This window comes from Actinoplanes auranticolor, from assembly GCF_018332655.1.
Lineage (GTDB): Bacteria > Actinomycetota > Actinomycetes > Mycobacteriales > Micromonosporaceae > Actinoplanes > Actinoplanes auranticolor.
Window position 1 is genome coordinate 1 of record NZ_BOQL01000022.1, and the last position, 53,926, is coordinate 53,926.

At 72.3% G+C, this 53,926-nt stretch carries 56 protein-coding genes and 2 pseudogenes (1 of these 58 cut by a window edge); 24 read left to right on the top strand and 34 right to left on the bottom strand.

The genetic code is table 11. The features are described from left to right. Positions 1-317: 317 nt before the first annotated feature. Positions 318-1,127: an alpha/beta fold hydrolase gene (locus Aau02nite_RS13485; RefSeq protein WP_212988747.1), complete on the bottom strand. Its 810-nt coding sequence runs from the start codon at positions 1,125-1,127 to the stop codon at positions 318-320. Positions 1,128-1,169: 42 nt separating this feature from the next. Between Aau02nite_RS13485 and Aau02nite_RS13490 the strand changes: the two genes are divergently transcribed. From Aau02nite_RS13490 to Aau02nite_RS13505, 4 genes are read left to right on the top strand one after another with little or no spacing between them, the layout of a single operon-like run. Beyond that, complete coding sequence (locus tag Aau02nite_RS13490) at positions 1,170-2,081, top strand: GIY-YIG nuclease family protein (RefSeq protein ID WP_212988748.1); 912 nt, start codon at positions 1,170-1,172, stop codon at positions 2,079-2,081. Further along, entirely contained in the window at positions 2,078-2,473 is a 396-nt protein-coding gene (locus Aau02nite_RS13495; protein WP_212988749.1) for a GNAT family N-acetyltransferase, read from the top strand. The genes Aau02nite_RS13490 and Aau02nite_RS13495 overlap by 4 nt, the downstream gene beginning before the upstream one ends. A gap of 25 nt (positions 2,474-2,498) precedes the next feature. Continuing rightward, positions 2,499-2,939 (top strand): nitroreductase family deazaflavin-dependent oxidoreductase, encoded by a 441-nt coding sequence (locus Aau02nite_RS13500; RefSeq protein WP_212988750.1) that lies wholly within the window; start codon positions 2,499-2,501, stop codon positions 2,937-2,939. A gap of 10 nt (positions 2,940-2,949) precedes the next feature. Next, positions 2,950-3,384, top strand: coding sequence for a nitroreductase family deazaflavin-dependent oxidoreductase (locus Aau02nite_RS13505; protein WP_212988751.1), 435 nt, complete (start codon positions 2,950-2,952; stop codon positions 3,382-3,384). A gap of 11 nt (positions 3,385-3,395) precedes the next feature. Here the strand turns inward: Aau02nite_RS13505 and Aau02nite_RS13510 are convergent, their stop codons facing one another. The 4 genes from Aau02nite_RS13510 to Aau02nite_RS13525 form a co-directional block, all read right to left on the bottom strand. Continuing rightward, the gene (locus Aau02nite_RS13510) at positions 3,396-4,202 is read right to left on the bottom strand and encodes an ABC transporter ATP-binding protein (protein WP_212988752.1); all 807 of its coding nucleotides are present in this window, start codon (positions 4,200-4,202) and stop codon (positions 3,396-3,398) included. Further along, positions 4,202-5,233, bottom strand: a complete 1,032-nt coding sequence (locus tag Aau02nite_RS13515) for a FecCD family ABC transporter permease (RefSeq protein WP_212988753.1) — start codon at positions 5,231-5,233, stop codon at positions 4,202-4,204. Before Aau02nite_RS13515 ends, Aau02nite_RS13510 begins: the two co-directional genes overlap by 1 nt. Beyond that, positions 5,230-6,225 carry a FecCD family ABC transporter permease gene (locus tag Aau02nite_RS13520; RefSeq protein WP_438841129.1) on the bottom strand — a complete coding sequence of 332 codons (996 nt, stop codon included), beginning with the start codon at positions 6,223-6,225 and terminating at the stop codon, positions 5,230-5,232. The genes Aau02nite_RS13515 and Aau02nite_RS13520 overlap by 4 nt, the downstream gene beginning before the upstream one ends. 65 nt (positions 6,226-6,290) lie before the next feature. Continuing rightward, complete coding sequence (locus Aau02nite_RS13525; protein ID WP_212988754.1) at positions 6,291-7,304, bottom strand: ABC transporter substrate-binding protein; 1,014 nt, start codon at positions 7,302-7,304, stop codon at positions 6,291-6,293. Between the two features lie 154 nt (positions 7,305-7,458). Here Aau02nite_RS13525 and Aau02nite_RS13530 point away from each other — a divergent pair, with 154 nt between their 5' ends. Then, positions 7,459-8,604: a DUF5925 domain-containing protein gene (locus tag Aau02nite_RS13530; protein WP_212988755.1), complete on the top strand. Its 1,146-nt coding sequence runs from the start codon at positions 7,459-7,461 to the stop codon at positions 8,602-8,604. Between the two features lie 14 nt (positions 8,605-8,618). Here the strand turns inward: Aau02nite_RS13530 and Aau02nite_RS13535 are convergent, their stop codons facing one another. After that, positions 8,619-9,485 carry a LysR family transcriptional regulator gene (locus tag Aau02nite_RS13535; protein ID WP_212988756.1) on the bottom strand — a complete coding sequence of 289 codons (867 nt, stop codon included), beginning with the start codon at positions 9,483-9,485 and terminating at the stop codon, positions 8,619-8,621. 68 nt (positions 9,486-9,553) lie between these two features. Between Aau02nite_RS13535 and Aau02nite_RS13540 the strand changes: the two genes are divergently transcribed. Then, positions 9,554-10,054 carry a hypothetical protein gene (locus Aau02nite_RS13540; protein WP_212988757.1) on the top strand — a complete coding sequence of 167 codons (501 nt, stop codon included), beginning with the start codon at positions 9,554-9,556 and terminating at the stop codon, positions 10,052-10,054. Here Aau02nite_RS13540 and Aau02nite_RS13545 read toward each other — a convergent pair whose 3' ends face one another. Then, positions 10,055-10,648, bottom strand: a complete 594-nt coding sequence (locus tag Aau02nite_RS13545) for a TetR/AcrR family transcriptional regulator (RefSeq protein ID WP_212988758.1) — start codon at positions 10,646-10,648, stop codon at positions 10,055-10,057. A 68-nt stretch (positions 10,649-10,716) separates the two neighbouring features. On the opposite strand from Aau02nite_RS13545, the gene Aau02nite_RS13550 reads away from it, so the two are divergent. After that, positions 10,717-11,337, top strand: coding sequence for an NAD(P)-dependent oxidoreductase (locus tag Aau02nite_RS13550; RefSeq protein WP_212988759.1), 621 nt, complete (start codon positions 10,717-10,719; stop codon positions 11,335-11,337). On the opposite strand, the gene Aau02nite_RS13555 is transcribed toward Aau02nite_RS13550, so the two are convergent. The 5 genes from Aau02nite_RS13555 to Aau02nite_RS13575 form a co-directional block, all read right to left on the bottom strand. Continuing rightward, positions 11,331-12,545: an adenylosuccinate synthetase gene (locus tag Aau02nite_RS13555; protein ID WP_212988760.1), complete on the bottom strand. Its 1,215-nt coding sequence runs from the start codon at positions 12,543-12,545 to the stop codon at positions 11,331-11,333. The two genes, Aau02nite_RS13550 and Aau02nite_RS13555, sit on opposite strands and share 7 nt — an antisense overlap. Beyond that, complete coding sequence (locus Aau02nite_RS13560) at positions 12,542-13,510, bottom strand: hypothetical protein (RefSeq protein ID WP_212988761.1); 969 nt, start codon at positions 13,508-13,510, stop codon at positions 12,542-12,544. Before Aau02nite_RS13560 ends, Aau02nite_RS13555 begins: the two co-directional genes overlap by 4 nt. A 17-nt stretch (positions 13,511-13,527) precedes the next feature. Continuing rightward, a complete protein-coding gene (locus tag Aau02nite_RS13565) occupies positions 13,528-14,541 on the bottom strand; it encodes a serine/threonine-protein kinase (protein ID WP_212988762.1) in 1,014 nt (337 codons plus the stop codon). Next, positions 14,538-15,290 carry an NUDIX hydrolase gene (locus tag Aau02nite_RS13570; protein ID WP_212988763.1) on the bottom strand — a complete coding sequence of 251 codons (753 nt, stop codon included), beginning with the start codon at positions 15,288-15,290 and terminating at the stop codon, positions 14,538-14,540. The genes Aau02nite_RS13565 and Aau02nite_RS13570 overlap by 4 nt, the downstream gene beginning before the upstream one ends. A gap of 273 nt (positions 15,291-15,563) precedes the next feature. Next, complete coding sequence (locus tag Aau02nite_RS13575) at positions 15,564-15,854, bottom strand: DUF1540 domain-containing protein (RefSeq protein WP_212988764.1); 291 nt, start codon at positions 15,852-15,854, stop codon at positions 15,564-15,566. A gap of 216 nt (positions 15,855-16,070) precedes the next feature. Here Aau02nite_RS13575 and Aau02nite_RS13580 point away from each other — a divergent pair, with 216 nt between their 5' ends. Beyond that, positions 16,071-17,183 (top strand): glycoside hydrolase family 26 protein, encoded by a 1,113-nt coding sequence (locus tag Aau02nite_RS13580; RefSeq protein ID WP_212988765.1) that lies wholly within the window; start codon positions 16,071-16,073, stop codon positions 17,181-17,183. Here Aau02nite_RS13580 and pdxR read toward each other — a convergent pair. Beyond that, the gene (gene pdxR, locus Aau02nite_RS13585; RefSeq protein ID WP_212988766.1) at positions 17,171-18,514 is read right to left on the bottom strand and encodes a MocR-like pyridoxine biosynthesis transcription factor PdxR; all 1,344 of its coding nucleotides are present in this window, start codon (positions 18,512-18,514) and stop codon (positions 17,171-17,173) included. The two genes, Aau02nite_RS13580 and pdxR, sit on opposite strands and share 13 nt — an antisense overlap. Positions 18,515-18,571: 57 nt before the next feature. Here pdxR and Aau02nite_RS13590 point away from each other — a divergent pair, with 57 nt between their 5' ends. Further along, positions 18,572-19,405 carry a patatin-like phospholipase family protein gene (locus Aau02nite_RS13590; RefSeq protein ID WP_212988767.1) on the top strand — a complete coding sequence of 278 codons (834 nt, stop codon included), beginning with the start codon at positions 18,572-18,574 and terminating at the stop codon, positions 19,403-19,405. Here the strand turns inward: Aau02nite_RS13590 and Aau02nite_RS13595 are convergent. Further along, positions 19,402-20,037, bottom strand: coding sequence for a hypothetical protein (locus Aau02nite_RS13595; protein ID WP_212988768.1), 636 nt, complete (start codon positions 20,035-20,037; stop codon positions 19,402-19,404). The genes Aau02nite_RS13590 and Aau02nite_RS13595 overlap by 4 nt on opposite strands. 114 nt (positions 20,038-20,151) lie before the next feature. Here Aau02nite_RS13595 and Aau02nite_RS13600 point away from each other — a divergent pair, with 114 nt between their 5' ends. From Aau02nite_RS13600 to Aau02nite_RS13620, 5 genes are all read left to right on the top strand, one after another. Further along, on the top strand, positions 20,152-20,658 hold the full coding sequence (locus Aau02nite_RS13600) for a SigE family RNA polymerase sigma factor (RefSeq protein ID WP_212988769.1): 507 nt from the start codon (positions 20,152-20,154) through the stop codon (positions 20,656-20,658). Further along, the gene (locus tag Aau02nite_RS13605; RefSeq protein WP_212988770.1) at positions 20,655-21,428 is read left to right on the top strand and encodes a hypothetical protein; all 774 of its coding nucleotides are present in this window, start codon (positions 20,655-20,657) and stop codon (positions 21,426-21,428) included. The genes Aau02nite_RS13600 and Aau02nite_RS13605 overlap by 4 nt, the downstream gene beginning before the upstream one ends. A gap of 39 nt (positions 21,429-21,467) precedes the next feature. Beyond that, the gene (locus Aau02nite_RS13610) at positions 21,468-22,067 is read left to right on the top strand and encodes a sulfite oxidase-like oxidoreductase (protein WP_212988771.1); all 600 of its coding nucleotides are present in this window, start codon (positions 21,468-21,470) and stop codon (positions 22,065-22,067) included. A gap of 98 nt (positions 22,068-22,165) precedes the next feature. Continuing rightward, positions 22,166-22,903 carry a ferredoxin reductase gene (locus Aau02nite_RS13615; protein WP_212988772.1) on the top strand — a complete coding sequence of 246 codons (738 nt, stop codon included), beginning with the start codon at positions 22,166-22,168 and terminating at the stop codon, positions 22,901-22,903. Then, positions 22,900-23,187: a DUF6510 family protein gene (locus tag Aau02nite_RS13620; RefSeq protein WP_212988773.1), complete on the top strand. Its 288-nt coding sequence runs from the start codon at positions 22,900-22,902 to the stop codon at positions 23,185-23,187. The genes Aau02nite_RS13615 and Aau02nite_RS13620 overlap by 4 nt, the downstream gene beginning before the upstream one ends. Before the next feature lie 6 nt (positions 23,188-23,193). Here the strand turns inward: Aau02nite_RS13620 and Aau02nite_RS13625 are convergent, their stop codons facing one another. Beyond that, on the bottom strand, positions 23,194-23,592 hold the full coding sequence (locus Aau02nite_RS13625) for a hypothetical protein (RefSeq protein ID WP_212988774.1): 399 nt from the start codon (positions 23,590-23,592) through the stop codon (positions 23,194-23,196). Between the two features lie 248 nt (positions 23,593-23,840). Between Aau02nite_RS13625 and Aau02nite_RS13630 the strand changes: the two genes are divergently transcribed. Both Aau02nite_RS13630 and Aau02nite_RS13635 read left to right on the top strand, forming a co-directional pair. Further along, a complete protein-coding gene (locus Aau02nite_RS13630) occupies positions 23,841-24,644 on the top strand; it encodes an SGNH/GDSL hydrolase family protein (protein ID WP_212988775.1) in 804 nt (267 codons plus the stop codon). Between the two features lie 120 nt (positions 24,645-24,764). Continuing rightward, entirely contained in the window at positions 24,765-25,151 is a 387-nt protein-coding gene (locus tag Aau02nite_RS13635) for a PLD nuclease N-terminal domain-containing protein (protein WP_212988776.1), read from the top strand. Positions 25,152-25,188: 37 nt separating this feature from the next. Here Aau02nite_RS13635 and tuf read toward each other — a convergent pair whose 3' ends face one another. The 3 genes from tuf to Aau02nite_RS47330 form a co-directional block, all read right to left on the bottom strand. Further along, positions 25,189-26,376 (bottom strand): elongation factor Tu, encoded by a 1,188-nt coding sequence (tuf, locus tag Aau02nite_RS13640; RefSeq protein ID WP_212988777.1) that lies wholly within the window; start codon positions 26,374-26,376, stop codon positions 25,189-25,191. Between the two features lie 250 nt (positions 26,377-26,626). Beyond that, positions 26,627-27,409: a L,D-transpeptidase family protein gene (locus Aau02nite_RS13645; RefSeq protein WP_212988778.1), complete on the bottom strand. Its 783-nt coding sequence runs from the start codon at positions 27,407-27,409 to the stop codon at positions 26,627-26,629. A gap of 19 nt (positions 27,410-27,428) precedes the next feature. Then, positions 27,429-29,297, bottom strand: a complete 1,869-nt coding sequence (locus tag Aau02nite_RS47330; protein WP_281420977.1) for a serine/threonine protein kinase — start codon at positions 29,295-29,297, stop codon at positions 27,429-27,431. 342 nt (positions 29,298-29,639) lie between these two features. Between Aau02nite_RS47330 and Aau02nite_RS13655 the strand changes: the two genes are divergently transcribed. Further along, positions 29,640-31,739 carry a hybrid sensor histidine kinase/response regulator gene (locus Aau02nite_RS13655; RefSeq protein ID WP_212988780.1) on the top strand — a complete coding sequence of 700 codons (2,100 nt, stop codon included), beginning with the start codon at positions 29,640-29,642 and terminating at the stop codon, positions 31,737-31,739. On the opposite strand, the gene Aau02nite_RS13660 is transcribed toward Aau02nite_RS13655, so the two are convergent. The 3 genes from Aau02nite_RS13660 to Aau02nite_RS13670 form a co-directional block, all read right to left on the bottom strand. Further along, the gene (locus tag Aau02nite_RS13660; RefSeq protein ID WP_212988781.1) at positions 31,724-32,044 is read right to left on the bottom strand and encodes a hypothetical protein; all 321 of its coding nucleotides are present in this window, start codon (positions 32,042-32,044) and stop codon (positions 31,724-31,726) included. The genes Aau02nite_RS13655 and Aau02nite_RS13660 overlap by 16 nt on opposite strands. Further along, on the bottom strand, positions 32,044-32,976 hold the full coding sequence (locus Aau02nite_RS13665) for a glycoside hydrolase family 88 protein (RefSeq protein WP_212988782.1): 933 nt from the start codon (positions 32,974-32,976) through the stop codon (positions 32,044-32,046). Before Aau02nite_RS13665 ends, Aau02nite_RS13660 begins: the two co-directional genes overlap by 1 nt. Positions 32,977-33,049: 73 nt before the next feature. Next, positions 33,050-33,988 carry a ribose-phosphate diphosphokinase gene (locus Aau02nite_RS13670; protein ID WP_212988783.1) on the bottom strand — a complete coding sequence of 313 codons (939 nt, stop codon included), beginning with the start codon at positions 33,986-33,988 and terminating at the stop codon, positions 33,050-33,052. Between the two features lie 99 nt (positions 33,989-34,087). Here Aau02nite_RS13670 and Aau02nite_RS13675 point away from each other — a divergent pair, with 99 nt between their 5' ends. Beyond that, positions 34,088-34,915, top strand: a complete 828-nt coding sequence (locus Aau02nite_RS13675; RefSeq protein WP_212988784.1) for an ABC transporter ATP-binding protein — start codon at positions 34,088-34,090, stop codon at positions 34,913-34,915. Here the strand turns inward: Aau02nite_RS13675 and Aau02nite_RS13680 are convergent. The 5 genes and pseudogenes from Aau02nite_RS13680 to Aau02nite_RS13700 form a co-directional block, all read right to left on the bottom strand. Continuing rightward, complete coding sequence (locus Aau02nite_RS13680; RefSeq protein ID WP_212988785.1) at positions 34,912-35,373, bottom strand: OsmC family protein; 462 nt, start codon at positions 35,371-35,373, stop codon at positions 34,912-34,914. The genes Aau02nite_RS13675 and Aau02nite_RS13680 overlap by 4 nt on opposite strands. Before the next feature lie 10 nt (positions 35,374-35,383). Beyond that, a complete protein-coding gene (locus Aau02nite_RS13685; RefSeq protein ID WP_212988786.1) occupies positions 35,384-35,992 on the bottom strand; it encodes an HIT family protein in 609 nt (202 codons plus the stop codon). 166 nt (positions 35,993-36,158) lie between these two features. Further along, positions 36,159-36,375, bottom strand: a pseudogene (locus Aau02nite_RS48060) (IS1380 family transposase); the annotation flags it as partial. Between the two features lie 326 nt (positions 36,376-36,701). Further along, positions 36,702-37,850, bottom strand: a complete 1,149-nt coding sequence (locus Aau02nite_RS13695; protein WP_212988787.1) for an amidohydrolase family protein — start codon at positions 37,848-37,850, stop codon at positions 36,702-36,704. A 522-nt stretch (positions 37,851-38,372) separates the two neighbouring features. Next, positions 38,373-38,625: pseudogene (locus Aau02nite_RS13700) on the bottom strand (IS5/IS1182 family transposase); the annotation flags it as partial. Positions 38,626-38,705: 80 nt separating this feature from the next. Between Aau02nite_RS13700 and Aau02nite_RS13705 the strand changes: the two are divergent. After that, positions 38,706-39,227, top strand: a complete 522-nt coding sequence (locus tag Aau02nite_RS13705; RefSeq protein ID WP_212988788.1) for a DUF1963 domain-containing protein — start codon at positions 38,706-38,708, stop codon at positions 39,225-39,227. Positions 39,228-39,247: 20 nt separating this feature from the next. Here the strand turns inward: Aau02nite_RS13705 and Aau02nite_RS13710 are convergent, their stop codons facing one another. Together Aau02nite_RS13710 and Aau02nite_RS13715 are read right to left on the bottom strand one after the other, a co-directional pair. After that, positions 39,248-40,027: a hypothetical protein gene (locus Aau02nite_RS13710; protein ID WP_212988789.1), complete on the bottom strand. Its 780-nt coding sequence runs from the start codon at positions 40,025-40,027 to the stop codon at positions 39,248-39,250. 247 nt (positions 40,028-40,274) lie between these two features. Next, positions 40,275-40,652 (bottom strand): VOC family protein, encoded by a 378-nt coding sequence (locus Aau02nite_RS13715; protein ID WP_212988790.1) that lies wholly within the window; start codon positions 40,650-40,652, stop codon positions 40,275-40,277. A gap of 91 nt (positions 40,653-40,743) precedes the next feature. Here Aau02nite_RS13715 and nadE point away from each other — a divergent pair, with 91 nt between their 5' ends. Next, entirely contained in the window at positions 40,744-41,592 is an 849-nt protein-coding gene (gene nadE / locus Aau02nite_RS13720; protein ID WP_212988791.1) for an NAD(+) synthase, read from the top strand. A gap of 35 nt (positions 41,593-41,627) precedes the next feature. Here the strand turns inward: nadE and Aau02nite_RS13725 are convergent, their stop codons facing one another. After that, positions 41,628-42,812, bottom strand: coding sequence for an erythromycin esterase family protein (locus tag Aau02nite_RS13725; RefSeq protein ID WP_212988792.1), 1,185 nt, complete (start codon positions 42,810-42,812; stop codon positions 41,628-41,630). Positions 42,813-42,857: 45 nt separating this feature from the next. On the opposite strand from Aau02nite_RS13725, the gene Aau02nite_RS13730 reads away from it, so the two are divergent. Next, positions 42,858-43,550: a TioE family transcriptional regulator gene (locus Aau02nite_RS13730; RefSeq protein ID WP_212988793.1), complete on the top strand. Its 693-nt coding sequence runs from the start codon at positions 42,858-42,860 to the stop codon at positions 43,548-43,550. Positions 43,551-43,568: 18 nt separating this feature from the next. Here the strand turns inward: Aau02nite_RS13730 and Aau02nite_RS13735 are convergent, their stop codons facing one another. Genes Aau02nite_RS13735 through Aau02nite_RS13750 form a run of 4 tightly spaced genes read right to left on the bottom strand, consistent with a single transcriptional unit; the run spans position 43,569 to position 51,301 of the window. Beyond that, a complete protein-coding gene (locus Aau02nite_RS13735; RefSeq protein ID WP_212988794.1) occupies positions 43,569-44,219 on the bottom strand; it encodes an ABC transporter ATP-binding protein in 651 nt (216 codons plus the stop codon). Beyond that, positions 44,216-47,245, bottom strand: a complete 3,030-nt coding sequence (locus Aau02nite_RS13740) for an FtsX-like permease family protein (RefSeq protein ID WP_212988795.1) — start codon at positions 47,243-47,245, stop codon at positions 44,216-44,218. The genes Aau02nite_RS13735 and Aau02nite_RS13740 overlap by 4 nt, the downstream gene beginning before the upstream one ends. Next, complete coding sequence (locus Aau02nite_RS13745; protein WP_212988796.1) at positions 47,242-50,250, bottom strand: FtsX-like permease family protein; 3,009 nt, start codon at positions 50,248-50,250, stop codon at positions 47,242-47,244. Before Aau02nite_RS13745 ends, Aau02nite_RS13740 begins: the two co-directional genes overlap by 4 nt. 43 nt (positions 50,251-50,293) lie before the next feature. Further along, complete coding sequence (locus Aau02nite_RS13750) at positions 50,294-51,301, bottom strand: magnesium transporter CorA family protein (RefSeq protein WP_212988797.1); 1,008 nt, start codon at positions 51,299-51,301, stop codon at positions 50,294-50,296. Between the two features lie 140 nt (positions 51,302-51,441). Here Aau02nite_RS13750 and Aau02nite_RS13755 point away from each other — a divergent pair, with 140 nt between their 5' ends. Then, positions 51,442-51,720: a hypothetical protein gene (locus Aau02nite_RS13755; protein ID WP_246595118.1), complete on the top strand. Its 279-nt coding sequence runs from the start codon at positions 51,442-51,444 to the stop codon at positions 51,718-51,720. After that, positions 51,717-52,751, top strand: coding sequence for a TetR/AcrR family transcriptional regulator (locus Aau02nite_RS13760; protein WP_212988798.1), 1,035 nt, complete (start codon positions 51,717-51,719; stop codon positions 52,749-52,751). Before Aau02nite_RS13755 ends, Aau02nite_RS13760 begins: the two co-directional genes overlap by 4 nt. Before the next feature lie 131 nt (positions 52,752-52,882). On the opposite strand, the gene Aau02nite_RS13765 is transcribed toward Aau02nite_RS13760, so the two are convergent. Continuing rightward, positions 52,883-53,446, bottom strand: a complete 564-nt coding sequence (locus tag Aau02nite_RS13765) for a CGNR zinc finger domain-containing protein (RefSeq protein WP_212988799.1) — start codon at positions 53,444-53,446, stop codon at positions 52,883-52,885. Between the two features lie 82 nt (positions 53,447-53,528). Here Aau02nite_RS13765 and Aau02nite_RS13770 point away from each other — a divergent pair, with 82 nt between their 5' ends. Next, on the top strand, positions 53,529-53,926 hold the 5' end (the start) of the coding sequence (locus tag Aau02nite_RS13770) for an EamA family transporter (protein WP_212988800.1). Its footprint extends 601 nt past the window's final position; 398 of the gene's 999 nt are visible here — the first part of the coding sequence; it begins with the start codon at positions 53,529-53,531; its stop codon lies beyond the right edge, outside the window.

A 53,926-nucleotide genomic window follows, 5' to 3' on the forward strand; every position in this document is an offset into this window, starting at 1 on the left:
CGGCAGACCGGCAGGGCGGCCGGGCGGCAGACCGGCAGGGCGGCCGGGCGGCCGGACCAGCGCCCCGGCGCCGGTCAGCGAAGCTCGGCCCGGAGCCGGCCAAACCCCCGAGCCGGCCAAGCCGGTCAAGCCGCGGAGCCGCCCAACCCGTCGAAAAACGCCCGCACATCAGCGGCGTAGCAGCCACACCGCCGCCCACAATGCCAATCCGGCGATCCACACGAACCAGAACCAGATCCCGGTCACCGCCGGCGAGTACAGCGACCGGTGACCACCGCGACGATCACCGGCCCGCCGAAGACCGACACCTGCTGGGGTCAGGCAGCGGCGAAGAAGCCCAGGATCGCGTCGTTCACCGCCGCCGGCTGCTCCAGATAGCCGTAGTGACCCGCGTCCGCGATGCGCACGTACCGGGCCTGCGGGATCGCGTCGGCCAGCTCGCGGCCCCGGGCCGGCGGCGCGACCAGGTCGTCGCCGAACGACAGCACCAGGACCGGCACGCGGATCCCCTGGTACGCCGCGCGCCGGTCGGTGTCCAGCACGACGTCGAGGTGCGCGCGCATTCCCGGGCCGGCCCAGTCGGTCGGCGACACCTCCAGGATGTCCAGCCAGTCCTGGGCGCTCTGCGGATCCTCGAGGGTGCGCGGCGACAGGTTCAGCAGTGCCCGGGTGACCGCGTCGTACTCCGGCGGCAGTGTGACCCCGGCGCCGGCCATGGCCCGGTCCGCGGCCGCCAGGGCCTGCGACACCGCGTCCGGCCGCGCCCGGCTCGCCATCAGCACCGCCTGGGTGACCAGCTCGGGGCGGGCCAGCAGCAGTTCCTGCACCACGTACGCGCCCATCGAGGTGCCGATCAGCCGGCACGGCCCCTCGGCGACGCGCTCGATCACCGCGATGGCGTCGGCCACCAGGTGGTCGACCGTCAGGCCCGGGGCGGCCGGGCCGCTGCGGCCGGCCCCGCGGTTGTCCAGGGTGATCGTGCGGTATCCGGCGGCGGTCAGGGCCGGCACCTGGTGCAGCGCCCAGGTGCGTCCGCGGGCCGCCGTACCGGGGATGAGCAGGACGGGCGCACCCCGCCCGGACTCCTCGTAGTGCAAAGTGATGTCGCCGACACCGATCGCTGGCATGTGCGGAAGGCTAGCCGAGTCCGCCGGGCGGATAATGACGCGATGCGACCGGAGATCCGCCGGCTGGCCGCCGGGCTTCCGCACGACCCGGGCGTCTACCGGTTCCGCGACGCCCGCGGGCGGGTGCTCTACGTCGGCCGGGCCACCGAGCTGCGGGCCCGCGTCGGGTCCTACGGTGGCGACCTGCGCGACCGCCGGCACCTGCGCCGGATGGTGCCCGCGGTGGCCCGGATCGAGGCGGTAGCCTGCGATTCGGTGCACGAGGCGGCCTGGCTGGAACGCAACCTGCTGGAGGAGTCGCTGCCCCGGTGGAATAGGACGGCCGGCGGCGAGGAGGTCCCGGCGTACCTGCGGCTCGATGCCCGGCCCGCCACGGCCGGCCTGCGCCTCGCCCACGACGCCGGGCAGCCGGTCGCGGGGGTGCGGATCTTCGGGCCCTATCTCGGTGGCACGCGCACCCGGCTGGCGGTCAGCGCGCTGCACCGCGTCCATCCGCTCTCGGCCGCCGGCTCGGGTCTGACCGGCGCCGAGCGCGAGCTGGCCGCCCGGCGCGGCGTCACCGCCGCCGACCGCGAGGAGCTGGCCGAGGCCGTCGCGGCGGTCCTGCGGCGTGATCCGGTAGCGGTCGCGGCCGCCCGGCAGGCCCTGGAGGGGGTACGCGACAGAGCCGCCACCGCGCTCGCCTTCGAGCTGGCCGGCCGCGTGCAGGAGGAGATCCGCGCCCTCGCCTGGGTGACGGCCGCGCAGCAGGTGACGACGCTGGAACCGGTCGATCTCGCCGTGCAGGGCTGGGCCGACGGCTGGCTGGTGTCCTTCGCCGTACGGGCCGGCCGGATCCGCACCTGGAGCCAGCGCCGCTGCGCACGGCCCCCGGACGAGCCTCCGGCGGCGTGGGCGGGCTTCGCCCGGCGCAATGCCGAGCTGGCCGCGACGCTGGCCAGGCTGACCGAATGACGATCACCTACGGCTGGCGGGCCGGTTTCGACAACGCCGCCCTCGACACCCTGCACGCGGCTGGTTTCGGCTACGCCGCCCAGGGAATCGACTGGCACGCCAGGCTGGCCCGGCACAGCCTCGGCTGGGTCTGCGCCCACCGGGGTGAGGTGCTGGTCGGCTTCGTCAACGTGAGCTGGGACGGTGGCGTGCACGCGTTTCTGGTGGATACCGTGGTGGCGCCGGACGCCCGCGGGCACGGGATCGGCACCGCTCTCGTGGCCGCCGCGGTTTCCGGCGCCCGGGCGGCGGGCTGCCAGTGGCTGCACGTCGACTACGAGCCGCACCTGACCCAGTTCTACGTCGAGTCCTGCGGCTTCGGGCCGACAGCCGCCGGTCTCCTGGCCCTGTGATCCGTCGTCGCCATCAGGAGGAATCATGCCGTTGACCGGTGAGTACGCGCCGAGCCCGTCGGACTGGGCCCGGGAGCAGGCCGAGAAGTTCGAGGCCAGCGGGGGCACCGAGGCCGCCGACCTGCAGGGCCGGCCGATCATCCTGCTGACCTCGGTCGGCGCCAAGTCCGGCAAGCTGCGCAAGACCCCGCTGATGCGCGTCGAGCACAACGGCGAGTACGCGGTGGTGGCGTCCCGGGGCGGCGCCCCGACGCATCCGGTCTGGTACTGGAACCTGGTCAGCAACCCGCACGTCGAGCTGCAGGACGGTGGGGTCAAGCGCGACTACCGGGCCCGCGAGGTGTCCGGTGAGGAGCGGGCGGTGTGGTGGGAGCGCGCGGTCGAGGCCTGGCCGCCGTACGCCGAGTACCAGACCAAGACCGACCGGATCATCCCGGTCTTCGTGCTCTCCCCGCTGTCCGACTGAGAGGTACCGCATGCCACTGTCCGGAGAGTACGGCCCGAGCACTTCCGCGTGGGCCCGTAAGCAGGCGGAGACGTACGAAGCGACCGGCGGTCAGCGCGCGGGTGACATCAGCGGCAGGCCGGTGATCGTGCTGACCTCGGTCGGCGCCCGGACCGGCCTGCTGCGCAAGACGGCGCTGATGCGCGTCGAGCACGACGGTGAGTATGCCGTCGTCGGATCGCTGGGCGGTGGCCCGAAGAACCCGGTCTGGGTCTACAACCTGCGCAAGGAACCCCGCGTGGAGCTCCAGGACGGCGACGCCCGGCACGACTACGTCGCGCGTGAGGTCAGCGGCGACGAGCGCGCGGTGTGGTGGGAGCGGGCGGTCGCGGCGTTCCCGACGTACGCGACCTACGAGCGGAAGACCGCCCGGCTCATCCCGGTCTTCGTGCTGACCCGGGCCTGACCGGCGGACCGTCAGCGGGTCAGGCGGGCGGCCCGGGACGCGCGGGCCGCCGGCACCACCAGCGGGGTCCGCGTCTGCGGGTCGGCGATGACCTCGCACCGCAGTCCGTAGACGTCCTCGACCAGCTCCGCCGTGACGATCTCCCCGGGTACGCCCTCGGCGACGATCCGGCCGGCCTTCATCACGATCAGGTGGGTCGCGTACCGGCAGGCGTGGTTGAGGTCGTGCAGCACCGCGACCAGGGTCCGGCCCTGCTCGTTCAGGTCGGCGCAGAGGTCCAGCAGGTCGATCTGGTAGGCGATGTCCAGGTAGGTCGTCGGCTCGTCCAGCAGCAGGATGCCGGTCTGCTGGGCGAGCGCCATCGCCATCCACACCCGTTGCCGCTGCCCGCCGGACAGCTCGTCGACGGCCCGGTCCGCCAGCGCGGTGACGCCGGTGGCCTCCATCGCCGCGGCGACCTGGTTCTCGTCCTCCGGCGTCCACTGGCGCAGCAGCTTCTGGTGCGGATACCGGCCCCGGGCCACCAGGTCCGCCACCGAGATGCCCTCCGGGGCGGTCGCTGTCTGCGGCAGCAGGCCGAGGCGCCGGGCGACCTCCTTGGCCCGGTACGAGCCGATCGACGCCCCGTCCAGCACCACCCTGCCGTGCTTCGGGGTGAGCAACGCGGACAGGGCCCGCAGCAACGTGGACTTGCCGCAGGCGTTCGGTCCGATGATCACCGTGAAGGAGCCGTCGGGGATGGTCACGTCCAGGCCGTCGGCGATCACCCGCTCGCCGTACGCCAGCGTCAGGCCGGACCCGGACAGCCGTGGGGTCATCAGTTTCCCTTTCGCCATTGCCCGGCGAGCAGCCAGGCCAGATAGACCCCGCCGACCGCGCCGGTGACCACCCCGACGGGCAGCTGGGCGGGGGCCAGGAGCCGTTGCGCGACGAAGTCGCTGAGCACCATCAGCAGGGCGCCGGTGATCGCCGTCGGGAGCAGCTGCAGCGTCGGCGAGCCGGTGAGCCGCCGGGTGATCTGCGGCGCGGCCAGCGCCACGAAGGCCACCGGGCCGGTCGTGGCGGTGGCCACCGCGCAGACCGCCACGGCCAGCAGCACGAGCACCAGGCGGGAGCGGTTCACGCGGACGCCGAGCGACTGTGCCGAGTCGTCGCCCATCTCCAGCAGCTGCAGACGCCGGCCGAACAGCAGCAGCAGCGGCGTGAGCACCAGCAGGGCCAGGCCCAGCAGGCGTACGTACTCCCAGGTGCGGCCGTTGAGGGTGCCGACCAGCCAGACCGAGGCGGCCTGGGCGGCGTCGACCCGGGCCCGGCTGATCAGGTAACTGTTGACCGCGACGAGCATCGCGCTGATGCCGATGCCCACGAGCACGATGCGCCGGACCGCGCCTCCGCCGGCTGCGGCCAGCCCGTACACGATCAGGGCCGTGAGCAGCCCGCCCACGACCGCCGCGACCGCGGCCCCGCCGGGCCCGGTGCCGAACACCAGGATGGCGACGACTGCCCCGGTGGCCGAGCCGGTGGTGAAGCCGACGATGTCGGGACTGCCCAGCGGGTTGCGCGACAGGCTCTGGAAGACCGCGCCGGACATCGCCAGCGCCGCCCCGGCCAGCAGGCCCAGGCTGACCCGGGGCAGGCGCAGGTCGAGCAGGATGAAGCGGTCGGCACGCCGACCGCCGCCGTCGAGGATCTCGATGATGTCGGCCATCGGCAGCCGCACGCCGACGGCGACGACGGTCCAGGCCACCACGGCGAGAACGGCCAGCAGCAGCGCCCCGCTGACCCAGAGGGTGCGCAGGTCGAGCCGGACGGCGAGCCCCGGCGCCCGCACAGTGACCCGGCGCCTCACAGCGGCACGATCCGGCGGCGCAGGATGACGGCGAGGAACACCGGGGCACCGATGAAGGCGGTGATCAGGCCCGCCTGCACCTCGCCGGGGCGCGCGATCACCCGTCCCGCGACGTCCGCCAGCAGCAGCAGCGTCGGCGCGAGCACCAGCGAGTACGGCAGCAGCCAGCGCTGGTCCGGCCCGACCAGGGTGCGGGCGATGTGCGGGACGGCGAGCCCGACGAACGCGATCGGCCCGACCGCCGCGGTGGCCGCCCCGCAGAGCAGCGTGACGGCGACCGCGGTCAGCACCCGGGTGCGGTTCAGGTTCGCGCCGAGCGCGCGGGCGGTGTCCTCACCGAGCGCGATGACGTTGAGTGAGGGTCCGAGAGCCAGCGCGAGCAGCACGCCGATCAGGATGAACGGTGCCACCGCCCAGAACACGCCGAGGTCGCGGCCGGCGAGCGCGCCGACCGTCCACAGCCGGTAGCGGTCGAAGGTGCTGACGTCGAGCAGGGCCACCGCATTGGTGACCGCGAGCAGGGCGGCACCGACCGCGGCACCGGCGAGCGCGAGCCGTTCCGGCGACGCGCCCGAGCGCCCGCGGGTGCCGAGCAGGTAGACCACGACGAACGCGCCGGCCGCCCCGGCGAAGGCGAACCAGATGTAGCCGGTCAGCGAGCCGATGCCGAGCACCCGGATGGCGAGGACGACGGCGGTGGCCGCGCCCGCGTTGATGCCGAGGATGCCCGGGTCGGCCAGCGGGTTGCGGGTCAGCGCCTGCATCAGCGCGCCGGCCAGGCCGAGGGCGATCCCGGCGGCGAGGCCGATCACCGTACGCGGCACCCGCAGGTCCAGCACGATCCGGATGTCCTCGGAGGTCACCCCGGCGGTGAAGAAGGCGTCCCAGACCGTGCCCAGCGGGATCGGCTTGGTGCCGATCACGATGCTGAGCACGGCCACCGCCGCGAGCACGCCGGTCGCGGCGACCAGCCCCAGGCCACGGGTGGTCAGCCCGCCACGGGCCCGGACGCGGGCCTCGATCGGGGTGTAACCGGCGCGCTCGGCGGCGGTGCTGGTCACGCCAGGGCGGCCTTGACGAGCGGGACGAACTTCTCGATGACGAAGGGAGTGCTCAGCACGGAGTTGGTGGAGAAGCCGTTGACCAGGTCGGCGTCGTCGACGATGAGCAGCCGGCCGGCCTTGGCCGACGGGATGCTGTTGAGCACCGCGTCCTTCTTGAGCTCCGCGCCGGCGCCCAGGGCGAAGATCACGGTCAGGTCGGCGTCGAGCAGGCCGACCTTCTCCTTGGAGACCTCGGCGTAGAAGTTGGCCGGCTTGAGGTCCTCGATCTGCTGCGAGTTCTTGAAGCCGAGCGCCTCCATGAACTGCACCCGGCCGTCGCCGCGGGTGTACGCGCCGTACTGCCCGCTGAACGCGGCCGCGACGACCACGCTCTTGCCGGCGAACCCCGGGTTGGCCGCCTTGGCGTCGGCGAGCGCCTTGTCGTTGGCCGCGACCAGGGCCTCACCCTCGGCCCTGCGGCCCAGCGCCTCGGCGATCAGCAGCATCTGGTCCTTGAGCGTGGTGCCGTACGGCGCCGTGCCGGCCGGGCCGGACAGCGTCGGGGCGAGCTTCTCCAGCTGGTCCCACTCGGCCTTGGTGTTGGCGCTCTTGGTGAAGGTGATCAGGTCGGGGCGCAGCGTGGCGACGCTCTCGAAGTTGATCTCGGGACCCTTCAGCACGGTGGGCTTGGCCCCGTTCAGCTTGGCCTGGGCCCACGGCCCGACGCCGGTCGGCCAGGCCTGGAACCAGTCGAGGATGCCGACCGGGACGACACCGAGGGCGAGCAGCGCGTCGGCGTCTCCCCAGCCGAGTGACACGACCGTCTTCGGCGCCTCCTCGACGGTGGTGCTGCCGAACTGGTGGGTCACCGTGGCCGGGAACGAGCCTCCGGTCGCGGCGGACGAACCGCCCGCGCTGGGGGTCTCGCCGCTGTCACTGTCGCCACAGGCGGCGAGCAGGCCGGCGGCCGCCACGCCCGCTGCACCGAAGAGCAGATTCCGGCGCGAGATGAGCGGATGGGTCGCCATGTCGAACTCCGTTCCAGATTGTTAGGTAACCCTCACCTTACCGAGGCTGGCGGATCTTGGGAAACCGGAGTGAGCAGCCGCATAGCGGCCCCGTTCGGACCAACCTGCTGGAAAACGGGGTGCTCATCCCCCACTTCGGGTCGATCATGGGGTAATGCGTACCCCCCATCAGTCCGTCGACCGGCCCGGCAGCCGCCTGGTGGAAGCGGCGGCCACGCCGCCCGCCCCCGCCACCCTGCCGCTGTCCGGTGCCGTCGATGACGGTGACCGGCTGGTGGACGTGGTCGACCTGCTCGCGCTGGACGCTTTCGTCACCGGCCGGGAGCCGTTCGGTCGCACCCGGTACCTGGAGAACGTACGCGCCGACGCGGTGCTGACCACCGAAGACGCCCGGATCGTGCGCGACGCCGTGGAGGAGGACGGGCACGGCCGGCTGTCGGTCGGCGAGGGCTGGACGCTGCACGTCACCCGCTGGAAGCAGAGCCGCCGGGCCCGGGTCACGGTCACCGCGATCAGCTCCGAGCTGGCCGAGTCGGTGCTGGCCGTCGCGGTCGAGAATGCCGTCGAGGAACCGGAGCCGGCCGACGACAGCGTGCCGATCGGCTTCTGGCACTACGGCGCGCACGGCCCGCGCCGGGTGCAGCGTGAGATCGACGCGGCGCCGTGGGACAAGATCCGGGCCAACTACGCCGCGCCGGTCGCGCAGACCCTGGAACGGCTGATGGCCATCGACGGCACGGCGGTCAACGGCCGGCTGCTTCTGCTGCACGGCGAGCCGGGCACCGGCAAGACCACCGCACTGCGGGCGCTGGCCCAGCAGTGGCGCTCGTGGTGCCAGGTGGACTGCGTGCTCGACCCGGAACGCCTCTTCGGCGACCCGGCCTATCTGATGAGCGTCGCCCTGGGCAGCGGCGACGACGACGAACCGCGCTGGCGCCTGCTCATGCTGGAGGACTGCGACGAGCTGATCAGCGGTGACGCCAGGGCCAGCGCCGGCCAGTCGCTGTCGCGGCTGCTCAACCTGACCGACGGGCTGCTCGGGCAGGGCCGCAACGCGCTGATCGGGATCACCACCAACGAGGACCTGGCCTCGCTGCACCCCGCGGTGGTCCGGCCCGGGCGGTGCCTGGCGAGCATCGAGGTCGGGCGGCTGCCGTACGGCGAGGCGGTCGCGTGGCTGGGCACACCGGCCGGCGTCGGCCCGTACGGCGCCACCCTGGCCGAGCTGTACGCGCTGCGCACCGGCGCCCAGCCCGTGACCGTCCCGGTGACACCCCCGGCCACCGGCATGTACCTGTAGTCCGGAGTCGAGGGTTACGCCAGGATCCGGTCGAGCAGGCCGGCCACCCTGGGGTCGGACAGCGCCGACGGCTGGTGGACCAGGTGGTAGGTGACCGGCGGCAGGCCCTCGACCGGTACGGCGACCAGCCCGGCCGGCGCCGGCACGCAGCCGTTGACGATCGCCAGCCCCACCCCGAGGGTGACGAAGTGCGTGATCAGCGGCCAGCCCTCGGCCTCCACCGCGACCGTCCACTCCACCCCGGCGCCGCGCAGGGCCTGTTCCAGCAGCACCCGGTGCGGCCGGTGCTGCGGCGGCACGACCAGCCTGGCGCCGGCCACGCCGGTCAGGCCCACCGCGCGGCGCCGGGCCAGCCGATGGCCTTGCGGCACGAGCAACACCTGCGGGAACGTCGCCAGCCGGACCGTGGTCAGATCCTCGGGCAGCACGTCGAGCACGCTCACCCCCAGCTGCGCCTGTCCGGTCCGGACCGCGGCGAGCATCTGCCGGTGGTCACAGGTGATCAGCCTGAGCCGGGTCGGTTCCTCGGCCAGCACCGCCCGGATCGTGTCACCGAGCAGATAGAGGTAGGCGCCCTGACCCGCGGCCAGCACCACCGGGCGGCCCGGCACGACCCCGGCGAACTCGGCCAGGAAGTCCGCCAGCCGCTCGTCGTGCGCGCGGGCGAAACGGGCGACCGCCGCACCGTCGGCGGTGAGCACGAGCCGGCGGCCGCTGCGGTGGTAGAGCGGGCGGCCCAGCGCCTGGGCCAGCTTGCGGACCTTCACGTGCAGAGCGGGCTGGGAGATGCGCAGTTCCGCGGCCGCGCGGGTGAAGTTGAGGTGTTCGGCGAACACGGCGAAGGACGCCAGGGCGTCGCCCGAGACTGCTCGCTCATCCATAACCGCGGACTATAGCTGCGCGGACATCGATAGTTCTGCTCTAGCCTGCGGGCATTCAGGCTGAACGCATGACTACTCAGCAGTTCAACCTCGGCGTGGACATCGGCCGGGTCATCATCGGCGGCGGCACCGTCCCCGGCAGCAACGACACCCAGTTCTTCAGCGGCGACACCGCCCGGATGCTCGCGACGCCGGCCGTGCCCGCGGCGATGGCGACGCTGGCCCGCCTGGTCCCGCTGTTCGGCCAGGTATGGCTGGTCTCCAAGTGCGGCGAACGGGTGCAGCACCACACCCGCCAGTGGCTCGACCACCACGACTTCGCCGCCCGGACCGGCATCCCCCGCGACCACCTCCGCTTCTGCCTGAAACGGCCGGACAAGGCGGTCCACTGTACGGAGCTGGGGATCACGCACTTCGTCGACGACAAGCTCGACGTGCACCAGGCGCTGCGCGGGATCGTGCCGCACCGCTACCTCTTCGGGCCGCAGCGCACGCCGCCGCCCGGCTGGGTGCAGCACACCCCGACCTGGGCCGCGGCGGAAACAGCGATCCGGCGCAGCCTCGGGTGACTACTCGCCGCGCAGACCGGCGAGCACCGTACGGGCGAAGGACCGCGCGGCCGTGTCGTCGTCGCGGCGGTCCGCCCAGCCCATGTGTCCCAGGAAGGCGTGCTGCATGCAGGCCCCGGTCAGCAGCCCCGCCGCCGCATAGAGGTCCGCGCCGGCCCGGACCCGGCCCGCCTCCGCCTCGGCGCGCAGGTAGTCCTCGATCGCCTCGTTGACCTTGTGCGGGCCCAGGCCGTGCTTGCGCAACCCGTCGGTGTGGGCGGCGAGGATGGTGCGGTCGGAGAAGACTGAAGCCAGCATCGGGAAATTGTCCGTGTAGAAGACGATCGCGGCCCGGGCGACCAGGGCCAGCCTGTCCTCGAGGTCGTCCGGGCTGCCGCCGCCCGGCCGGCCCAGCGCCGCGGACAGCTCGGCGTAGCCCGTGGAGCGTTCCTGCAGCACGGCGAGCATCAGCTCGATCTTGTCGGCGAAGTGCTTGTACAGCGTCGCCTCGGAGAAGCCCGCCGCCGCGGCTATCTGGCGGGTCGTCACGTTGGCCAGGCCGCGCTCGCGCATCACGCCGGCCGCCGCGTCCAGGATGACGTCTCGGGTGCCCACCCTTGACAGGTTAGTGAACACTCACCACCCTGGCCAGGTAGTGAGCGTTTACTAACCGAGGAGGGGCCATGAAGATCACCGTGTTCGGAGCGACCGGCGGCACCGGCATCGAGCTGGTGCGGCAGGCGCGGGAGGCGGGCCACTCCGTCACCGCCGTGGTGCGGTCGGCCGCGGACTTCCCGGCCGGCGTGGAGGTCGTCCGGGCCGACGTCATGGACCCGTCCGCGATCGAGCCCGCCGTGGCCGGCCGCGACGCCGTCATCTCGGCACTCGGTCACCGGCCGGGCGCCCACGAGCCGGTGTGCGCGCCGGCCGCCGAGTCGATCATCCGGGCGATGCGTACGACCGGCGTCCGGCGGCTGGTCGTGGTGACCGCGGCGGGCCACATCGAGGACTCCCACGACAGCTTCATGACCACCCGGATCCTCAAGCCCCTCCTGTGGCGGTTCCTGCGCGCCGCGTGGACCGATTTCGTGGCCACCGACCGGATCGTCGCGGCGAGCGGTCTGGACTGGACGATCATGCGCCCTCCCCGGCTGACCGACGGCGGGTCCAAGCCGTACCGCACGGCGCTCGACCACACCGTGCCCGGCGGCAGCTCGATCTCGCGCACAGACCTGGCGACCGCGACCCTGGCCGCGGCGAGCGACCCGGCCACGGTCGGCCACGCCGTCGGGCTCGGCTACTGAGGCACCGCCACCGGCCAGCGCTTGTCGGTAGTGGCCGGGCCGTACGACTCCAGGGCGACCGGGGCACCCAGGAGGTCCCCGATCGTCGCGGACCAGTCCGCGGGGCGGTGCAGGTCGCCGGGGCGGGCCCGGTCGAGCAGGGCGGTCAGGGCCGCCTGGTGGCCCAGGTCGCGGGGCGGGCCAGGCGTGATCCGGTCCCAGCGAGCGCCGTCCAGGTCGTACGACGTGCAGATCCGCAGGCCGGGAGCCCGGGCCGGCGCGTCGAGGTGGGTGACGGCGAGGGCGTCGACCCCGCCGGCCACCTCGACCGCGTACCGGTGGGCCACCGCGTCGAAGTGGCCGATCCGGAACGCGCCCTGCCACTCCCCCACGCCGTTGTGCGCCTCGCTCAGGCCCAGCGGCGCCTCGGTCACGAACGGCCCGGCGCCGTGCCGGGTCGTGTACGTCCGCACCACCCCCAGCCGCTCGAACGACGGACACAGCGCCGCCACGTTGGCGAACGTCGTCGTGGACCACGTCGTGTACGGGTGCCAGCCCCGCCACTCGTCCAGCAGCACACCCTGCGCCCCCTCGAAGACGCACCGCCCCCGGGCCAGCAACCGGTCCAGGTGACCTCCATCCACGATGGACACCGCTCGGCCGAACGCCTGGAAGGCCTCCACGACGTCGTCCAGCGGCGGGGCGTCGAAGGCACCCAGCGTGTCCCGGACGGCGGCCAGCCGGGTGCGCAGCCGGGCGGGTGACAGCACGTCCGCGACCCGGGGAGCGTCCGCGTGGCTGAGGGCGTACGCCATGGTCTCGCCGATGCCCATGCCGCACGAACCGTGCCGGGCCCCGCCGCGCCGCCGCTCGCGGGCCCGGTTCGCCGCCCGGTGCCACGGCGTCACGAGCAGCGCGTCGCCGTCGATGGTGAGCAGGTGGAACGGGTTGCCCAGGGCGGCGGCCTCGGCCGCCAGCGCGAGCGGGTCGACGAGCACGAAGCGCGACAGGTGGGTGGGCACGCCGTGGAACGTGCCCGACCCGAACTGCGCGAACGTGTGGTGCCGCCCGGCGGGGGTGACCACGTTGTGGGCGGCCTGCGCTCCCCCGTTGAACCTGATCACCGCGGTGACCGGGCCCGAAGCGCAGAGCGCGTCCACCACCGTGCCCTTGCCCGCGTCGCCGTAGCCGAGATCGACCACGGCGACGTGGCCCGCCGGGCCGTTCACAGCCGTTCGTTCCCGCCCGGCGTTGCCGCGCCGCCCGTCTCCAGCGGGGAACGAACGACCGTGCCGCGGTCCGCGCCGAGCGGGGCCAGGGCCTTACCCACCGACGGGCCGGCCGGCGAGCCCACCTCGACCAGGTCGGCCAGGCCGGCGTCGAGGTCGATGGACTCCTCGCCGAGGCCGACGGTCAGCGCGATCGTCTCGCAGACCGCGTCCAGGTCGTCGAGCTCGATGACCTGCTGGCCGAGCAGCTTGCGCCAGTAGCCGAGGATCTCGGCGTCGCCGCCCCAGCCGGCCGCGGTCGGCATGATGTAGTAGACGTCGAAGCTGCGGCGGAGCTCGGCGAGCATCGCCTCGGTCGTGATCGGCTCGCGGAGGTGGTCACCGACGAAACGCCGGACCTCCTTGGGGTTGATCCGCGGGTAGGCCATCTCGTCGCCGATGATGAACAGATAGCCGCGGCGGCCGCGCTTGGCCACCGAGTCCAGGTCGGTGTGCCGGGCCATGAAGTACATGGCCAGCTCGTACGACTCGCGCCGCTGGCCGCCGCCACCGCCCTCGAGCACGATGCGGGCCAGGTCCTCGTCCATCCGGTTGTCCGACTCGAACTGCCCGATCTGCAAGGGCACCCGGTCGCAGGTGGCGTCGCCGATGGCCCCGAACATGATGTGCGGGTCGGTGGCGTAACCCTTGCGGGTCAGCAGGCCGAGCAGCTGCGGCAGCTTGGTCTGCAGCACCCGCGGCACGGTGCCCATCGAGCCGGTCACGTCGAACAGGACGGCGATCGGCGTGCTGTGCGGGTGTTCGTCGCTGTCGCGGCTCTCCCGCCGGCCGACGTTCATCGGGTCCAGCGCGGGGTGCGCCTTGCGGGCTCCGCTGTCGCTGTAGGCGAAGGCGCTCGTGCCGGTCGCGGCCCGGTAGCCGGCGGCGGCGGAGTAGACATCGGTGGACCAGCGTCCGCTTCCCATTTTGTTCCTCCTGTGAGTCAGGCCGGCATCGCGAAGGGGCGAAAACGGCGGGGGCCGTACAGGTCGTCGAGGAGCTCGTCGAACTCCCGCAGCAGGCGCCACGCGTCCTGCGGGCGCATGCGGGGTTTGTCGTAGCGGCAGCCGCGGGCGAAGCGCCGCAGCGCGACCGGCGGGTCGCGGATGAGCCGCAGCATCAGGCCGGTCGCCATGAAGATGTCGGTGGCGGCGGTGGCCGGCTGCTTGCCGGTCACCTCGGGCGGATAGGCGGCGCGGTGCTCGGTGACCAGCGCCGGGATCGTCGTGCCGGCCGGCACCGCGTAGCACCAGTCGACGAGGACCAGGCCGTGCTCGGCCGGGTGGATGAGCACGTGCTCGGGCAGCACCGCGCCGTGCACCAGCCCGGCGCGGTGGGCCCAGCCGAGGCCGGTGAGCAGCCGCCGCCACATCCAGGCGACGTCCCGCGGATCGAGACCGCCGGGGTAGGCGGCGTCCACGTCGGACAGCGGGACGAAGCCGCGCTGCCGGGCGATGACGTTGGCGGTGCGGCGCTCGCGGGCCGCGTTCTCGTGGGTGAAGCTCTCCAGCAGCCGCGGCGCGTAGGCGCGGAACTTCGGATCGCCGTCGGCCGCCAGCGTGCTCAGCGCGGCTGCCTCGGCCCGCATCAGGTCGTTGTCACCGGGCCGGTGTGGCAGCTTGAGCAGCGCGGCGTCGCCGTCGACCGCGTGCAGCCGCGCGATGTCCCCGGTGGCGACCACCCCGCCGACGCGGTAGGTGGCGCGCCTGGTGGTCAGCGGCCGGCCGTCGCGCTCACTCCACAGGGTGGTCAGCCGGGCGAAGGCCGCCGTCGCGGCCGGGCTGCGACCCGCGGGTGCGACATCGGGATGCACGATCTTGACCAGGATCCGGTACGCGTGCCCGGCGTCCCCGACCGCACCACCGGGGCCGGAGCAGGCCGGCCGGGCACAGGCGGCGACGAGATCGGCGAAGGTGCCCGCCCGGGTGATGGCCGCCACCGCCTCGTCGAACGTCACCGCACACCGTCCTCACGGGTCGGCCGCAGCAGCGCCGGGTGCAGCAGGCGCGCGTCGCCGGCCCGGTAGAGGCGCGGCTTGGGACCACCGCGCTCGCCCGCCCGGGTAGCCGTCTCACCGGTGCTCTCCACGAAGCCGGGCACCGACAGCACCTTGCGGTGGAAGTTGCCGGCGTGCAGCTCCTCGCCCCAGACCGCCGCGTAGACCGCGCGCAGCTCCGCGATGGTGAACTCGTCCCCGACGAAGGCGGTGGCCAGCGGGGTGTACTCCAGCTTGGCGCGGGCCCGGTCCAGCCCGTCGGCGAGGATCACCGCGTGGTCGAAGGCCAGCTCGCCGACCTCGTCGACCGGCACCCAGAAGGCCCCCGAGGCGTCGCCACCGGCCCGCGGATCGGGCAGGCTGGGCGCGAACGCCAGGTAGGCCACCGAGACGACTCGCATCCTCCGGTCACGGCCGGGGTCGCCGTAGCTGCGCAGCTGCTCGAGATGCACCCGATCCAGCACACCCTGGCCGGGCCGCAACCCGGTCTCCTCAGCGAGCTCACGCAACGCGGCGGCATCGAGCGTCTCCTCCTGCACGAAACCACCGGGCAGCGCCCGCCACCCGGCGAACGGATGCCCACCCCGCTCCACGAGCAGCACATGCAACCGCCCGTCCCGGATGGTCAGCGCGACGACATCGACGGTGACCGCAACCGGCGCAAAAGCCCCCGGGTCATAGCTGTCGAGAAACTCCTGCTCGCCGCTCATCATCACCCTCGTGTTCTCAGTCTGAGTACAACTCGATCTGAGAACAACCTAGCGTCTTCTCACCCTGAGGTCAACCGGTCTTCGCCACTCCCGCAGAATGAAGGGCGCGCGGATCCGTTCAGGCGCCGCCAAGGCGCCTGGATCCGCGCGCCCGGCCTCGGCGGGAGCGACGGTCAGCACCACGCACGGACCTACGACCGGAATTGCTTTTTACCGCAAGAAGGCCGCCACCGACGGAACGGTGACGGCCTTAGGTGAGGCTCAGTTCAACAATTATTGCGCTTCGAAGGTCAGGCAGTCGGCGCGGTCCACTCCGGCGCCCACCATGATCGACGGCGCGTGGCACTCGAGCTCGGTGTTGTGCACGCACTCGGCCCGCTTGCACGCTCCGACCTGCGCTTCCGCCTGGCCCATCCCGCCCTTGTCGGCGGTGTCGATGAACGTGTCGCACTCCGAGCTGGCCCGGCCGATGGTGATCGCGAAGGCCGTGCAGCCGTCGTGGTTGTACCCGCATCCGCTGACCGTGCAGGTCTGCACGCGCGGCATGGCCATCATTTGAGTCATGTGGGGCCTCCTTTTCTCCATGCCGACCATAAACCATCACAAGCCATTCCGCGGCCCGGGTACAAAGGTATTCTCGGGGATTTCAAAAATAAGGATGACCATTCTTTAGGTAAGGCAACCCTCGGTCGCGGCGGGTTGCCGGACTCGGCCCCGGCCACCCACCGGACCTGCCAGAATAGGGCAAAACGCACCGACCGTCCCGGAGGTCCGCGCCCGATGGCCGACGAACGACCGCCCCGCAAGCGGCTGTGGCTCGGAGCCGGAGCGGCTCTGATTGCGCTCGCCGGCACCGCCATCGGCCTGACCTCGGAACGCAACGAGCCGGTCCCCGCGGTGTCGGCGACCCCCTCCGTTTCCGCCCCGTCTGCCTCCGCCGCCGCCGGCACTCGGTCGGCCCGGGCGCTGATCGGCCTGCCCCGCACGGACGGCACCTGGCCCGGCGCCAACGGGATGTCCGGCGTCAACGGCGACCCCCTGTTCGACACGGCGCACGTCAGAAGGTTCTGCACCGCGCGCGGCCGGGCCTGCCGGGTCGCGCAGACCTACACGGACCGGACCTCGTGGGCGGCGATGACGGCGGGCTCGGGCTGGACGTTCGACCTGTTCTCGGACTTCGACGGCATGCTGGTGGTGTCGCAGGGCCTGGTGCCGATCGGCGCGAGCGCCGACCTGCCGGCCTGCGCGGCCGGCGACCACGACCAGGACTGGAAGAACTTCGGCTCGCTGATGACCCGGTACGGCCGCGGCGACTCCGTGGTGCGGCTGGGCTGGGAGTTCAACGAGAGAACGTCACCGTGGCGCGCCGACGACCCGAAGACCTGGATCGCCTGCTACCGCCGGGCCGCGACGAACATCCGCGCGACGAACCCGGACGTGCTGCTGGACTGGACGATCAACGCCCACGGCACCCCGGCCGGGACCTGCGGCGGGGTGAGCACGAACTGCTACCCGGGCGACGAGTACGTGGACATCATCGGCATCGACAACTACGACCACTATCCCTGGTCGCCCTCCAAGGCGGTGTTCGACAAGGCCGCGACGGACCCGGAGGGCCTGACGTGGCTGTACGACTTCGCCCGCCGGCGCGGCAAGCCGTTCTCGGTGGGCGAGTGGGGCGTGGTGCCGACGGGTGACGCCGGCAAGGAGAACCCGTCGTTCGTGACGTGGATGCACGAGTGGTTCGCGGCGCACGCCTCGAACCTGGCGTACGAGGCGTACTTCTCCGACTGCGGGGCGGGCGGGGTGCAGTCGAGTCTGTTCCGCACGGATGCAGCCTGTGTGAAAAACCTGAGGTCAGCGGCGATCTACCGCAAGCTCTACAGCGGGTAACAGGATTGCAGCGCCGTCAGGGCGCCCGCGAAGGCGTGGTCGGCCGGACGTGCGTACCCGATCACCAGGCCACCCGCCGCCGGCCCGCCCGGTGCGCGGAAGTGACCCAGCCCGTGCAGTGCCAGACCCTGCTCCGCCGCCCGGGCGATGACGGCCGCCTCGTCGGGCACCGGGACGAGCGCGTGCAGCCCGGCCGAGATCCCGGTGACCGAGGCGCGCCCATCCAGCGCCGCCACCAGCAGGTCGCGCCGCTTGCGGTAGCGCAGCCGGGACCGCCGGATGTGCCGGTCGTACCCGCCACCGGCCAGGAACGTGGCCAGCGTCAGCTGCTCCAGCACCCCGGCGCCCCCGCCGCTGAGCCGTTTGGCCGCGATCACCGCGTCCAGCAACGCCGGCGGCACCGCGATCCAGCCCAGCCGCAGCCCCGGCGCGAGCGTCTTGCTCACCGTCCCCACGTAGGCCACCAGGTCCGGCGCGAGGCCCTGCAGCGCACCGATCGGGCGCCGGTCGTAGCGGAACTCGCCGTCGTAGTCGTCCTCGATGACCACCGAGCCGGCGGCCCGGGCCCAGTCGAGCACCGCCGCCCGGCGCGCCGCCGACAGCGCCCCGCCCAGCGGGAACTGATGCGCCGGGGTCAGCAGCACCGCGGCGTCGTCGCCCAGCCGCGAGACGTCGGCACCGTCGGCGTCGACCGGCAGCACGGTCCCGGTCGGTGCCAGCACCTCCCGGTGCAACCGCAGGCCGTGTGACTCCACCGCGACGGAGCCGGGCGCCAGCGCGGTCGCCAGGAGATACAGCGCCTGGGTCGTGCCCGAGCAGATCACGAGATGCTCCGGCGAGGTGCGCACGCCGCGCACCCGGGCCAGGTACGCCGCCAGCACCGCTCGTAACCCGGGCAGTCCCCGCGGATCCGGGTAGCCGAGGGCCTCGGAAGGCGCCGCCGACAGCGCCGTCCGGGAGGCCCGCTGCCACGCCGCCCGCGGGAACGCCGACACGTCCGGCGCACCGGAGGTCAGATCGAACAACGGCCGCGGCCGGACCGCCGGGGCCGGTACGGGCGCCGGACCGGGACCTCCGGCGGCCACCCGCGTCCCCGAACCCTGCCGGGCCACCAGCCAGCCCTCGGCCACCAGCTGCGCGTACGCGTCAGCCACCGTGTTGCGCGCCAGCCCCAGCTCCGCCGCCAGCACGCGGGAGGACGGCAGCCGTACCCCCGCCGCCAGGCGCCCGCCGGCCACGGCGGCCCGCAGCGCGTCCTCCAGCGCGGCCCGCCGGGGATGGCCGCGCACGTCGAGCAGGAGGTCGACCGAACTGGACCAGGAGACAGACATCGACCTGGATCGTAGGCGGCGGTGGCACAAACCGGATGGCGGTAGTAGAGAGGGCGCATGGAGAAACGTGCACTGGTGCTCGGCGGTGGTGGCGTCACCGGCGTCGCGTGGGAGATCGGTCTGCTGCACGGCCTGGCCGAGCACGGTGTGGACCTCAGCACCGCCGACCTGTTCGTCGGCACGTCCGCCGGCTCGGTCGTGGCCGCCCAGCTCACCGGCGGCACCGGGATCGACGCTCTGTACGAACACGAGCTGGCCGACACCACCGGCGACACCGACGCCGTCATCGGGGCCCGGGTGGTGCTCGGCTTCCTGCTGGCCGCGGTCTGGCCCGGCGACCGGGCCCGCGGCCGGGCCCGGCTGGGCCGCGCCGCCCTCAGAGCGCGCACGGTGCCCGAGCCGGTCCGGCGCGCGGCCATCGCCTCGCGGGTCAAGCGGGACGACTGGCCGGCCGCCCGGCTGCTCATCCCCGCGGTCGAGGCACGGACCGGCGCGGTCGAGGTCTTCGACAGCGCGAGCGGCGCCTCCCTGATCGACGCGGTCGCCGCTAGCTGCGCCGTGCCCCTGGTGTGGCCGCCGATGACCGTCGGCGAGCGGCGCTATGTCGACGGTGGCGTGCGGTCCGTGGCCAACGTCGACCTCGCCCGCGGCTACGAGCGGGTCGTGGTGATCGCCCCGCTGACCGCCGCCGCCCGGCGCGCGGACCGGCCGGCCGCGCAGGCTGCCGCGCTGGGCCCGGGTGTGCGTACCGCCGTCGTCAGCCCGACCGACGCGGCGCTGACGGCGATCGGCCGCAACCCGCTCGATCCCTCGCGGCGCGCGCCCGCGGCGCGGGCCGGGCGCGCGCAGGCCGCCGAGGTGATCGAGCGGGTCCGGGCCGCCTGGGGTTAGCCCAGCCCGACGCCGTTGTCGCCGACAGGCAGGGAACGGCCCTTCTTGTCGTACGCCTTCAGGTCGCTGATCATGCCGGCCGCCGGGTCGAACCAGAAGAACTTGACCGTCGCGTCGGCACTCCACGGGGCCTGCCGGGCCGTGACGGTACGACCACCGATCCGCGCGGTGATCTTCGCGGCGGGTCCCGCGTAGTAGCCGAACGACGGCGACGGCCGGCCGTCGATCTCCATACCGCCCTGCACGGCGTGGAAGCCGGGGACCCGGTCCGGTCCCTCGGTCTCGTTAGCGACGACGACGCCGGTGACCGTGCCGTCACCGCGCCGCAGTCCGGCCATCACACCGAACCGCGTGCCGGGCAGCGCCTTCTCCTCGATCGCCACCGCGTAGATCACCCAGCCCCCGTCCTTGGCGCGGTATCCGGTGTCGACCACGGCACCGAGCTGCCGGTGGACGGGCTCGGCCGGAGGGGCCGGAGCGGCCGGAGCGGAGGCCGGGGCGGACGCGGCGGTGACCGGCTTCGGTGCGGGCTTGCGCTGCGCGGCGCTGGCAGCCACCGCGCCCGTCACCACCACGGCGGCGGCCGTACCGGTCACGGCCAAGGTGAGCATCGATCGGCGGGACAGTCCCATTGCGTGACTCCATCAGGATGTGCGGATGGTGCATGACGCAGACCGAGACGGGCCGACGCGGGGAAAGGTTGCTGCAACCTTTCCGGACCCTCACCCGTCTTGGCCGTCGTGGGAGTGAGAGGCGACGATGAGTTCGTCGAGTTCGCGCAGGCGAACTCGGCCCGGCTGCAGCGCGCCGCGTACCTGCTGACCGGTGACCGGCACCAGGCCGAGGACGCGGCCCAGGCCGCCCTGGTCCGGGTGTACGCGACCTGGGGCCGGGTGCGCCGCAAGGACCCGTACGCGTACGCCCGCACGGTCCTGGCCAACCTCGTCACGGACCAGTGGCGCCGCCCGATCCGCGAGTACGCGACCGAGGAGCTCCCGGAACGTCCACTGCCCCGGGACCTGGCCGACGAGGTCACCCGGCGCCGCTGGCTGATCGGCGCTCTGCAGACGCTGTCACCGCGCGAACGCACCGTGGTCGTGCTCCGGCACTTCTTCGACGCGACCGAGGTGGACGTGGCCCGTGAGCTCAATCTGTCCCTCGGCACGGTCAAGAGCCTCAACTCCCGGGCCCTGGCCAAGCTGCGGGTCTCCATCCCGTCACCCCGGCGCGCGGAAAGCGGAGTACGCCCGTGAACGACCTCGATGATCTGAGAGACGCCATGCACTCGACGCCGGGCTTCGAGCCGAAGCCGCTCGACATCGCCGCGGTGATGACCGCGGGTGGCCGGTTGCGCCGCCGGCGCCGGGCCGCGGTCGGCGCGGCCTCGGGGCTGACGGTGCTGGCCCTGCTCGTAGGCGGCTTCCAGCTGGTCCGCCCGGAGGGCTCGCCGGCGCCGGATGTCGCCGCCGCGGGTCAGCCGTCGGGCGCCGCGCCGGCGAAGACCGCTGACCCGTCCGCCACCGCGGTCGAGGAGAATCCGGACGAGCCGATCACCTCCACGCCGTTCGGCGACGTCGTCGACACCGGGATCAAGGTCGGCGGGCTGGACCGGCTGCTCTGGATGCAGCGGGTCGACGAGCCGGAGCTGCCCGACACGACGTTCGGCATCGCCACCGGCTGGCGCACCACCGCCGGTGAGTTCGTCGTCGACATCGTGAACAACGAGGTGGAGGGCTCGGACCGGGCCCCGGGCTTCCACGCCCTGCAGATGGCGATGGTCGTCAACGACAATCCGACCCCCGCCTTCGGCTACTACGTCGGTGATGCGGCGAAGATCACCGTGGTGGCGAACGGCCGGACAGTCCGGGCGGAACAGGCCGTCTGGAGCGAGGACCGGTCGATCGTGCTCTTCTGGTTCCCCCTGAACAAGGTCAAACCGGCCAGCCGGGTCGGCCAGGCGACCGCGTACGACGACAACGGCCGCAAGCTGCCGGCCGGCAATGCCACCTTCGGCGTGGGGTAAGTCTGTCCCCGTTCATGATCATCGGGTTTACTGCAGTACATGAGCATCATCTCCCCCGGGTTCGGCGGGCGGCGCCGCTCCTCGCAACCCGACCTGCCGCCCGGGCAGTACCTCACCCATGACTTCCCGGTGCTCTCGGCCGGACCGACGCCGCGGATCCCGCTCGACCGCTGGCAGTTCACGGTCACGGACGAGACCGGCGCCAAGCACAGCTGGTCCTGGCAGGAGTTCCAGGCGTTGCCGGCCGAGGACGTCACGGTCGACATCCACTGCGTCACCAAATGGTCCAAACTGGGCACCACCTGGCGCGGCGTCTCGATCGACACTCTCTTCGAGAACATCGAGACCACCGCCGACTACACGATGGTGCACGGCTACGGCGGCTACACGACGAACGTGCCGCTGGAGGACCTGCTCGACGGCAAGGCCTGGGTGGCGTACCAGTTCGACGGCGAGCCGCTCGCGCCGGAGCACGGCGGCCCGGCCCGGCTGGTCGTCCCGCACCTGTACTTCTGGAAATCGGCCAAGTGGGTCAACGGCATCGAGATGCTCCAGCAGGACGAGCCGGGCTTCTGGGAAGAAGCCGGCTACCACATGTACGGAGACCCCTGGCGCGAACAGCGTTACCAGGGCGACTGAGCCACCCCGCGGCGGAAGAACCATGACAAATCGACTGAGCCACCCCGCGGCGGAAAACCCATGACAAATCGACTGAGCCACCCCGCGGCGGAAAACCCATGACAAATCGTCGATTGACCTGGCGGGCCGCCGTATTGGAGGCGGCCCGGCAGGAGACGCCAAGCGCCCGGACCCTGGTGCTGCGGGTGCCGGACTGGCCGGGGCATCTGTCCGGGCAGCACGTCGACGTGCGGCTCACCGCCCCGGACGGCTACTCGGCCCAGCGCAGCTACTCGATCGCCTCGGCCTGGCAGGACGGCGGCACGGTCGAGCTGACCGTGCAGCGCGTGGAGGACGGCGAGGTCTCCTCCTACCTGACCGACGACCTGCAGGTGGGCCAGCCGCTGGAGCTGCGCGGCCCGGTCGGCGGCTGGTTCGTGTGGCGCAACGCTCCCCCGCCGGTGCTGCTGGTGGCCGGCGGCTCGGGCGTCGTACCGCTGATGGCGATGATCCGGGCCCGCGGCGACGTACGCGGCCGGCAACCGTTCCGGCTGATCTACTCGGTCCGCACCCCGCAGGACGCGCTGTACGTCAACGAGCTGGCCCGCCGGGTCCGCGACGACCCGGGGCTGGACGTCCGTTTCGTCTACACCCGCAAGGCCCCCGACGGCTGGCCCGATCCGCCGGGCCGGCTCACCGTGGCGACGATCAACACCTACGGCTGGCCGCCGGACTTCGCGCCGGACGTGTTCGTCTGCGGCCCGACGTCGTTCGTGGAGGCGGCGGCCGACATCCTCGTCGCGCTGGGGCACGACCCGAAGAAGATCCGCACGGAACGATTCGGAGGGACCTCATGAGCGAGCACGAGCTGGACGGCAACGCGATGGCCGGGGATCTGCGCGAGGTCTTCGCGGTCGACGTGACCACGGCGGTGGCCACCTGCGGCGGGTGCGGCGAGCCCAGCGTCGTCGCGCGGCTGCGGGTGTGGGGGCCGGCGCCCGGTCTCGTGGCCCGCTGCCCGTCCTGCGACGACGTGGTGCTGCGGCTGGTCCGCGGCCCCGAGCGGGCCTGGCTGGATCTGCGTGGTGCGGTCAGCCTGCAGGTCGCGATGCCCCCGCTGAGCACCGTCGCCGAGGGCTGACCCGGCTCAGTCCCGGAAGGTGCGGCGCAGCCGCTCGGCCAGCCCGAGCGGGCGGGGTGCGGTGGCGATCCGGTCGCTGCGGGGCGGCACGCCGGTCGGCGTCGTGGGCCGGGAACGGCCGATCGGCTGGTCGTAGTCGGCGGCGGCGATCGCGTCGATGATCTGGTCGTCGGTGAAGTTCTCCGAGCCGGGGATGGACGACACGAAGCCGACCAGGACGCCGTTGCGCATCACCTGGGCCTCGAGCCCGGCCGTGCCGTCGTTGTCCCAGACCGCCTCGCGCCCGTCGGGCAGCGCGACCCGGATGCCGTACTGGGTGATGCCGGCGTGCGGCAGCTTCACATGGGCGAAGACGTTACGTCCGCGCAGTGTCTCGACGACTCTCCGGGCCCGTTGCTCATCCATGCGGGCGACGCTAACGCGGATAACTGAGCGCACGCTGAAGACCGACTGTGGCGCCGGTGAAAGTTCGTCGCTGTGCGCACATGGAGCATGACCGCATGACCGCATGACATAGATGCAGCTCACATCGACGGATGTTACTACGAGGTAACAGGAAAGTCACTGTGTTTCTTTCCGCGTAACCTTGACTTACTGTTCGGTAACCGGAGCGCTCCGGCCCCCAGTCCCCCGCGGATCCGGAGGCCACCCCGATGAGCAGACGTACCACCGTTCTCGCCTGCCTCGTCATGTCCACCCTGCTGAGCATCATCGCCGCGACACCCGCCGCGGCCGCCACCCCCCGCTCCGAGTGGGACTACGTCGCGCTCGGCGACTCCTACTCCTCCGGCGTCGGCGCGTCCGGCCAGACCGGACTCTGCCTGCGCAGCGCCAACGGCTACCCCGGCCTGTGGAACGCGGCGAACGACCCGAAGTCGTACCGCTCGGTCGCCTGCGGCGGCGCCACCACCACCTCGCTGCGGTCCACCCAGCTGTGGCCGCTGACCCGAGGCACCGATCTGGTGACGCTGACCATCGGCGGCAACGACGTCGGCTTCGCGTCGACCGTCATCACCTGCACCCTGTCCAGCGACAGCAAATGCGCGGCAACCGTCGCCTCGGCGATGCAGGTCCTGCGCACGGAGATGACGGCCAAGCTCGACGGCGCCTACGCCGACATACGCCGCGAGGCACCGAACGCCCGGGTGGTCGTCCTCGGCTATCCGATCCTGTTCGACGAGACCGCGGCCACCTGCGGGATCGGCGGCATGAGCATCGCCAAGCGTAAGTCCATCAACAGCGGCGCCGCCGAGCTGAACGAGCTGATCGCGGCCCGGGCCACGGCGGCCGGCTTCACCTTCTCCGACGTCACCGACGAGTTCGCCGGCCACGGCATCTGCGCCGCCACCCCGTGGCTGAACGGCCTCACCGTGATTCCCGCGACCAACTCGTTCCACCCGAACGCCGCGGGCTACCGCAGCGGCTACCTCCGGGCGCTGAACGCGGCCCTGAACTGACCCGCCCGCAACCGACGGCCCGGCAGTCACCCTGCCGGGCCGTCGGGCGCCGGCCACGCGAGCGGGGAGCTGCGCGAAAGGGGTCACACGGACGGCGTTGCTCTGGGAGGATCTGCGGCCATGATCCGGCTCTATTCGCTGTTCGTGCTGATCGACCTGGCGCTGCTCGTCATCGCGCTGATCAGCTGCCTGTCCGCCGAGGAATCCGAGATCCGGGCGCTGCCGCGGATCGCCTGGGTCTTCATCATCCTGTTGTTCTCGCCGATCGGCGCGATCGCCTGGTTCGTCGCCGGCCGCCCGGCCCGCCCGGTGCGGCTCAGCAACGGCACCACCTGGCGGCCGGGCAGCGGCTTCCCCGAGAGGGAACGGTCCGCCGCCCCGCTCGCGCCGGACGACGACCCGGAGTTCCTCAAGAGCCTGGGTGAGGACAAGGGCCTGCTCCAGCGCTGGGAGGCCGACCTGCGCCGCCGCGAGGAGGAGCTCCGCAAGCAGGATCCCGGGCAATGACAGAACGGGGCCACCCGCAGGTGGCCCCGTTCGGCGATCAGTCCAGCAGTTCCTTGACCGTGCCCGCGGCGACGGTGTGGCCGCCCTCGCGGACCGCGAAGCCGAGACCGACGTCCATCGCCACCTCCTTGCCCAGGTGCACCGTCAGGTCCACCGTGTCACCCGGCATGACCATCGGCAGGTCACCGAGGTCGATCGCGCCGGACACGTCCGTGGTACGGAAGAAGAACTGCGGGCGGTAGTTCGCCACGAACGGCGTGTGCCGGCCACCCTCCTCCTTCGTCAGCGCGTACATGGTCGCCTTGAAGGTCTTGTGCGGCTTGACGCTGCCCGGCAGCGCCACGACCTGGCCGCGCTGCACCTGGTCGCGCTTGATCCCGCGGAGCAGGATCGCCGCGTTGTCACCGGCCTCCGCGGTCGGCAACGACTTGCCGAACGTCTCGAGCCCGGTCGCGACCGTGCTGATGGTGTCGCCGAGACCGACCACCTCGACCGGGTCGCCGACGCGCAGCGTGCCGCGCTCGATCTTGCCGGTGACCACGGTGCCGCGGCCGCTGATGGTGAGCACGTTCTCGATCGGCATCAGGAACGGCTCCCCCAGCTCCCGCGCGGGCACCGGCACGTAGGCGTCCACGGCGTCGAGCAGGTCCACGATGGACTGCGTCCACCGCGGGTCGCCCTCGAGGGCCTTGAGCGCGCTCACGCGCACCACCGGGACCTCGTCGCCGGGGAAGCCGTACTCGCCGAGCAGCTCACGCACCTCCAGCTCGACCAGGTCGAGCAGCTCCTCGTCCTCCACCGCGTCGCTCTTGTTGAGCGCCACGACCAGGTACGGCACCCCGACCCGCTGGGCCAGCAGCACGTGCTCGCGGGTCTGCGGCATGGCGCCGTCCTGGGCCGAGACGACGAGGATCGCGCCGTCCACCTGCGCCGCCCCCGTGATCATGTTCTTCACGTAGTCGGCGTGCCCCGGCATGTCGACGTGGGCGTAGTGCCGGGCCGCGGTCTCGTACTCGACGTGGGAGATGTTGATGGTGATGCCGCGCAGCGCCTCCTCCGGCGCCTTGTCGATGCCCTCGAAGGCGACGAACCGGTTGGCGGCCGGGTCGCGGTCGGCGAGGACCTTCGTGATGGCGGCGGTCAGGGTCGTCTTGCCGTGGTCGACGTGACCCATCGTGCCGATGTTCAGGTGTGGCTTGGTCCGGACGAACTGGCTCTTGGCCATGGTTGTACTTGTCCTCACTGGATGCGAGAAACGGTCGGGTCGGAGGGTGGAACGCGAGCCTTGCCCAGGGACGCGCGCCAGAACCGCGCAGCTACCCTTCCCCGGGTTCTGCTGCGGCTTGGGGAAGGGTCAGATTCGCGTATCGCACGCGGGAGCCGCCAGCGGGGAGAACCCCGCGGGCAGCTGCAGACCGGGCGCGATGAACATGCGGATCACGGTAGGCGGTAACGCCGGACCGGGCGACCTTATTTCACACCTTGCCGAGCTCGGCCGTCGGAGCCATCACGATGCGCGGCAGCTTGGCCGGATCGAGCCACTGGAGCACCTTGATCACGTTGGCCCGGCTCAGCGAGACGCAGCCGGCGGTCGAGCCGGCCCCGTTGACGTGCAGGAAGATGGCCGAGCCGCGCTTGACGTTGGCCGGCTTGCGGGTGACGTACTGGCCGTGGGCGGCGTCCCAGCTGATCGTGGCGGGCGCCGGACGGTTGTAGTCGATGACGGCGGCGAACTCGTACTGCCCGGGGTACGCGGCCAGCCGTTCCGCCTCGCCGGTGCGCCAGGTGCGCTTGGCCGCGGCCGAGGGCTGGAACATGTTGTACGTCTTGGGATCCCTGTTGTCGCCCACCCAGTAGTCGTTCGCGTCGGCGCGCGTCCAGGGCATCTTGGTGCTGGGACCGTTCTTCAGGCCGAAGGTCTCGGTGATGCGGAACGTGCCCATCGGCGTGGTGCCGGAGTCCTGGATCCGCTGACCCGCCCAGGCCCAGCCGGCGTAGCCGACCCGCGCCGCGATCGCCGGGAACTTCGCCGACCAGGTCTTGCCGTCGGCACCCAGCTGGTACGTGTACACGGTCGCGTACGAGGAGCTGCGCGACTTGCCGACCACCACGATGACCTGGCGCGAGTCGGCGACCTTGGCCAGCCTGGTCGGGTGGTACGGCGGGAGCGCCGCGGCATCGGCGGACATCGCCCGCACCACGCCGAGACCGCCCAGGACAGCACCGAGCACGATCCCGGCCGCGAGCAACCTGCGCATAGTTGACGGACGATACCGCTCACCAGTCGAAGGCGCTGCCCCTGGCGACTTTTGCTCCGCCGTACCGGCTGTGGCCGAAGGTCCAGGACATGATCACCTGGTAGCGGCGGCCCTTGGGCGGGTCGACGGTCAGCGGCCCGCAGAGCCGGGTCGGCTGGGCCTTGGTGAAGGTCAGGCCCGAGCAGACCTTCGGGGTGCCGACCGTACGGCCGGTGCTGAGGTCCTGCAGGGCGACCGCGATCCGGCCGTCGCCCGGCGTGGGGGCGGTCAGCTTGGCCTGGATCCGTACCCGGCTGCCCAGCGAGTGGCAGGGGCTGACCACCAGCGGGGTGAACCCGGCCATGCCGAACTCCCGCTCACAGGCGTACGGGCCGTACGGCTGGGCCTCCTTGACCCGGGGCTTCGGGCTGCTCTTGCGGCTGCCGGCCGGCCGTACCGGCGCCAGGGCCTGCGCGGCGACCGCGGAGCCGGCGGGACGACGCCGCTCGGCGGCGGGCTTGCGGGGTTCGGTGGTCCGCACGGCCGGGGCCGACCGGGACGCGGCGACCGGGCCCGAGGGCCGCGCCGCCGGCAGCATCGGCTGGGCCGCGGCAGCCCCGGACTGCTCGCCGGGGGTGCGGACGAGGTGCCACGCCGTGGTGGCCACGCCGGAGGCCAGCATCGCGGCCGAGATCACGGCGATGGTCGCCCAGGGCCGGCCCCAGCGCCAGCTCGCCGGCTGGTTGCGGCGGCGCGGCACGGGCAGCCGCACGCCGGTCAGCGACGGGTGCACCGGCTTCGGCACCTCCGGGTCGCGGCCGCGCGGCTTCTCCGCAACCTTCAGCTCGTCCCCGGCGCGGGAGGGCCGGGACGACGCAGGCTCATCGCCGGACCGGACCGACCGCGACAACGCAAGCTCATCCGCGGCACGAACCGATCGCGACGAAGCGAGCTCGTCGGCGACGCGGGCGGATGGGGACGACGCGGGCTCGTCGGCGGACCGCTCCGGCCGCGGCAGCGCGGGTGCATCCCCCGCCGCGCGGGCCACCGCGCTCAGGTCCGCGATCAGCTCGCCGGCGGTCGGGCGCAACCGCGGCTTCTGCTCCAGGCAGGCGGTGATGATCTCCCACAGCGGATCGGGGACGCCCGGCAGCCGCTCGGGGTTGCCCTCCAGGTGCAGCCGCATCAGGTCGTGGACGGTGTCGCTGTCGTACGGCGGCCGCCCGCACACCATCTCGTAGAGCAGCACGCCCAGGGCGTAGATGTCGGCCGCCGGGCTGACCGTGGCGCTGTGGAACGCCTCGGGCGCCATGTAGTGCGGGGTGCCGACGACGGCGTGGGTCGTGGTCAGGCTCGGGGTGTTGAGGACCCGGGCGATGCCGAAGTCGGTGAGGCGGGTGTCGAGCTCGCCGTCCGTACGATGCAGCAGGATGTTGTCCGGTTTGAGGTCGCGATGGATGATCCCGAGCTCGTGGGCCTCGGCCAGGGCCGCCGCCACCTGCGCGGCGAGGCGGGCCGCCTCGCCCGGCCCGAGCGTGTGGTGCTCGCGCAGGTATTCGCGCAGGCTGCCGCCGGAGACCAGGTCCATGACCAGGCCGAGCGACTCGCCGACACTGAACAGGTCCCGGACCCGTACCACGTTGCGGTGCCGCAGCATGAGCAGGATCGTCCGCTCCTGCACGAAGCGGGTGACCAGCTTGGGCTGCCGCAGCAGGCTCTCGTGCAGCAGCTTCACGGCGACCGGCTCGCCGGAGGCACGGTCGACGCCGCGCCAGACCGTGCCCGTCGCGCCCTGCCCGATGGGCCGGACGAGGATGTACGAACTGCCGACACACCGCCCGCTGAGATCAAGGGTCGACGCGCCGTCGCGATCCGGGCGTACGCCGCTGCCCGTGGGATCCTGATCCACCTGTGGTCGTGTCCTTCCGCCGCTGCGGTGCTCTGCCAACCTTCGCTGCACCAAGGCCGTCGCCGGCCTCACCGATCGAGCGGAATGATGGTGTTTGTCCGGATCAAAAGGCAAATGCATGCGTCGGAGTTCGCACCCAAGGTAGAGGTGCGGGTTCGCCCGTCACCCTCGCGGCACCGCGTCGTTCCTGCCGGTTGATAGCCCCTGAACAGCGAAAACGTCGTGGATGGGACACGACACGACCCGCCGGACGCCTGTGACGGGTGGGATCACCCTCGGCCGGACGGTTGCATTGCCGGGAAACGCCCACGATGCCCGGCGCTATTGCAGATAGTGAACGACATGGGTGTCATGGCTTATCCCCTCCGATACGCGCTGGCCGATCTGGCCCTGGCGCTCAGCCGCGCATCCCAGGATGCGGCGACAGTGCGCGTCACCGCGGCCCAGGCCGCCGCTGACATGCTCGGCGACGGCGCCGGGATCCTGTTGCTGGGCGACGACGGCCGGTACGACGCGATCACGTTCCACCATCCCGACGACGAGCTGAACGCGCCGTACGCCCGGCTGCTCGACCGGCAGGGGGAACTACCCGACGACGACTTCTCCACGGGGCTGGCCGCCAGCCGCCGGCCCGTGGTGCTGGCCGGGGAGGGCACCGAACCGGTCACCGAGCTGCCCCAGCCCCGGCACCAGGCGTACGTGGACCCGGGCGGCCATCCGCCGGCCGTGCACTCGGCCGTGCTGTGCCCGGTGATCGTGGACAACACGTACGCCGGCTACCTGGTGCTGGTGCGGGCCACCCCGGGCTCCACCTACTCCGAGGCCGAGGTCGAGCTGGCCCGCGACATCGCCGGCGAGCTGTCCCTGGCGCTGTCGTCGGCCCGGGCCATGGAACGGCTGCGGGCCAGCGAGGAACGCTACCGCCGGGTGCTGGAGACCATCCCCGAGGGCGTGCTGCAGCTGGACGCCGACGGCGTGGCCACGTACGCCAACGAGCCCATCGGCGTGGTCCTCGGCCTGCCCCGGGCCCAGCTCGTCGGGGTGTCGCTGCGCGGCTTCCTGGACGAGCGCGGCCAGGCCGAGCTGATGCGCCGGCTGGCCGAGTGCCGGGCCGGGCGCTCCACGGTCGGCGGCGCCCGGCTGATGCGCGCCGACGGCTCGCAGCGCAGCGTGCGGATGAGCATGATGCCGCTGACCGACGAGCACGGCCAGCACCTCGGCGTGCTCTGCATGATCACCGACACCACCGACCACATCGACGCCAAAGGGCTCAAGCGCCAGCTCGACCACCTGCGCCGGCTGGACAGCATGAGCCAGCTGATCGGCGGCATCTCGCACGACTTCAACAACCTCATGACGGTCGTGCAGGGCTCCGCCGACATGATCGCGACGACCACCGCCGAGGGCTCGCCGCAGCACCAGATGGCCAAGGACATCATGGACGCGGTCAGCACCGGGCGGACGCTGACCCACCAGCTGCTGGCGTTCGGGCGCACCGAGGGCAACCGGCCGGAGGTCATCCCGATCCCGGACCTGCTCACCGACGTGCAGAGCCTGTTCAGCCGGACCCTGGGCGAGCGCATCGGACTCGATCTCGCGTTCGGGCCGGACGTCTGGCCGGTCCGGGCCGAACGCGGCCCGCTGGAGCAGGCGCTGGTCAACCTGGCCGCAAATGCCCGCGACGCGATGCTGCACGGCGGCATGCTGCGGGTGGCGGCGACCAACGAGGTGATCGCGCCGGGGCAGCTCGCCGAGGGCGCGCCGAACGGCCGGCTGGTGCACATGGTCATCCAGGACACCGGTACGGGCATGTCGGACGAGACCCGCCGGCGGGCGCTGGAGCCGTTCTTCACCACCCGGCCCACCGCGGCCGGGCTCGGCCTGGCCACCGCCGCGGGCGTGGTCCAGGGCATCGGCGGGCACATCTCGCTGGAGTCGCAGCCGCGGATGGGCACCACCGTCCACCTCTACCTGCCCGCGGCCGAGGAGCGAACCACCCCGGCGGTGGACCGGCAGAGCACGCCGTCGGTGATCGGCCGGGTGCTGATCGTGGAGGACCAGCCCGAGGTGGCCCAGCTCGTCCAGCGGCTGATCGCCCCGGCCGGCTACGAGATCACCGTGGCCACCGACGCGCTGACGGCGGTCACCCAGGTCGCCGCGGGCGCTCAGCCGGACCTGCTGATCACCGACGTGGTGATGCCGGCGATGACCGGGCCGGAGCTGGCCGCGGCGCTGCGGACGCACCACCCGGACCTGCCGGTGCTCTACATGTCCGGCTACACCGCGGCCTCGCTCGGCCCGCAGCTGCACCTGGACGCGAACAGCATGCTGGTGGAGAAGCCGTTCACCCGTTCGACGCTGCTGGGGGCCATCCGCTCGCTCTGCGGACCGCAGCCGGTCCCGCAGGCGGCCACCCCGGCCGTCCCTCAGCCCGGGGGCTGACCGGAGCGCCGCCGCGCCTCCGCAATGATCCGCTCGGCCTCCTCCTCGGCCGAGCGGATGTGGTCCGCTGCCTGCTGTTCGGCGAGCTGGAGGATGCTCTCGACCCGTCCGCCCAGCCCGGCCGCCGGCGTCGTCGCCGTCGCAGCGCGGGCGTCACCGCGGCGGAGTCCGAGCAGGACCGAGGCGAGCACGACGAGGCCCAGCCCGAGCCACACCCAGGCGGGCGAGTTCCATCGCTCGCTGGCCAGGAACCCGGCGATCAGGCCGGATCCGGCGCCGAGCAGCAGCAGACCCGCGCCGCGCATCAGCTCTCCCCCGGGCCGACCGCACACGCCGCCAGCAGGTGGAACGCCTGGGCCTCGGCGGACCAGCCGGGCCGGTCGAAGGAGGGCGAGCCGCACGCGCCGCGGACGACGCCGTACGGGTCGACCTCGCGGGTGGCCGCGGCCAGCAGATCCCGGCCGATCGCCGCGTAGCTGTCCGGCAGCCAGCCGTCGGCCGCGCCCACCGCCGCCGCGTAGGCGAACATCTGCGCCGCGTTGGTCTCCCGGAACGTCGCCGGGTCGTCCAGCACGTCGTGGAACAGGCCGTCCGGCCGGCGCAGGGCCAGGCAGGCGTCCAGCACCTCCCGGGCGTGCGCGGCCAGCTCGGCGCGCCGCGGCAGCTCCGGCACCAGTCGCAGAGTGCGCGCGATGCCCGCGACCACCCAGCCGTTGCCGCCGCCCCAGTGGTCGGCGCGGCGCAGCGAGCCGGTCTCCTCCGACCAGATCGCCGCGTACAGCCCGTCGCGGCACAGCCGCTGCCGATGCCCCTCCAGCTGGGCCACGGCCAGGTCGGCCCGGCCGGAGAGCGCCAGGAAAGGCAGCACCATGTAGACCGTGTCGGCCCACATCTCGCGGGCGCCGAGCATGTGGAACAGCGTGCCGTCATCGGCCCGGGGCGCGTCGTCGGCCAGCCAGGCGAGCTGGCGCCGGGCCGCGGTCGCGAAGACCTCGTTCCCGGTACGGCGGTGAGCGGCCAGCACGGCCTCCCCGCAGGCAGCCCCGTTGACCACCCCGGGCTCGTCCACGTCAGCGAGCCGCCCGTCCGCCGCCTGCCGGGTCACCGCCGCCTCGGCCAGCAGCAGCGCGAGATCGTCCCGCCCCAGGTCCAGGGCGGCCTGCGCGGCGACCCCTTGCTCCCAGGACTGCCGCTGCACGGCCAGCAGAGCCGTGAGCACCGCATCGGAGCGGCTCATGCCATCCCCTCCGCTGGCGCTCCGGGGATGACATTCGTCGGGCGCAGAGTTGATGATTCGCTCGCAAGCTCGCTCATGCGAACAGGGCGCTGACCGACTCGCCGTTGTGGATCCGGCGCATCGCCTCGGCCAGCGCGGGGGCCACGGAGAGTACGGTCAGCTTGTCGGTGTGGTCGTCCTTGGGGATCGGCACCGTGTTGGTGCAGACGATCTCCTCGATGTCCTTCTCGGCCGACAGCCGGGCCACCGCGTCCGCGGAGAACAACCCGTGTGTGCAGGCCACCCGCACGCTGCGGACGTTGCGTTCGCGCAGTCGGGCCAGCAGCTCGAAGACGGTGCTGCCCTTGGCGATCTCGTCGTCCAGGACGATCACGTCCCGGTCGGCCACCTCGCCGATCACCGAGCTGATCACCACCTTGTCGTCCGCGAAGCGCTGCTTGGCGCCGGCCGCGACCTCGATGCCGAGCAGCCGGGCGAAGGCCGCCGCCTCCTTGGCGTTGCCGAGGTCCGGGGAGACCACGACGGTGTTGCTCAGGTCGTAGCCCCGGAAGTGGTGGGCCAGCTCGCGCAGCGCGTGCAGGTGGTCCACCGGGACGCTGAAGAAGCCGTGGACCTGCGGAGAGTGCAAAGTCATGGCGAGGATGCGGTGCGCGCCGGCGGTCTGCAGGAGGTCCGCGACGAGCCGGCCGCCGATGGAGATGCGCGGCGCGTCCTTCTTGTCGCTGCGGGCGTACGCGTAGTGCGGCAGCACCACGGTGATCCGCCCGGCGGAGGCCCCGCGGGCGGCGTCGAGCATGAACAGCAGCTCGACCAGGTTCTCCTGGACGGGCGGCACGAGGGGTTGGATGAGGAAGACGTCCCGTTCCCGGCAGTTGCCCTGCAGTTGCACCTCGATGCAGTCGTTGGCGAACCGTGAGGTCTTGGTGGGTAGCAGCGGCACGCCCAGGTGATCACAGATCTCGGCTGCCAGCTCCGGGTGGGCACTCCCGGTGAAAACCGCGATGTCACGCACGGGCACCACCCTAGGCGCTGCGGCCCCGACACCACGGAGCGACCTGCTCGGCGCGCGCGTGGGTACCTCCGACGGGCGGATCTTCGCTAGCGTGAGCCCATGAACGGACTTGCCGTGGCCTGCCGCCGGGTGGTGCACATCTACCGGGCCGAGGCCGGCGACGTGGTGGCGCTGGCGGGCGTCGACCTTTCCATCGCCCCCGGTGAGACCCTGGCCCTGGTCGGGCCGTCGGGATCGGGCAAGTCGACGTTGATCGCCCTGCTCGCGGGGCTGATGCGCCCGTCGGCCGGGCGGATCAACATCGGCACGTACGACATGGGCAAGCTCTCCGACGGCGAGGTCTCCCGGCTGCGCGGGACCGAGATCGGGGTGGTCCTGCAGGGGGCGGCGCGCAATCTGCTGCCGTACGCGTCGCTGCACCGCAACATCTGGCTGGCCCAGCGGCGCGCCGCGCACACCCGCGGCATCGAGCTCGACGACCCGGACCGCATCCTCGACCTGGTCGGGCTGCCCGGCCAGGGCCGGGCGCGGATCGCCGAGCTGACCCCGGGGGCCCGCCAGCGGGCCGCCCTGGCGGTCGGTATCGCGGCGGGCCCGGGCCTGCTGCTGGTGGACGAGCCGACCAGCCGCCTGGACACGGCCGGCCGCAACGAGGTCCTGGCGGCGATGGAAACGGTCAACGCCGAACGGCAGACGACCATCGTCGTGGTCACCCACGACAACGAGGTCGGCGCGAGACTGGGCCGGGCGGTGACGATCCGTGACGGCCGGGTCGGCGCGGAGGGCCGCGACGGCCAGGACTTCGCCGTGGTCGCCGGGGACGGCACGGTCCAGCTGCCCCCGGATGTCCTGGGCAACTACCCGCCGGGCACGCTCTTCACGGTCGACCACGAGAACGGCACGGTCACGTTGGTCCCCGGGGGCTAGCCCGCCGGGACGGTCCGCACGGTCGCGGTGATGGTGATCGTGGAGTTCAGCGAGTTGGCGATGTAGCACTCGTGGTGGGCCTGCTCGACCAGCGCGAGCACCAGCGCCTCGTCGGTGCCGGGGGCGACCTCGATCACCGGGGCCAGCTCGATCAGCTCGATCCGGGCCCGGCGGAGATCCTCACTGAGGTGCCCGACCGCATCGTCGGTGTAGCGGACCACGTCCAGGTGCCGCCGCGCGGCCAGCGACAGGAAGGACAGCAGCTGGCAGGAACTGGCCGCCATGACGACCAGCTGCTCGGGATTGAGCAGGGCGGCGTCACCGCGGAAGTGCGGATCGGCGCTGAGCCGCAGCGACGCCTCCGCTGCCGCGGCGCTGTGGGCACGCGAGTAGAAGCGGTAGCCCTCCCCGGTCGAGCCGTCCCACGCCAGCCGGGCGGTGTGCCCCAACTTCTCCATGCACTCCAAGCTAGCGGGGCGAGCGGCGGCCCCCGTGCGAGGCGACCAGGGCGTCCGCCACGACGGCGGCATCCGCGTCGGCGATCTCGCCCGGATACTCCGGCAGCAGGTCGTCCCAGACGACCAGCCACGAGCCGTAGAGCTGGGCCTGCCCCTCCGGCCGGGCGAAGAACCAGACGTGCAGGTGGGCGCCGCCGTCGCCGATGCGGTAGACGTGGGCCCGCGAGATGTGCGCCAGCGCCTGCACATGACGGACGATGCGGGTGGTCAGCAGGCCGAGCTCGGCGGCCAGCTCGTCGGGCAGGTCGGCCAGGTCGTAGTGGTCACGCGGATACAGCATCAGCACCAGCGGCACACCGACCCCCGGGACCCGGGCCAGCCGCCACCGATCGTTGAACCAGATCCCGTCGTCCCGGTCCCGGCAGCTGCGGCAATCCGAGGGATCCTCACCGTGCCGCGCCGGCTCGGGCAGCACCGGCGGACGCAACGGCGCGACCCGCAACCCGTCCTGCTCGAACGGGCTGACGTCCCACCCGGTCATCCGCGCCAGCGGAAGCCGCCGCTCCGCATCAGCAACACTCACGGCATGGTCGAAGAACTCATCCGGAGACAGGGCCATGCCGCAAACCCTAGCCTCCGTCTTTCATGAGGCGTGAGGGTCGGCCGGGGGTCTGGTCGCGGCGGGTTTGGCGTTGACGCTGGGGGTTCGGGCAGGCGGTGCCGCCCGGCCGCGGGCCGGGTTGGTTCCTGGTTCCTGGTCGTGGGTGGGCGGTGGTTCCTGTTGTCAGCGGGTGATAGCCGAAGGTGTGTTTCCAGGTCGCCGCCGCCGATTCCTTCTCCGAATGCGCCGCCACGATTGTCGCGTCGATGTCCGGCACGAACCCGGGCAACGCCTGGCCGGGCACCATGGTGGCGGGCAGCGAGCGCCGGGTCTCGAGGACCTGCGCCCAGGCCAGTTCCCCGGGCGACGGCGCGCGCCGCCCGCAGTCGGGCCAAGGCCGCGCGGTGTCGACGAAGCCGCTGGTCAACCCGGTCTTGTCAGCCAGATCGGTGAGCAGACGGGCGCGGCGGGGCCGGGCCGTCGATCAGTCCCGGACACGGCCTCGCCACGTTGAAAAAGGTCCACTTGTGACCATCCGATTCAGGCACTCAGATAATCACCGATGGGCTGCGAGCCCTTCACATTCGGGTCGCCTCCAGCCGCGAACCCCGTTCAATCTTAGAAGAGCCCGCATGAGACCGCGTCATGGGCAGCCGCGCATCGCATAATTCGGCCGTACTCTGGCCTTACAGCAAAGCATTCTTTCACTCCGGCCGACGCTGGCGCGTCACTTCACGGGCACTTTCATTCGGAACAGTTTCTCTGCATTTCGGAACGCGATCTTCTCCTTGTCTTCGCGTGGCAGATCGACTCCGCGGAACCAGTCGGTCTGCGCCTTTATGTCCGCGAACGGGTAGTCGGTTGCGAACATCACCCGATCCACGCTTATGTACCCCAGCAGGAGATCGAGCAGTTCGGTCTGGGGGAATGCGCTGGTTGTGATCCAGAAGTTGTCCTGGAAGTATTGCCCGAAGGGCTTCTCGAGCGAGTTTTCGGTCGGCTCGCCCATGTCTTCGATGATCCGCTTGTAGTAGAAGGGAAGACCTTCGCCCATGTGGCCGATGATGATTTTCAGTTTGGGGAATCTGTCGAAGACCCCGTACGCGATCATCCGAATGCACTGGGTCAGCACCTCCTGGTGCCAGCCATATCCAGACCCACTGAAAATGTAGTCTTGGAACTCTTCCGTGTATTCAGACCGTGTGGTGCTGTAGTAGATCTTGAAGACCTCGTCAGCCGGATAGCCGGGATGCAGGTAGATCGGCACATCGAGAGCCTGGGCACGTGCCAGCACAGGCTCGAAATCGGGATGATCGAGATACTTCTTCGCGATGTGTCCGTTGGTCAGTGCGCCCAGGAAGCCATCTTCCTTAACCGAGCGTTCCAGTTCGTCCGCCGCCGCCTCCGGGCTCTGCAAGGGCAACGTGGCGAAAGCCTTGAAGCGGCCCGGATATTTGGCGATTGGCCCTTCTACAAGTTGCCGGTTAAGACCATAGGCAAGGTCGATGCCCCTTTTCCCAGGGACATTCTGTACGGACGGTGTATGAGCAGAGAGGATTTGAACGTTGAGTCCCCCCGCGTCCATATCGCCGATGCGGCGTTCGCCTAGATCCGAAAGACCAATTTCCTCAAGGAACGCTATGTGATCCTTGTTGATGGAGTTCAGTTTCAACAACGTGGGAGTCGTAAAGGTCTCCTCCGTGCCGATGAAGGGCAGGTCCCGGTCTCGCAATGCAATGTCCGAAGTCGTGTCCGGAGTCGTGTCCGGAGTCTTGTTCCCGTCCGCTGCCGAAACCGCGGCATACGTGGACAAGCCGGCACCAGCGCCAAGTGCCGTGGCAGCGGCTAGAAAGCTGCGGCGTCCCATGGACTTCATGTCAGTCTCTCTTCCGGTTTTTGTGTGGTGTGGTATCCGTACGGCATCCGTCTGCGAGATGCTTCGTTCGACCCTTCGTCGTTACCAGGCGCGGCAGCGCCGACCGGCGGCACCGCGAGGAACGCTCGCCGGCGCGCGGTGGCTGTGGTGGAGCTGACGACTCGCCCGCGTGCGCGCGGTGCGGGCCAGCCGCGCCGGGCCCCGCACTGTTGTCGGCGTGCGACCTGCGGGCGGCGAGAGGGAACGCCGCCACCAGAGCCATGGCGTCCACCCCGAATCTCAACCGCCCGGGCGGCGCTTTCCCTGACATCGTTACATTGACAACCATCAGTACCTCCTACACGCGGGTTGCCTCGCTCATCTGACGCCGACTTCGTACCAAGCGAATCTGAGACGACCGTTAGAAAGCTCCTGACACGATCTCCTCAGTGATGACTCGTAACTCGGTGCGGGCGTTGCCGGGCAAACGGGTGGGCGGCGTCGGTCGGCCAGAGCGATGTTGTGCAGATGGCGATGCCTGACGCGGTAGACGATCGTGTCGTTGCGGTTGCCCGGTTGCGGGTCGCCCAGGGCGATGACCAGACGGGTGTTGGCGTTGATGGCGACTGGAGGTCGCCGAATACCGATGGTTCTTGCTCTGCGCGGCGAGCTGGTGGTCACGGGTCGGGATCAGGGTGCCGTCGACGATCGCGACCTGGTCCTTGGGCCGGCGGCGTACTGGCGCGAGTGCGAGTAGCGGGCCGAGGGGGTCGATGGCCCGGTGGGCGGCGGAGTGCTACCCGAACCCGTGACCTGACAACAGGAACCACCGCCAAACCCGCCGCGACCAGAACCCCGGCCGACCCTCACGCCTCAATGAAAGACGGAGGCTGGTACGACACAGATTCCTCAGGATCTATCACTACGCGATACCCGTGTCCTGCCGACGTGGTGAAGCTCAGGACCTACGCCGGTCCGGCCGCGGAGGACGCGCCGGGAACTCGAACAGGCGGCGTCCCGCTTACGCCGCCGGGGTTCGTCTGGCCCCGGTGCCGCGTCTGCGCCGGTCCCATGCAGTTCCTGGCGCAGATCAGCCTGGCCGACGTCGAAGCCGGCGCCGCCGGCCTGCTGTCCATTTTCATGTGCCAGAACGACCCCGGCCTGTGCGACGAATGGGACCCCACCAGCGGAGCGCATCGCGCGTTCGGGTTCGGACCGGACGCCGGAGAAATTGCCACCCCGCCCGATGAGGGCATCACGCTGCTGGACGAGACCTGCGCGATCCGGCTCGAGGAGGGCCACAACCACCGGACAGCGGCCAACTTCGGCGGCGGAGGATGCGCCTACGGCTACCGATGCCGGCAATGCAACACCGCGGCATTCCTCTGGCAGCGCTGACCCGCGAACCCGCGACGCCGTCAGACCCAGTTCACCGGATTCCCCGTCGCCAGCGACGCGGCACACAGCCGCCGCAGAGTCGCCACCATGCGGGCGAAGTCCGCCGCCGGCCGCGTTGCAGTCCGCACGGCCAGTCGCTGCGGCGGCACCGGCGACTGTCCGCCGATCGGCGGCAGCTCCAACCGCACTGTCCGCCCATCACCGCTGAACTCCAGCTCACCCCCGGACAACACCCGCTGGTCGAACCGGCTGGCCCGAAACAGCGTGACCGCCGGATCCACCCGCATGTCGACCACAAAGAACCCATCCGGATCGACACCCACGTTGTAGCGACCCCAGATGAACACGCCGTGATAAGCCTCGATGTAGCCGTACATCGCCTCTCCGGTCGCCTCGTCGACCAGGACAACCTCATCCGGCAACCGCGCCCGCTTCTCGAAATGATCCAGCTCGGCCAGCACGAAGGCCACCTCCGCCGCCGGAATGCACCCGTCGTTGGTCTCCGGCAGATACCTGAGCAACGTGGGAAAGTGCGACTCGCCCGCCTCCCGCAACGCCTGCTGGAAATACCGCACACCGGCCCAGGAACCCAACGGCTCCTCAGCGAACTCCATGTCCTTGTGCGAGCACCCATGCCGAAGCCAGTCCGCAACGGTGGCGTACTCGTCCGCGACACTGCGATCCCAAGGCGTCAGAAGACCGAGCCGGCCCTCCTCGTCGAACCCGATCGGCCCAGCCGGCGCCGGAGCCGCAACACCGTCCTGCCAACACCGGCAATACACGTACGCCTCAACACCCACGACCACAAGCTACCCAGCCCACCGACCGCAACCGGCGAGGTACGTCCGCGAGACCACCCCCGCAAGGGGACCGCTCACGAAGAGAGCCACCCAGCAGCGAAGAACCAAAACCCTGCCGCAACAGGCCACCATGCAAGGTGGAGGGCCGGGGGGGTGACCAAGAACGGCATGAAAACGCTCCACCAGCCGTCTTGGTCACCCCCGGCCCTCCACCGTCCAACCGCAGAAGAACACCCGACCCGACGAATCAGCCATTCGGCCGGGACTCGATGGCCTGCAACGACCACCTGTTCCCATCCGGGTCCGGGAAGTGCACGAAGGTCCCCCACGGCTGCACATCGATGTCACTGGCCTCGACACCGGCCTCCAGCAACTGCCGGCGGGCGGCCCCGGCATCGGCCACCACGACCTGGATCTCCTGCGTCCCCGGGGTCATCCCGGTGATGCCGTCGCCGAGCACGATGGAGCAGGCCGAGCCGGGCGGCGTGAGCTGCACGAACCGCAGACCCTCGTGCACCCGGTGGTCATGGTCGGCGTTGAAGCCGATTCGCTGGTAGAACTCCTTGGCCCGGTCGACGTCGGTCACCGGTACGGGAATGAGCTCGATCTTCCACGTCGCTGTCATGCGGTCATCCTGCCAACTATTGCGGTCACTTTCTGACCGCAGCGGCCGGGCAACCGGCTCATCCCGATCTTCGGTTCAGTACAGTGCGGGCATGGCGAACCTACGGCAGCGCATCCTCGCCGAGCTCGGCGTCCAACCGGTGATCGAGCCCGGCGCGGAGATCCGGCAGCGTGTCGGCTTCCTCAAGGACTATCTGCGTTCGACCCCCGGCGAGGGCTTCGTGCTGGGGATCAGCGGCGGCCAGGACAGCACGCTGGCCGGCCGGTTGTGCCAGCTCGCCGCCGAGGAGCTGCGGGCTGAGGGTCGGTCGGCCACCTTCGTCGCGGTGCGGCTGCCGCACGGTGTGCAGGCCGACGAGCACGACGCGCTGATCGCGCTCGAGTTCATCCGGCCCGACCGGTCGATCACGGTGAACGTCCGGCCCGGCGCCGAGGCTGTCGCCGCCGAGGCGGCGCTCGGCCTGCGGGAGCTGCTGGGCGGTGAGCCGCAGCTGCGGGATTTCGTCCGGGGCAACATCAAGGCGCGCGAACGCATGGTGATCCAGTACGCGATCGCCGGGCAGCTGAACATGCTCGTCGTGGGCACCGACCACGCCGCGGAGGCGGTGACCGGTTTCTTCACCAAGTACGGCGACGGCGGCGTCGACATCACCCCGCTGACCGGCCTGACCAAGCGCCAGGGCGCCGCCCTGCTGCGGGAGCTCGGCGCGCCCGCGAGCGTCTGGGAGAAGGTGCCGACCGCGGACCTCGAGGACGACCGGCCGGCGCTGCCCGACGAGGAGGCGCTGGGCCTGAGCTACCACCAGATCGACGACTACCTGGAGGGCGTCGACGTCGCCCCCGAGGTGGCGGCGAGGATCGAGTCGATCCACCAGGCGACCCGGCACAAGCGCGCCCTGCCGGTGACGCCCCTCGACGACTGGTGGCGCCCGACCGCCTGATCAGTCCACCGGTCGATCCCCGCACCATGGGTCCGTCATCCGATGGTCGCGACGAAGACGACGGCGTCGAGCCGGCCGGTGGTGGCCGGATCGAGGGCAAGGTACGTGTGGTCGGCCGGGATGCGGGGTTTCAGCTGGTCGGCGATCCCGGCCAGGCGTCCGGGGTCGATGACGGCGCGGGCGTACGGCAGCGTTGACAGCACGCCTTCGAGGGTGTCGGGCGGCGGGACGTCGGAGCCGCGGGTGCCGAAGGTGGTGGCGACGAAGGCGTACTCGCCGGGGAGGCGGGTGCCGGCGATCGCCCCGGCGCTCCACCATTGCAGCGGCAGGCCGGCGAACTGCAGGTGACTCCGGTCGCGCTGCAGGTGGCGGTTACCGGCGAAGGCCAGCGTGGGTCCGCGCCGGCGCTCCCGGCTGACGATGGCCGCCAGGTTGTCCGCCATGATCGCGTCGCGGAGGCCCATGAGCGTGTTGACGCGGGTGGGCGCGGGGTCGGCCATGCCGGCGTGGTAGCGCAGCAGGCCGGTCGCGGTGCGGGCGTACAGGTCGGCTCGCCACCAGTCGTCGGTGGACGTGGCGGCGGTCAGGTCGGGAGCATGCGTGCTGAGCAGCACCCGCAGGTCGTCGGCAAGCAGGCGCAGCTCCTTGGCCTCGGGGCTGCGGCCGACGGACCGGGCGGGATCCATCGTGGCGGCCGGATCGGTCCAGCGCTCGTCGGGGCCGAGCAGCTGGTCGAGCTGCTCGCGGCTCCAGGGAAGGTCGAGATGCCCGGCGAGGTAGTCGTGCAGCGCGGTCAGCGCGGGGCCGGGGCCGGCCGGACCCATGACCTCCAGGGGGCCGTCGAAGCCGGAGAAGCGCAGCCGCTCGGGCCGGGGGCGCTGCTCGTTGTAGGCGCGCATCCAGCGCAGGAGCTCGCGATTGGCCGGTGAGGCACCGAAGCCGTGGCTGAAGCCCTGACTCAGCGCCGTATCGAGAGTCCCGATGCCGTCGGTGACGTACGCGTCGGCGGCCAGGCCGGCCAGACAGTCGCTCTCCAGCGTGATCGAGCGGTAGCCCTCATGCTCCACGAGGTGGCGGAAGATCTCGTTGCGCAGCTCGGGGAACGCTTCGACACCGTGGGTGGGCTCACCGAGGCCGAGCAGGCGGAGGCCGGGAGGCAGGAGCGAGCTGAGGGCACCGCCGCTGAACGGCTGAGCGGCGTCCCGGATAGAGGTCGTCATGCCCCTCAACAGTATCGTTGAACCTTCTGTGTAAACTCCGCCGGAATGCGGCTGCGACCCGTCGACCTGGCCCGGGAGCACGGCCTGTCCACGCAGGCGGTGCGCAACTACGAGGCAGCGGGCATCCTTCCGCCGGCCGAGCGCTCGCCGTCGGGCTACCGCGGCTACGCCCCGCGCCATGCCGCGGCGTTGCGGACCTTCCTCGCTCTGATTCCCGGGTACGGCCACGCGACAGCCACCGCAATCATGCGGGCGGTGAACGGCGGCGCGGTCGAGGAGGCGTTGCGCCTCATCGACGGCAGCCACGCGCAGCTGGCCGAGGACCGGCGCACGCTGGAGGCCGTGGACCTGGCGCTGGGCGAGCTGACACCACCCGCGGCACCGGCGCCGGGCGCGACGTTCATCGGGCCGCTCGCGCGCCGGCTCGGCATCAAGCCGGCCACGTTACGCAAGTGGCAGCGGGCCGGCCTGATCACGCCCCGGCGCGATCCCCGCACCGGCTACCGCGTCTACACCTCCGCCGACGTACGCGACGTGCTGCTGGCCCATCAGCTGCGCCGCGGCGGGCACGGGCTGGATCGGATCGCCCAGGTGCTGGACCAGGTGCGGACGGCGGGCGGATCCGAGCCCCTGCGAGCGACGTTGCGGGAGTGGCGCGCCCGGCTGACGGCCCGGGGCAGAGCCATGCTGTCGGGTGCGGCCGCCCTCGACACGTACCTGAAAACCCTCAACGACTGAGTCACCCGGCGGGCCGGCTCAGCGCAGCAGGGTCGCCTCGCCGTCGGCCAGGTGCAGCTCGTGGTCGCAGGCCGCGGCGGCCTCCGGGTCGTGGGTGGCGAAGACGACCGCGGCGCCCCGCTGTGCCTCCGCGCGCAGCAGCTCGATCACCTTCTGCCGGTTCGCCGCGTCCAGCTCGCTGGTCACCTCGTCGGCCAGCAGCACGTCGCCGCGCAGCGCCAGTCCACGGGCGATGGCCGCGCGCTGCTGCTGGCCCCCGGAGAGCTCGTCGACGAGCTGGTCCGCCTGGCCGGCCAGGCCGACCCGTTCCAGGGACTCCGCGGTGCCGCGCCGGGCGTCGGCGGGGGTGCCACCGGTCGCGATCATGGCGACCGCGATGTTCTCGGCCGCGGTGAGGATGGCCGCCAGGCCGTTCTCCTGCGGGATCAGCACCACGCCGAGCGCCACGCCCTGATCCCGGTCCGTCAGCTCGCCGCCGTCGACCAGGACCCGGCCCGCGGCCGGCGGCAGCAGGCCCGCCATCGCCGCCAGCAGCGTGGTCTTGCCCGCCCCGGACGGGCCGGTCACCGCCAGCATCTCGCCTGGGCGCACCGTCACGCTGACCTCGCGCAGCACCGGCACCCCGTCGCCGTACGCGACCTGCGCCGCCTCCACTGTGAGCGTCCTCATCGGCCCTCCCCCTCGTTCACGCCGGCGGCCCGCACCCGGCCCCGCAGGTCCCGCCCGGTCAGCAGGGCCGCCCCGGCCAGCACGATCAGCATCGCCAGCCCGGCTGCGGCCAGGACCAGCGGCCGGGGCCAGCCGGGGAACGGCAGCGGCGCCGGCCGGAGCCCGGCCAGCGGCAGGGTCCAGCCGGTGAGTCCCCAGCCGGCCAGGGCGATGCCCAGGCCGGCGAGCACGGCGATGACCGCGAGGATCGGGTACGTCCACAGCGTCGCCTGCCCCGCCGTCCGGCCACTCAGTCCCTGGGCGCGCAACGCGGACAGGTCCTGGACCCGCCGCGCCCGGTCCACGGCCGCCGCCAGGATCAGCGCCCCGGCCCCCAGCACCGTCGCCAGGCACCCGGCGAGCACGTAGAACCACAGCGCCAGCGCGGGCCCCTGGTGGTCGAGCTGGGCGCGTACCTCGGTGGCCCGGGTGTCGCCCAGGATGACCAGGCCCTGCGCCGCCAGCCGGTCGAGGGTGTCGGCCGGCGCCGCCGCGGACAGCCAGACCTCGGGCAGCGTGGTGGTGGTCGCGGCGGTGGCGTAGCGGTCCTGGTATTCCAGGTCGGACAGGTTGGCGCGCAGCCCGAGCCGGGGCACGGCCGGTAGATCGGCCACCCGGGTGACCGGCGCCGGCTGCCCGTCCAGGCCGGTGATCGAGTCGCCGGTGCGCCGCCCGGCACTGGCCACCGGCAGCGGCGACGGCGTGTCCGCCGGCTGGAGCCAGGCCCCGTCCGGCAGTCCGCCCGGCGCGTCGACGTCGACCTGCAGACCGGCGGGGACGGCCGTGAGGGTGCCGAACCGGGGCATCCGCCAGCGGGCCGGGTCGGCGAGCCCGGCGACCGGCAGCGCCGGCCGGACCGGGTTGATGCTGCCCAGCCCGGTCAGGATCAGCCGGCAGCGCACAGCGTTGGTCCCGCCGATCACGGTGATCTGGATGCCGTCGACCCGGCAGCCCTGCCGGCACACCGGGACCCTCTGCCCGTACGTGTAGGGGCCCTCCTGCAGCTGGCCGAACGCGACGGTGGCCGAGCCCAGCCCGGTGACCGAGCTGACCGTGACCGTCATCCGCAGCGGCGGACTGTCCTCGAGCCCGGTGGCGGTGGCGTTGACGGTGAGGTCCTGGCCGGCGATGACGATCGGCTCGGGGGCGGCGGGCCGCAACGCCCGGGCGACCTCGGCGGCGTCCGGACCTCCGGCCCAGGTGGCCACAGTGGCCAGCCGCGTGCTGTCCACGGCCAGCCCCGGCTGTTCGCCCACACCGTTACCCGGGGTGCGGGCGACGGCCATCGCGAACGTGCCTTCCGGGTCGACCGCCCGCACCGCGGTGAGGAGCTCCTGCGGGGTGCCGGGCTCGACGGTCAGCACCCGGTCGGCGCCGGTGCCCAGGCCGGCCTCCACGACACGGTCGCGGGCACCCACGTCCGCGGCGCAGGCCGCGTATCCGGCGACGGCCACGGCGGCGACCAGCATCGCGAACAGGCTCCGGGCGCCGGAACGGCGGGACAGCTGCAGGCCGGCCAGGGCCACGCCGAGCCGGCCCCGGCGCAGCGCGCGGACCGCGAAGCGGGTGACGACGGGCAGCAGGGCCCGGCCGGCCAGCAGGGCGAAGGCGAAGACGATCAGGGCCGGCGCGAACAGGCCGGCCCCGGTGGGGTCGCCGGAGAGGTTGAGCTGGACCCCGGTGATGATCGCCAGCAGGGCCACGGTCAGGTCCAGGACCGGTGGCCGGCGGCCGCCGACGGGCAGCCGGCGCAGCAACGCCGAGACGGGGCTGAGCAACTGCCGGCGCTGGGCCAGCAGGGCGGCCAGCACCGCGGCCAGCGCGGCCAGCGGGGCGTACTGCAGCGAGGACCAGGCCGGCGCGACCCCGACGCCGGGGAACCGGACGGCCGCGATGGCGTTCACCAGCAGTTGCCCGGCCAGGCAACCGAGCAGCGCGCCGAGCAGGATGGCGAGCAGGCTCTCACCGGTGGCCAGCCACCAGCGTTCCCACCAGCGCGCCCCGCGCAGGGCCACGACGGCCAGTTCGGGGCGGCGGCCCTCGGTGCCGTAGCCGACCGCCAGGAAGATGACGAAACAGGAGAGCAGGACCAGCGGCACGGCGATGACCGGGACGATCACCCGGGCCGCCGCCCGCCCGGCCTCGATCCGGGCGAGCAGGTCCGGGATGCCGGTCTCGGTGCGGATCGGCGCCCCGATCTTGATGATCATGTTCTTCAGGCCGTCGAGCGCGGCCTGGACCCCGGCGAGCTTGTCGACGTCCAGCGCGCCCGGCTGGGCGGCGCTGTCGATGGAGAGCGACGTCTGCCCGTGGTCCATCGTGGACAAGCTGGCGTAGTCGGCGAACACCGGTTCGCCGGGGCGCGGTCCGGGATCGGCGGCGAAGTAGCCGTGCGTCCCCCAGTACACCTCCGCGGGGTCCGGCACCCGGTACGTGCCCACCACCGTCAGCCGCTTGGGCAGCCCCTTCGGCTCGAAGACCGGGGTACGGGGATCCGGGCTGAACTCGGCGTAGGTCAGCTCGAGCGCGTCGCCGGGCGCCAGCGACCGCCGCTTGGCGGTCTGCTCGCCGATGACCACCTCACCCTCGCCGATGAGGCACCGCCCGGCCACCATGCTCAGGTGGGCGCAGACGTCCTGCCGGTAGACGAACCGCGTCCGCAGTTTCGTGTCCGGCTCGATGCCCAGGGTCGGATACTCGGCCGCGAAGACGTTGGTGAAGCCGGGGAAGGCGATCAGCGCCGGGCCCACGTTGGTGAAGCTGAGAGCGTCGCCCTCGGCGTTCCGGGCATCCTCGATCTTGCTGACCACCAAACTGCGTTCCCGGGGCAGGGCGGTGTCGACCTGCCCGGCGGCGACGGCCCGGTCGGCGGCCTGCACGTACGCCGGCGCGGCGACCGCGGCGGCCACGCTGACCAGGGCGAGCAGCGCCAGGGTGACGGCCTGGCCCCGCCGGCTCCACACCATCGCCAGAACCAGGGCGATCATCGGCCGCTCCCGTGCAGCTCACGAACCAGCGGGCGGACGGCGAGCCAGCTGGTCACGCCGAGCGTGAGCAGCGCGATCAGCCCGGCCGCGGCCAGGGCGCCGGGGCTGAGCGCACCCGGCGGCGGGATCAGCGTCCAGTCGTCGGTGAACGGGCGGACGGTGACACCCACGGCGGGGCGTGCCACCGCCGCTGCCAGCAGACCGGCCAGCAGACTCGCGGCCATCAGGGCGGCGCTGCCCGCGTACCCGATGGTGACGGCTGCGCGCAGCGGCAGGCCCTGCAGCCGCAGCGCCGACAGCTGGTCGCGTTGCGGGCCGCGCTCGACGGCCGCGGCCACCGCGACGGCGGCCGCGGCGAGCAGCAGGCCGACCGCCGCCGCGAGCATGGCGAAGGTCGCGCCGACCGCGGTGCCCTGGTCCTCGAGCCGGGCGGCCTGCTCGGCCACGGCGGTGTCGTCGAGCACGGTCAGCCCGCCGGCCCGCAGCGCGTCGAGCACCGACGGCGGGGCGTCCGCGGCCAGCCAGACCTGGTACGTGCCGTCGACATCGGACTCGGCCGAGATCCGGCGGACGGTGTCCAGGTCCACGATGATCCCGGCCCCGCCGACCACCGGGAGCACCGGCGCCGTCCCGGCGACCCGGACCCGCACCGCCGAGCCGCCGAACGCGTAGACGACCGCGTCGCTGAACTGCCAGTTCGGCGGCTGCGGCCCGGCCATCACGACCGGTAGCGGCAGCGCCGCGTCCACCGCGAACACGCGGTTGCCGGGCGGGGAGCCGCTCTCGTTACGGTCGGACCGCATGGTCAGGGTGCCCGCGTTCGCGAAGACGTCCACGGCCGCGGCGGTGAAGTCGGGGCGCCACCGCCGCGGGTCGCCCAGCGCGGCGGCGTCCAGGATCTCGGCGGACGGCCCCTGCTGGGAAAGGCCACGGATGGTCACCGCGGCGCCGGCCGACGGCAAGCCGGGCCGGCCGTCACTGCCGCTCGGCGCGGACAGCTGCCAGCGGACCAGCCGGCATCCCGGCGCCGCGGTGCAACCGCTGACCGCGGCACGGACCCGGTGCTCGCCCGGCCGGACCGGTCCGAACTCGACTGTGCGGCTCACGCCGGTCGCCTCGTGCTGCAGAACGGCCGTGACCACGACGGGCTCCCGGTCGGCGTTGCGCATCCGCAGGGTCAGCCGGTTGCCGGTGACCATGACGGCGGGCGGTAACGGGGTGGCGCGTACGGCGGCGCCCAGGGTGCCGAGGGGGCCGTACTCCGGCCGCCAGGCGGCGATCGCGGCGAGCCGGGAGCTGTCGACGGCCACGACCGGCGGGAGGCTGTTGCGGTTGATCACCACGGCCATCGCGTGGGTGCCGCCCGGGTCGGCGGCCCGGACCGCGTGTTGCAGAGCGGTGCGGTTGGTGGCCTGGACGGTGAGCGCGCGGGGGGCGCCCAGTTCGACCTCGCTGCGCTGGGTGCGCGCCTCCCGGCCGGCCGACCAGCTGCCCGCCGTACCGGTGAAGATCGCGACCGCCACCGCGACCAGGGCGAAAACCCGGTGGGCGCCCGGCCGGCGGGCGGTCTGCGCGGCCACCAGGCCGAGTCGCAGCCGCCCGGCCCGCAGGGCGGCACTGCCGCCGCGGTCGGCCACCCGGCCGAACAGCCGGGCCAGCAGCAGCGCCACCGCCAGGGCGACCAGCGCGGGCGCGACCAGCGCCAGGCCGCCGGTGGTGCGCCCGGCCCGCACCTGGTACGCGGCCCCGACCGCGACGGCGATCAGCACGAGATCGATGACGTCGGCCCGCCAGTCGCGGCGGCCGGCCGAGACCCGGCTCAGCAGCTGCCCGACCGGAAGCCGCAGCACGGCAGCCTCCACCGCGAACAGCACCAGCAGGCCACCGGCCACGACGAGGCCCACCGCGGCGGCGGAGAGCCCGAGGGCCTGCAGCCGGTCCGCGCTGCCGAGCACCGGCCCGGCCAGCAGGCGCGCGGTGAGGAAACCCAGTGGCGCACCGACCAGCGCACCGGCCAGCAGCGGCACCACGTGCTGGCCCAGCGCCAGCCACAGCATGCCGCCGCGGGTGCTGCCGCGCAGCTTCAGCAGCGCGGCGTCGCCGCGTCGTTCACGGCCGGTGTAACGGCCGGCCAGGCCGATCGCGAAGAGCCCGAGCACCAGCACCTGGCAGAGCGCGACGACGACGGCCTCCCGGATCGTCTGCCGGTCACGCGCGATGGTGCGCAGCAGCTCGGCGGTGGGGTTCACCAGGCGCAGCCCGGCCGCGTCGAAGTCCGGCTCGGCCGTGCGGATGGCCGCGGCCAGGTCGTAGCCGTCGTCGCCGCGGATCAGCTCCTGCGGCACGCCCACGTCGTAGGTCAGGGTGGGGTCGGCGAGCTGGTCGATCGTGAAGGTCTCGACGGGGGTGAACGCCGGCTCCAGACCGCCGTTGGCCCGGAACAGCCGGTTGCTCCAGTACTCGCCGGCCGGATCGGTCAGAACGTAGCGCGCGACGATCCGCAGGGTGACCGGCGCGGTGTCCTGCGACGCGCGCAGCACCAGCTTGTCGCCGGGGGCCAGGCCGAGCTGCTCGGCGGTGTCCTGGCTGATCGCCGCCTCACCCGCGGCGGCCGGGCACGGGCCGGTGAGGACGACGTGCGCGCAGAAGTCGTCGCGGTAGCTGATCGACATCGTCGGGCTGCTGTCCCCGCGGTTGGCGGTCAGCGCGACGGTCATGCCGAGCACCGGTCGCAGGCCGGGGATGGGCAGCAGCCGGTCGACGGAGGCCCGGAACGTGTCGAGGGCGGGCTGCGGTGTGCCGTCGGTCTCGGCGGTCTGCCGCACCGACAGCATGCGCTGCCCGGCGGGGGCCGCGGCGACGTCACCGTCGGCGGCGCGGGAGGAGGCGGCGATCGCATACCAGGGGCCCGCGGCCGCGACCGCGGCGATCAGGGCGGTGAGGATGCCGACGGTCAGGACCTGCGCGGTACGGGCGCGGACCGCCCCGAGCACCAGCGCGAGCATCGAGCCCTCCCCCGTTGAAGATCCTCGGGCAGGGTACGCGATGTCACAACCATCCGCGCCGCTTCAGGTACAGATAGAGTCCGGCCGCGGAGCCGAGGATCAGGCCCAGGCTGAGCAGGAAACCCCAGAACTTCTCGTATCCCCAGTACGGCACGTTCTGTCCGAAGAAGCCGGTCAGGGCCGTCGGCACGGCGATGATCGCGGCCCACGCGGCCAGCTTGCGGGTCACGTCGTTGAGCGCGTTGCTCTGCTCGTTGAGGTCTGCCTCGAGCAGTCCGTTGATCCGGTCGCGGGCGCTGTCGATGGTCTCGATGGCCCGCCGGGCGTGGTCGTCGACGTCGCGGTAGTACGGCTCGAGGTGCTCAGCGACCATCTCCGTGTCGGCGCGCATGACGTCGGCGATGAGCCCGGCCATCGGCGCGACCGGCCGGCGCAGCGCGGCCAGGGTCTTGCGCAGGGCGAAGCCGTACATCCGCACGCTGCGGGGCGCGCCGCCCTCCTCCAGCATGTCGTCCTCGGTCTTGTCCATCGCCTCGTCGAGCCGGCGGGCCGCCGCGAAGTGGCCGTCCACGATGACGTCGAGCAGGCCGTAGACGAGGAAGCCGACCCCGGCGTCCGGGGCCAGTCCCGCGTCGGTGTCCCAGCGCTCGATCAGCGGGGTGAGGTCGCTCGGCGACTTGCGGACGGTGATCAGCGCCCGCTCGGTGATGAAGGAACTGATCTCGGTCTTGTGCATCGCCGGTCCCGGGGCCGCGGTGTCGACGTGCACGGCGTAGACGTTCATGAACAGGTGGCCGGGATAGCGGTCGACCTTGGGCCGCTGATGGTCGTGCACGGCGTCCTCGACGGCCAGCGGGTGCAGCCGGAACTCCGCGGCGACGACCTTCAGGTCGTTCTCGTCCGGATCGAACAGGTCCAGCCACAGCACCGCCTTGGGGTGCGCCTGCAACTGATCGGCGATCTCGTGCGGGTCGAAACCCTCGGCCACCACCTCCCCGGCCTCGTACAGCCGGGTGGAGGTGGGGCAGCTCGGCGCTGGTGTGTCCGTCACAACGGATCACTATGCCCCGAGCCGCCCCGGGCACAATCAGCTGTGCGTCACAGTGAGCGGGTTGTACGAGCCCGCCTTGAAGTACATCCGGTACGGGTTGAACGACGACGGGATGGCGTAGCTGGTGGTCGTGCCGTTTGATGGTGATGGTGAAGGCGGAGGAGTCGACGGACTTCGCCGAGATCCAGCTGTCGCACATCCGCGAATTCCGGGCCCATCACCCCGACGGCGACCGCGCCCGCGTGCTGGTGGGCACCGCGGCCGAGATCGCCGAGCGGCTCTACGCCCACGCGGCGTTCCGCGAGATCGACGAGGTCGCCTTCGCCTTGCCGTTCACCTTCAGTCACGATGACTACGTGCAGATCCTCACCGACATCGCGGGCGCTCCCGGACCGGCCCTGGGCTGGCACCGGGCATGACGTCACCGGAGCACGACCGCGCCCGGGTGCTGGCAGCCGCCCGGACCGAGTTCACCGAGCGGGGCTACCGCAGCGCCGAGCTCGGCCTGATCGCCGCACGGGCCGGGCTGACCGGCGACGCCGTCCAGTCCCACTTCCCCGGCAAGCAGGCGCTGTACTTCTCGGTCCTGGCCGAGGCGGCCGAGCAGGCACCGGAGCCGGCGTACCCGCCGACCGCCCGCACCGCGGAGGCGGCCCTGGGCGACTTCGCCCGGGCCTGGCTGGCCCGCCTCCCGCTGGCCACCGACGAGCAGCGCAGCCCGGCCCGGCTCGGCCGCGACCTGCTCCCGGAGGTCCTCGCCGACGAGCGGACCAGCCAGGCGTACGCCCAGCTGAGCAACCTGACCGCGATCGTGCTGGGGCTCGCTCTGGAGAATCTGCCGCCCGGCGCGCCCCGGATGGTCCGGGTGGCCGAGGCCGCCCTGACGACGCTGCAGGGCGCCGGCCAGCTCGCCGCGGCGGCACCCGGTTTCGGTGAGCCCTTCGCGATGGTCGCCGTCTGCGAGATGCTCGCCGGGCTGCGCCTGGACGACGACTGGCGCCCGCCGCACCTGCCGTTCGTGCCCAAGGCGGCCAGGGTCGACGAGCCGTGGTCACCCCCGGTGCTGCCGGACGCCCTGCGCGCCGAGCCGGCCCGGCTCGACGGGGACGGTGTGGTGGCGGTGCTGGGGCTGCACCGCCTCGGCGCGGTCGAAGAAGCGGTCCGCGCCGCGCCGGCCGGGGCGCAGGTGACCCTCGCGCTCGTCGCCGACCGACCGTCGCCCCTGGCCCGGCTGGTCGTCGCCGAGTTGCGGGCGGATCTGCGTGCCGCGTTCCCGGCTGCGGCTCGGCCCCGGCTGCAGATCGTGCACGACGACGCCGGCGCTCTCGCGGCCGCTGCGGGTCTGGCGGGTTGCAGTGATGCGACGGAGTTCGCGGTCCGGGTCGCGGCGGGCCGGATCGTGGCCCGTGCCGACGGCTACGGCGCCTGCTACGCGGCCGCGACCGGCTGACCGCCCTGCTTCTCCGGCCCTCGCCGCGGTGGCGGCCGGCCGGCTACCGGTCGCCCCGGCCCGCGCCGCGATGCGCACCCTGGCCGCCGGTCATCTCCCCCGGCCGCGCCGCGGTAGCGGCCGGGGCCGCTTCAGGACGGCCGGCCAGACCCCGAGCGGCGCTCCCGGAAGGCGATCATGTTCATCCGGTTGCCGCAGCGCACGCTGCAGAACCGCTTCAGGCCGTTGCGGGAGAGGTCGAGCAGCAGGCCGGTGCAGTCGTCGGCCTCGCACACCCGCAGCCGGCGCATCTCGTTCATCCTGATCACGTCGATCAGAGCCAGCGCCGCCTCGGCGCGGATGCGTTCCGCGAGCGGTGCGTCGGGCGAGGTGGCGTGCAGATGCCAGTCCAGCGCGTCGTGCCGGGTGAGGAAGGGCAGGGCGTTGGCGTCGCGGAGCATCCCGTTGACGGACTCGACGGCCTCGTCGCGTTGCAGGGTCCACACCCGCCGCAGCTGGGCGCGCGCCTGCCGGACCTCGCGCAGCTCCGCCTCGTCGTGGTCGATGCGGCCGGTGTAGGAGAACCGGGTCAGCAGGCCGGCGAGCTGGTCGACGGTCACGAGCTCGTCGGCGCCGGTGCGCGACGCTCCGGCCTCGGTGTTGCCGAGAGCCACGACGAAGGCCAGCGACTCCTCGGTGTCAGGGGCAAAAAGCAATTTGACTCCTCACAGGGACCGGCCTAGCGTCAGGACCGTAAGCCAATTTAGCCCATGACAGCGAACCAGCCCGAGGAGCCGCATGAAATCGTCGTCGATGTCGGCGGGCCTGATCGCCGCGCTGATCTCCTGCGTCTCGTTCGGCACGTCCGGCGCCTTCGTCAAGCCACTGCTGGAGGCCGGCTGGTCGCCCGTCGCGGCGGTCACGGCCCGGGCGCTCACCGCGGGTCTCGTCCTGCTGCCGTTCGTGCTCTTCGCGCTGCGCGGCAGATGGGCCGCGCTGTGGCGGGCGCGCTGGCGCGTCCTGGGCATGGGCCTGGTCGGCGTGGCGTTCACCCAGGCCGCCTACTTCGCGGCCATCCAGCGCATCCCGGTGGCGACGGCCCTGCTGATCGAATTCCTGGCGCCGCTGCTGCTGGTGGCGCTCGCCTGGGCGACCACCCGGCGGCGGCCGAGGGCCATGGTGCTGCTGGGCTCGGT

What these genes read in the sequence shown, in the direction of transcription:
- Aau02nite_RS13570 (WP_212988763.1), bottom strand. Translation starts at nt 15,290, where the DNA reads ATGAGCGGCGAGCAGGAGTTTCTCGACAGCTATGACCCGGGGGCTTTT.
- Aau02nite_RS13610 (WP_212988771.1), top strand. Translation starts at nt 21,468, where the DNA reads ATGAGCATCATCTCCCCCGGGTTCGGCGGGCGGCGCCGCTCCTCGCAA.
- Aau02nite_RS13680 (WP_212988785.1), bottom strand. Translation starts at nt 35,373, where the DNA reads ATGGAGAAGTTGGGGCACACCGCCCGGCTGGCGTGGGACGGCTCGACC.
- Aau02nite_RS13485 (WP_212988747.1), bottom strand. Translation starts at nt 1,127, where the DNA reads ATGCCAGCGATCGGTGTCGGCGACATCACTTTGCACTACGAGGAGTCC.
- Aau02nite_RS13715 (WP_212988790.1), bottom strand. Translation starts at nt 40,652, where the DNA reads ATGACAGCGACGTGGAAGATCGAGCTCATTCCCGTACCGGTGACCGAC.
- Aau02nite_RS13580 (WP_212988765.1), top strand. Translation starts at nt 16,071, where the DNA reads ATGGCCGACGAACGACCGCCCCGCAAGCGGCTGTGGCTCGGAGCCGGA.
- Aau02nite_RS13620 (WP_212988773.1), top strand. Translation starts at nt 22,900, where the DNA reads ATGAGCGAGCACGAGCTGGACGGCAACGCGATGGCCGGGGATCTGCGC.
- Aau02nite_RS13665 (WP_212988782.1), bottom strand. Translation starts at nt 32,976, where the DNA reads ATGAGCCGCTCCGATGCGGTGCTCACGGCTCTGCTGGCCGTGCAGCGG.
- Aau02nite_RS13490 (WP_212988748.1), top strand. Translation starts at nt 1,170, where the DNA reads ATGCGACCGGAGATCCGCCGGCTGGCCGCCGGGCTTCCGCACGACCCG.
- Aau02nite_RS13705 (WP_212988788.1), top strand. Translation starts at nt 38,706, where the DNA reads ATGAAAGACGGAGGCTGGTACGACACAGATTCCTCAGGATCTATCACT.
- Aau02nite_RS13630 (WP_212988775.1), top strand. Translation starts at nt 23,841, where the DNA reads ATGAGCAGACGTACCACCGTTCTCGCCTGCCTCGTCATGTCCACCCTG.
- Aau02nite_RS13575 (WP_212988764.1), bottom strand. Translation starts at nt 15,854, where the DNA reads ATGACTCAAATGATGGCCATGCCGCGCGTGCAGACCTGCACGGTCAGC.
- Aau02nite_RS13540 (WP_212988757.1), top strand. Translation starts at nt 9,554, where the DNA reads ATGACTACTCAGCAGTTCAACCTCGGCGTGGACATCGGCCGGGTCATC.
- Aau02nite_RS13635 (WP_212988776.1), top strand. Translation starts at nt 24,765, where the DNA reads ATGATCCGGCTCTATTCGCTGTTCGTGCTGATCGACCTGGCGCTGCTC.
- pdxR (WP_212988766.1), bottom strand. Translation starts at nt 18,514, where the DNA reads ATGTCTGTCTCCTGGTCCAGTTCGGTCGACCTCCTGCTCGACGTGCGC.
- Aau02nite_RS13625 (WP_212988774.1), bottom strand. Translation starts at nt 23,592, where the DNA reads ATGGATGAGCAACGGGCCCGGAGAGTCGTCGAGACACTGCGCGGACGT.
- Aau02nite_RS13645 (WP_212988778.1), bottom strand. Translation starts at nt 27,409, where the DNA reads ATGCGCAGGTTGCTCGCGGCCGGGATCGTGCTCGGTGCTGTCCTGGGC.
- Aau02nite_RS13560 (WP_212988761.1), bottom strand. Translation starts at nt 13,510, where the DNA reads ATGGGAAGCGGACGCTGGTCCACCGATGTCTACTCCGCCGCCGCCGGC.
- Aau02nite_RS13745 (WP_212988796.1), bottom strand. Translation starts at nt 50,250, where the DNA reads ATGCTCGCGCTGGTGCTCGGGGCGGTCCGCGCCCGTACCGCGCAGGTC.
- Aau02nite_RS13675 (WP_212988784.1), top strand. Translation starts at nt 34,088, where the DNA reads ATGAACGGACTTGCCGTGGCCTGCCGCCGGGTGGTGCACATCTACCGG.
- Aau02nite_RS13590 (WP_212988767.1), top strand. Translation starts at nt 18,572, where the DNA reads ATGGAGAAACGTGCACTGGTGCTCGGCGGTGGTGGCGTCACCGGCGTC.
- Aau02nite_RS13655 (WP_212988780.1), top strand. Translation starts at nt 29,640, where the DNA reads ATGGGTGTCATGGCTTATCCCCTCCGATACGCGCTGGCCGATCTGGCC.
- Aau02nite_RS13500 (WP_212988750.1), top strand. Translation starts at nt 2,499, where the DNA reads ATGCCGTTGACCGGTGAGTACGCGCCGAGCCCGTCGGACTGGGCCCGG.
- Aau02nite_RS13695 (WP_212988787.1), bottom strand. Translation starts at nt 37,850, where the DNA reads ATGAAGTCCATGGGACGCCGCAGCTTTCTAGCCGCTGCCACGGCACTT.
- Aau02nite_RS13495 (WP_212988749.1), top strand. Translation starts at nt 2,078, where the DNA reads ATGACGATCACCTACGGCTGGCGGGCCGGTTTCGACAACGCCGCCCTC.
- nadE (WP_212988791.1), top strand. Translation starts at nt 40,744, where the DNA reads ATGGCGAACCTACGGCAGCGCATCCTCGCCGAGCTCGGCGTCCAACCG.
- Aau02nite_RS13510 (WP_212988752.1), bottom strand. Translation starts at nt 4,202, where the DNA reads ATGACCCCACGGCTGTCCGGGTCCGGCCTGACGCTGGCGTACGGCGAG.
- Aau02nite_RS13730 (WP_212988793.1), top strand. Translation starts at nt 42,858, where the DNA reads ATGCGGCTGCGACCCGTCGACCTGGCCCGGGAGCACGGCCTGTCCACG.
- Aau02nite_RS13660 (WP_212988781.1), bottom strand. Translation starts at nt 32,044, where the DNA reads ATGCGCGGCGCGGGTCTGCTGCTGCTCGGCGCCGGATCCGGCCTGATC.
- Aau02nite_RS13615 (WP_212988772.1), top strand. Translation starts at nt 22,166, where the DNA reads ATGACAAATCGTCGATTGACCTGGCGGGCCGCCGTATTGGAGGCGGCC.
- tuf (WP_212988777.1), bottom strand. Translation starts at nt 26,376, where the DNA reads ATGGCCAAGAGCCAGTTCGTCCGGACCAAGCCACACCTGAACATCGGC.
- Aau02nite_RS13505 (WP_212988751.1), top strand. Translation starts at nt 2,950, where the DNA reads ATGCCACTGTCCGGAGAGTACGGCCCGAGCACTTCCGCGTGGGCCCGT.
- Aau02nite_RS13735 (WP_212988794.1), bottom strand. Translation starts at nt 44,219, where the DNA reads ATGAGGACGCTCACAGTGGAGGCGGCGCAGGTCGCGTACGGCGACGGG.
- Aau02nite_RS13755 (WP_246595118.1), top strand. Translation starts at nt 51,442, where the DNA reads ATGGTGATGGTGAAGGCGGAGGAGTCGACGGACTTCGCCGAGATCCAG.
- Aau02nite_RS13535 (WP_212988756.1), bottom strand. Translation starts at nt 9,485, where the DNA reads ATGGATGAGCGAGCAGTCTCGGGCGACGCCCTGGCGTCCTTCGCCGTG.
- Aau02nite_RS13740 (WP_212988795.1), bottom strand. Translation starts at nt 47,245, where the DNA reads ATGATCGCCCTGGTTCTGGCGATGGTGTGGAGCCGGCGGGGCCAGGCC.
- Aau02nite_RS13725 (WP_212988792.1), bottom strand. Translation starts at nt 42,812, where the DNA reads ATGACGACCTCTATCCGGGACGCCGCTCAGCCGTTCAGCGGCGGTGCC.
- Aau02nite_RS13550 (WP_212988759.1), top strand. Translation starts at nt 10,717, where the DNA reads ATGAAGATCACCGTGTTCGGAGCGACCGGCGGCACCGGCATCGAGCTG.
- Aau02nite_RS13530 (WP_212988755.1), top strand. Translation starts at nt 7,459, where the DNA reads ATGCGTACCCCCCATCAGTCCGTCGACCGGCCCGGCAGCCGCCTGGTG.
- Aau02nite_RS13595 (WP_212988768.1), bottom strand. Translation starts at nt 20,037, where the DNA reads ATGGGACTGTCCCGCCGATCGATGCTCACCTTGGCCGTGACCGGTACG.
- Aau02nite_RS13525 (WP_212988754.1), bottom strand. Translation starts at nt 7,304, where the DNA reads ATGGCGACCCATCCGCTCATCTCGCGCCGGAATCTGCTCTTCGGTGCA.
- Aau02nite_RS13685 (WP_212988786.1), bottom strand. Translation starts at nt 35,992, where the DNA reads ATGGCCCTGTCTCCGGATGAGTTCTTCGACCATGCCGTGAGTGTTGCT.
- Aau02nite_RS13760 (WP_212988798.1), top strand. Translation starts at nt 51,717, where the DNA reads ATGACGTCACCGGAGCACGACCGCGCCCGGGTGCTGGCAGCCGCCCGG.